This is a genomic window from Fictibacillus nanhaiensis (genome assembly GCF_042686385.1).
GTDB classification, from domain to species: domain Bacteria; phylum Bacillota; class Bacilli; order Bacillales; family Fictibacillaceae; genus Fictibacillus; species Fictibacillus nanhaiensis.
Genome location: NZ_JBHUPF010000006.1, coordinates 922,740 through 978,993, shown reverse-complemented (window position 1 = coordinate 978,993; position 56,254 = coordinate 922,740). Strand labels below are relative to the sequence as shown.

The following is a 56,254-nucleotide window of genomic DNA, read 5'->3' as shown; positions in this document are numbered from 1 at the left end:
TCCTAGTCCATTCAACTTTTGCTTGTCGGGGCTGAACGAGCCAATTCCACATTTCGGGCTGACCGCTCGTCCCATAGGAGTCGGCAACCCTACGCTACAATCAACTTGCATAGAAGAATACAAAAAATCTGCAAGCCCATTTTTTTAGAACCACGTCTAAAAAAGAGGAAATAATTTCTCCTTGTATCTTCGGGGACGTTTGGTGAAACTACTCATAGAATTCTGCGGACGGAGGTAAGACATTCATGGCTCTTGATGAAAAGCATATTTATTCTCCAGGATATCGAATTAATGTTAATAATGTTCAGATTTATTATGAATACTTCGATCATGAAGATCCCGATGCAAAAGTGGTAGTTCTGGTGCATGGATTTTTATCATCTACAGTAAGTTTTAGAAAGTTGCTTCCTTACTTAACAAAATCCTATAAAGTTGTTTCCCTTGATCTCCCAGGGTTTGGACAAAGCGAAAAATCAACGAGTTTCATCTACAAGTTATCAAATTATGGTCAACTGATCATCGACTTCTTAGACAAATTAAACATAAAAAACGCGATACTGATCGGCCATTCTATGGGTGGCCAAATCTCTATGCAAGCTGCAAAGAAATCTCCAAAAAGAATTGAAAAATTAATTCTTCTTGGCTGTTGTTCATACGTAAAAAGAGCTAGCCGCTCTTTAATCGCATGCTCTTACCTACCCTTGTTCACTTGGGGGATGCGCAATTGGATACAAAGAAAAGATGTAAAAGAAAATTTACTTTCTGTTTTACATGACTCAAAGTTAGTTACAGAAGAAATGATTGAAAGTTATAAGAAGCCCATTAGCGAAGTAGCGTTTACGGATTCTTTGATTCGATTATTACGCCATCGAGAAGGTGATATGTGCTCTCAGGATTTGAATCAAATTCAACAACCTGTTTTAATGCTTTGGGGTAAAGAAGATAAAGTGATGCCTGTAAAAACCGGTTTTCGTTTAAAACATGATCTTCCAAATTCAGAACTGATCATCTATGAAAAATGTGGTCATCTTCTTATGGAAGAAAAACCCCAAGAAATATGCAGTGAGATCAAACGTTTTATAGAACAAGGCGTAACTCAAGATACTGCGTTTCAACAAGAAACTTCTTAATATTGAGTAAGTTGTATCTTTTATTTCATAAAAAAAAGGCTAAAACCTATATCCTAATAGGTTTTGGCCTCCTTTTTTACTTCTCACGACTCTTTGTCATCTGTTGCCACACTGTACCCGCCGCTTCTTCTCCGCTTTGGATACGTTCGATCGCAATTTTCACTTGAAGAGATACTTCAAACTCCGGATCCTCTTGAGCAGCTTTTAATGCAGGAAGGGCTGTCTCGTCACCCACCTCAAATAAAAAGCGAGCCGCTCTCCATCTCACAAGTTTGTTTTTGTCTGATAAAGCATCACACATAACGGGTATTGCTTTTGCATTACCTAAATCAGATAATGCATCACCAGCTGTACGTCTTACCGATACATTCTTATCTTGCAAAGCCAAGTATAGAAGAGGTAACACCGCTTCATCTTCAATCATTCCTAAGTAAACAACAGCCAAACGTCTGATTGAAGGCTTTTCATCTTTTAATGCTTGCTTTAGTACCATAACATCATCAAGGGTTGGATTAATTCGTTCTAATGCAGCATAACGTGTCTGCCAATCGGCGTCACGTAGCTGTTTCGCTACTTCAGAGGTGGATAGTGCTTCGACTTCAACCTCTTGTTCAGATTCTGCGCTATACGCTTGTTTTACTAATTGATCTAAACGTTCTTGCGGGTAAACAGCTGATAGTTCTTCAGCAACTTCAATGCCAACTTGTTCAAACGTACCATAACGAATTCCTTGTTCTTCCCATTGTCTTTCCATAACAAGGTTATCGGAAGAATCTTGAGCCTCTAATGCAGCTTTAGCAAATCGTTCAGCTAGGCCCACTCTTTTTTCTTCTTGCTCGGTTTTAAGTTTGATCTGCATGGGAAGACCTCTAAACATTTGAACAAGAACCATGATTTCCTTAATCTCTTCTTCTTGTTGAGCTTGTTCATCAGTATGATTCAATTCTTCTTCTTGACCGAAAACAGATCGAACGCCTGACAATACATCTTCCCATTTGGCACGAGAATTTCGCTCTAACGCTATAAAGTCTGCAACGTGATAGATGCTTTTAACTCCATCCACTTTAAGTATGTCCTGAATGAATGCGGGAGCACCTTCTGCTCCATCTTTCGTATAGTTATAACGCTCAGTTCCTGGCAGTGTTTCAGACAGATTGATCTTCATTGAATTCGGGCTTGGAGTTGGTTCAATTCCAGTAATTTTCATCTTCACTCACTCCTTTTCAAGTTTTGAATTTATTTGTAACAGATAATTCTTAATCTGATCTTTTTCTTTATCTGTAAACTTATATTCACAATCTACACCCTCGTCGTGAGCAATAATTTCTTGGAGCTCACCGTTTCCATCATAGACAGCTAAAGCACTCGGCTCATGGAGCCCTTCAGGAAGTATCTCAATATTTTCTACCTCAAAAGAAATATATACATTTGTCCAAGGTCCAACCTGAACGACATCATGTCCTGTAAAACGTAAGCTTCCTTCAAAATAATTGGTGAATCCATATTTGTACATAGCCGTCCTCCAACTCAATATCTCTTATCTATTATAAGGAACAAAAGATAAAATCTCAAAACATGTAGTTTACACAATAAAGATAGATTTTAGACTCAAAAAGAGCAAACACAAATTGCGTGTTTGCTCTTCTATACTCTTTATTTGGTTAGTTCTCTAAGTATGGCTCTTACAGGACTTCCGTCTGCTTCTTCAAGGGCGAGTGGTAGAGCGACGAGTTCATATTCCCCTTCAGGAACTTCATCTAACAAAAGACCTTCTAATATATGAATGTTGTGCTCATAAAGAGCATGATGCGCCCCTAGTTCTTTGCTATCTAAAGGATCGACCGATGGCATATCAACACCGACCAATCCGACTCCACATTCGCTAAGAAATGGGACAGCTTCTGGTGATAAAGGGACGATTTCATCCGGAAACACGGAACGATCTTTCCAGCATCTTGTCTTAAACAGAACTCGTTTCGTACCGTCTTGGAGTTTTTCTTTCAAGCTCTCAATTGTTATCTCTTTTCTATTTGTCACGTCAATAACCATTGCTCGGCCTACATATAATTCAAGGTCTAAACCTCCGACTCTTTCGCCGCTATCTGTAAAGTGGTAAGGTGCATCAATATGAGTACCAGTATGCGTACTCATCTCTAATTTCCCAACGTTTACAGATCCAGAGTCTTCTTTCGTCCAAGCCAGATCGAAATGATAGGGCGTATCCCCTGGCCAGCCTGGTACACCCTTATAAAGCGGCATCGATATGTCATATAATTTCAAGTCAACCACTCCTTACGCGATCACTTCTCTTTTATTTTCATATTTCTCATATTCACGATTCTTCGTGATCTTACTTAAGATTTTGACTGCCTCAAATACATCGCGATAAGAATTATACAATGCAACAGGAGCTAAACGAATAATGTTAGGCGCTCTAAAATCTGGAACGATGCCGTTTTCTTTTAACGCTTTGCAAATTCTCGCAGCGTCATTGTGCATGAGAGCCACGTGTCCACCTCTTCTTGTATCATCTAGTGGGTTTACAATCGTAAACTCATTTTCGATCTCTTGATTCAACAGATCCATGAGCAACGACGTTAACTTTAAAGACTTTGTTCGAATTCGGTCGATCTTGGCTTCTTCAAAAATGGATAACGATCCGATCAATGGTGCTGTGCTCAACATATGTGGCGTTCCAATTTGGTAACCACCCGCAGAATTTTCCGCATCAAAGTGATGATCCATATCAAACTGCGTTTCTTTTTTGCTGCCAAACCAGCCAGAAAGCCCAGGCGTTTTCGTAAAATGCTTCTCATTCACATATAAACCGCCTACTCCGCCTGGTCCAGCGTTTACATATTTGTAATTGCACCAAAAAGCAAAATCAACTCCCCATTTACTCAGTTCATGAGGAATAGCGCCGATCGAATGACAAAGATCGAATCCAATCGGTATATTTCTTTTATGAGCTTCACGCGTCAAGCGTTCTATATCTAATAATTGTCCACTTCTATAGAGAACAGAAGGAAGTAAAATAAGAGCTACATCCTCTGTCATCTTATCAATAATGTCTTGTTCATCAAGCGTTAGTCCATTCTGGCTTCCTACTTGAATTAAGTCGGTGTCAGGATTTAATCCCTTTAATTTCAACTGACTTTGTAAGCCATAAATATCAGACGGGAAAGTGAGTTCATCTGCTAGAATCTTCGTTCTTCCGTTCTTCGGTTCAAAAAACGTAGCCACCATTTGATGAAGATTTACCGTAGTTGAACCTGTAACAATGACTTCTTTCTCTTTTGCTCCAACGAGTACAGATAACTTTTCTGCTAGTTTTTCACTAAGAGTAAACCATGGATACTTACCACCCATCCATCCGTCTATTCCATGCTCTTTCCAGTCATTTAATACATCAAGCAAAGACTGTTCTGCACGTTTAGATAGAAGTCCTAGTGAATTTCCATCGAGATAGATCGATTCATCCTTTGTATAGAACTCTTTTTTAAAAGAAGCTAGTTCATCATTTTGGTCCATTTGTTCTACTATTTCCACTGTGATTTGTCTCATTTTGTACTTTCCTCCCGAATGCAAGTATTGGAACCGTTTTCAACACAGAGTAATTTGACATATACATATCCCCACTTCTTCCATTATGATAGACACAAAGGGGGTGTTACCACTGAAACGTCTTTGGTGGTTCACAGGAATTGTAGTCGTATTCTTTTCGACAATCGTATTTATATATATGTATAATAACGCAGATTTACAGACGGTAGAAGAAAAAAAGACACCAAAACAAGAAAATACAGCAGTGCCAAAAGAAATAAAAACAGAGCCAATCACTCCTGAACCAGAAGAAAAAATATCGGATCTTACACTTGCGGCGGTTGGTGACATCTTAATTCATGATACGGTTTATAATAAAGCGAAAACCGCAAAAGGATATGATTTTAATCGTAACTTTAACTCAGTAAAATCCTATCTAACAGCCCCAGATATTACGATAGCTAACCAAGAAACAATGATCGGTGGTACCCAACTTGGTCTATCATCTTATCCATCTTTTAATTCACCACATGAAGTCGGAGATGCGTTAAAAGCAAATGGAGTCGATCTCGTAACGCTAGCTAACAACCATACACTTGATCGAGGAGAAAAGGCGATCATAAGCGCTTTAAATTATTGGAATCAAATAGATGTGATGTATACGGGAGCTTATCTAACGGACAAAGATCGGCAAAACATCCGATTAATCAAAAGGAATGACATCACCGTGTCCTTTTTGAGCTATACATATGGAACAAACGGAATCCCAGTACCTACAGGAAAGAATCATCTTGTCAATCTGATCGAAGTGGAACGAATCAAGCGAGACATTAAAGAGGCTAGAAAGTTATCAGATGTAAATGTAGTATCTTTACATTTCGGTAATGAGTATGAAAGAATGCCAAATGATTTTCAAAAGAATATCGTGAAAATAGTCACCGAAGCTGGCGGTGACATCATTATCGGTCACCATCCACACGTTCTGCAACCCGTAAAATGGGAAACGGCAAGTGATGGATCGAAAACCTTCGTCGCTTATTCTCTCGGGAATTTCTTATCTGGTCAAAGGCGTGAATACAAGGACATTGGTGGAATCGTTCAACTGAAGGTCACGAAACGTCAAAAAGGAACGGAAAAAACCATTGAATTATCTGAACCGAAATTTCTTCCAACTTACGTAGATCAACCTTTTGTGATACATCCTATGAAAGACTTACCTGCCATGAAGAAGTCTTATGAAGAAATAAAAACACACATGAGACAATGGGTTCCCGAACTTACTTTCTTTGAATAAAAAATGCTGACTCCGATATTCATAGGAGTCAGCTTCTTTTATTTTCCTTTTGATCTTGGGCTTTGTGTATCTCTTTTTGGTAGTTCATCACTGAATTTTTCATCAGAGAATTCTACGTTCGTCATGCTTTCTGATGGGGTTGAGTTATTTTTCTTTGCAGCATCCCAAGAGTGTTTACGTTTTGTCATGGTTATTCCCTCCTTGTTTTTAGCATGTGTATTTTTCGTAAAAATAATAAAAGAGACAGATCTTAGAATCTGTCTCTACAAAATGGAATCGTTATAATACCATCGCTGCAATAAATCCAAAAGCGATCAATGGAATATTGTAATGCAAAAATGTTGGCACACACGTATCCCAGATATGATTGTGCTGATTATCTACATTAAGACCAGATGTAGGACCTAATGTACTGTCAGACGCTGGGGATCCTGCATCACCTAAAGCAGCAGCTGTACCGATTAAGGCGATCGTCGCCATAACACTTAATCCTAATTCTCCAGCTAGTGGCACAAAAATAGTTGTTATGATCGGAATGGTTGAGAACGAAGAGCCGATTCCCATCGTTACGAGCAATCCGATAATTAACATCAGTAGAACACCGAGAGCAGTTGAGTTTCCGATAAATGCAGCACTATCTTTAACTAATGTTTCAACTTCTCCTGTCTCACGCATAACAGCTGCAAAGCCTGCGGCAGAAATCATAACAAATCCAATGTAAGACATCATTTTCATACCTTCAGTCAATATTGCATCTGAAGCATTTAACTTTAGCTGTCCGCTAAAATACAGAACGATGATACCTGATAATGCTCCAAAGATCATTGAATCCGTTTTTAATTGTACGAATAAGGTTGCAACAATGGCGAGAACTGCTACAAAAATCGAACGAGTTGTATAAGATACATCATCGGTTTTGGTCATCCCAGTCGTTCTATCTTCATATTGACGTGGCTTACGATACGTTATAAAAACAGCGATCAATAGACCTACAATCATTCCGAGAGATGGAATCGTCATCGCAGTAGGGATCTGATCCATCTTTACGGTTAGTCCACTGTCTTTCATGTTTGTTTGAAGAATCTCATGAAAGATTCCTCCGAATCCTACCGGAAACCACATGTAAGGTGTGATCAATCCAAACGTAATGACAGTCGCAACTAACCTGCGATCAAGTTGCAGTTCATTTAAAACGTGCAGCAAAGGTGGAATAAAAATTGGAATGATCGCAATATGAACTGGAATTAAATTTTGTGAGAATGAAGAAATCATAAGAATGATAAATAAGAGAAGTACTTTTGATAACGACTTCTTTTTCGATTCTCCTTCTTTCCCGACCAATACGATGGCTTTTTCAACCATCAGTTTTGGAAGTCCTGTCCGAGATAACGCTACAGCAAAACTTCCTAATAATGCATAACTTAATGCTATGACTGCATTCGAACCTAACCCTTCAGTAAATACTGTTATGGTTTCTGTCAAACCCATTCCTGCTACAAATCCACCAACTAAGGCTCCGATTAACAAGGCTACAACAACATGTATACGTAAAAGGCTAAGTACTAGCATAACAGCTACCGCTAATACTACAGCATTCATTTTGATTTCCTCCTTAAATAACTTTATTGCTTTATTTCGCTAAATCGCTAATATGTTAAACCTTTAACAAATTAACATGGATAATAGTGTTTTGTCAAACACAAAACAAAAACTGGTTCTCAACAGAGAGAACCAGTTATTTATCCTTCCGATTATGCTTTAAAGTTTCTTACAAAGTTAACGAGTGTTCGAACCATAACACCAGTTGCTCCTTTAGGACCTAACTCTGTGGATTTTCCAGAATAGGCGGTACCTGCTATATCTAAATGGACCCATGGCGTATTTTCAGCAAACTCACCTACAAACAATCCACCTGTAATGGCATGACCAAGTCTACCAGTTGAGTTGTTAAGATCAGCAACATCACTTGTTTTCAACATATCTTTAAACGGCTGAAAACTCGGAAGGAGCCACAACAATTCCGCCTCATCAGCTGCAGATTGCTTTATATGTTCATAGAACTCTTCGTTGTTCGTTAGAGCACCAGTTGTACAATCTCCTAGTGCAACGACTACTCCACCCGTCAAAGTCGCAACGTCAACAATATACTTTGCTCCTTGTTCCTTTGCATACGTAATCGCATCGGCAAGTATGAGACGACCTTCTGCATCCGTATTTCGAACCTCAATGGTCTTTCCACTCAGTGAAGTGATCACATCGCCTGGCTTCATAGCTTCTCCGTTGATCAAGTTCTCTGAAGAAGGAATCACAAACATGATATTAATCTCAGGCTTTAGTCGGCCGATCGCCTCCATCGCTCCTAATACCGCTGCACTTCCACCCATATCGCTTTTCATCTCATGCATGTTGAGAGCGGGTTTAATGGAATAGCCGCCCGCATCAAATGTTAAACCTTTACCTACTAGAGCAACATATGAGTCTTCCTTTTTACCGCCTTGATACTTTACCGTAATCAATTTAGGAAGCTGATCTGATCCTTTACTAACCGCCAGTATCGCTCCCATTCCAAGCTTCTCCATATCTTCTTTTTCAAGGATCTCATATTCCATGCCATATTCAAGTGCCACATCTATTGCTTCAGCAGCAAGATCTGTAGGTGTTAGAAGATTGGCAGGTGTGTTTACAAGATCTCGGGCAAAGTTAATGCCTTTCGCATAAGCAAACCCGCTTGTCAACCCAGCTTCTGCTCCACTGTTTTCCGTATAAACCGTTACAGATTCTAAGCGTTTTTGTGGTTCATTCGTTTTCTTTTTATAGTCTTCAAATTTATAAACGGCAGTACCAGCTGCTTCACTAAAAGCATGAGCAAGCTTTTCGATTGAAAGCTGATTCGTATGAAACGTATCCAGCAATATCGAAAATTGTGTTCTCTTTTCTTTAGTTATTTCTTGTACGGCTCTTCCAAACGTACTTCTAGCTTTATCATACGTAAAATCTTCACGTTTTCCTAAACCTGCAAAATAAATTCGTTTCGTACCGAGCTGACCAAGTGTATGAAGCTTTTTGATACTTTTTAGGCGATTGGAAAGATCCCCTTCTTTTATTAGATCAGTCAGTGTTCCGTTTAATCCATGATCCATATCTGCCATTACACCAGTTAGCTTTGGTTCTTGAAATAAACCGACCAGTAGGACTTCTTCTTGTTCGTTAGTGTTCCAAAGTTGTTTAATCGTAAACATGTTAAAGTTCCCCCTTATTGTTTGAGCTCCGCATCTCATTATACTCTTTCTTTTAGAATATTTCGAATTCACGATGCTTTATTCTTCTAAATTTAAATAAAGTTTTGAAAGAACAGGTAGTTGAACTACCTCTTCAAAATTCACTCTATCTATATCATTCGGAATAGTTTCAAGACATTGATCAATAAACACTAATACTCTCTCCACATTCAACTGCCAATAGAATGGTTTATACGGAGTTAGATACTCTTTAGCTACCCTCATCATTTGTCTGGCTCCCTTAAGATTTCCATATTCATAATGATAGAGAGCGACCGTCATCTGTAGCAATCCCTTGATAAACAGGTTACTGCGGTCTGTGAGCCATATTTCTTCTAATAAATCGTGACCTGTGTAATAATCACCATCGTTAAAAACAATAAAAAATTCATAATACTCCTCGGGAAAATACTCCATTCTTGTTTCCTCCCTCAATCAAACCATGTTATGCAAAGATTGAAGTAGCCCTAAATCGGGTAACAACTATCTAAAACAGCCATACTATAAACCACCCTATTGAAAGGATAATCCTCATGCCAGATATTCTAATGAACTTTCCATTATTAGCAGCTTTACTTGGTGTATTTTCTGCACAATTCTTAAAAATCCCTATACATTTTTATCATACTAAAAAAATACGATGGGAGTTATTTATTAGTACCGGAGGAATGCCTAGTTCACATTCAGCTGCTGTTACATCATTAGCAACAGCCGTTGGAGCTCTGCACGGAACGGGATCCACTCTCTTCGCAATAGCTGCCATGTTTGCGATTATTGTCATGTACGATGCAAAAGGTATACGTTGGCATGCAGGAGAACAAGCAGCTGTATTGAATGACTTAGTAGAAGAATTCAGAAACCACGTGAGGGAATCAGAAAAATTTCAAGAAAAAAAGGTGGAAGAACAAAGGAAAGAATTGAAAGAACTTCTCGGACATCGTCCGAGTGAAGTATTCTTCGGCGGACTTCTTGGAATTCTCCAAACATTACTCTTATCTTGGTTGTTCATATCATAGGAGGTTCTTCTCTTTGAGAATCATTTCAATTTGTCCAAGTAACACAGAACTGTTGCATTATTTGGGTTTAACTTCGAAGTTGGTCGGAGTCGATGATTTTTCGGATTGGCCAAAAAGCATCGAAAACCTTCCACGTTTAGGTCCAGATCTATCGATTGACATGGATAAACTTCAGTCTCTTGCTCCCGAATTAGTATTAGCTAGTTTGAGTGTCCCAGGGATGGAGAAGAATATAGCAGAGTTAGAACGACGCAGTATTCCACATGTTATATACAATCCACAAAGCCTTTCTGATATCCAGAATGATCTCTTCGATCTGGGTAAAAGAACAGATACATTAGCAGAAGCTACAAAAGTAATAGAGTGGATGAAGAATGAGATTACCCAATACGAGAAAATAAGTAACTCCATAAAAAAAAGAAAAAAAGTGTATTTTGAATGGTGGCCAAAACCTGTTTTCACACCTGGTAAGGTGAACTGGCTAACAGAGATCGCTAATCTAGCAGGTGGAGAAAACGTCTTTCAAGACGTTGAACTGGCAAGTGTACAAACAACTTGGGAAGATGTTGTAAGCCGTAAACCAGATATCATCGGTATGGTTTGGGTTGGTGTCAAAACAGAAAAGATGAAGATCTCCCATATACAGAAGCGAGAGGGCTGGGACCATTTAGAGACCAATCTTCGAACTGAGCTTTTCAAACTTGAAGAATCTCTCTTTTGTCGTCCTTCACCACGGTTAATCATCGGCATGAAACGCCTAGCTGCACTTGTCCATCCGAATCACTTTCCTGCTTTCTTACCAGAGGAAGAAGAGAGCTACATAGAAAAGCTTCAGGTCACTAGAACCTGAAGCTTTTATCACTTATATAAGTATTGTTGCCTAAACACTTGCATGGACTTTTCTTCATTAAGATTATTCAGTTCACTTTCTGTTATCTTTCCATCTCCACGCTCAACGATATACACAGCAATATTTTTCTTACCCCACTTTTGATACACTTCATCTACCGTATTATAAAATAGATCTAATCTCTTCCCTTTAATAGCTGATCCGGTATCCGCAACTACTCCATATCCGTATCCTGGAATCCATAAAACGGTGCCGATCGGAAAGACTGCAGGATCTGCTGCAATGGTTGAATAGAGGTCTCGTCTCACCTTTAAACCTGACTTAGTGATACCGTACGCAGGATGACTTTTAGTCTTACCCGTACTCTCATGGCCAGCCGTATATCCTGTTGCAGTCACATTTACAGAAGGATATTGAGTAAAGTCCATTTCTTCTTCAATGGATCGCTGTTTCACTTCAGCAGATGAAAGCATCATATTAGGTCTATAGATCGTAGGTAATGTCTTCAGGGATTGTGTTAAAACACTAAGCGTAGCCTCAACGATCTTGTTGTCTGATTGTTTTTCATCTAGCCAAGTTACCAGATCATCCGCCTCTACACCAGAAATGGAACGAAATGTTGTAAATAATGCACAAACAAAAAAGATAGCAATCATGGTTCTCTTTACAAATTTTCTTAAAATCAGCAAAAATTGTCCACTCCTCTCCTATCTATTCCTTCCCTGGCTCATTAATATGTATACCTGTTTGGAATAAAAGGAAAAAAGCGCAAATAAAAAAAGCCCCTAAATTAGGGGCTTTTAAAACATTTGATATCCGCGTACTCGAAGCATCTTGATAGCAATTCCAGAAAGAATCGCACCGATCAATCCACAAGCAAGTATCGTAATATCCGATACTGACAAATTCAAAAGATCACTTCCAAGTAGCTGAAAGCTCGTACCTGGCTTAGTAAAATACTCGAAAAAACGAATGTCATCTACGATCATTATGACGACTATTGGATATAGAATAACCATAAACCAAGTAGCACGTAAAAGCATGTTAAACAAGAAACCGATTCCAAAGAATAGAACCATAAAAAGCAACATTGAAATAATGAATTGCGGCAATAGCAAATCCATGATGTAGACACCCCCATATATCTGACGTTAGTTTACTAAACGGGGGCATTTACGTCAATCGTGTTTGAGAGCGTTACAATATTAAGCTCTTTTTTTGCCGCTTCCGCAGCATTCTACACACGTTTCAGATCCTCCAAGCAAGAGCTGAAAATAACCTTTCCCCTCACAGTATGGACATTGATCATGTTTTTTCTGAATCGCATGTTTTCTCATGTTGTAACACTCCCTCTTTTTTTGTTTAAATTTTCAGATAATAATAACAAGGAAATGTATGATTGAAAAACCTATTTTAGAGTGAAATATCCTGATGTAAGCGTCATCATCATCAATATTCTTTAATTATCAGAATATTTCGTACATTTTTACTGAAACGTCTATAAAAAAATAATCATCAGAGCTTCTCTGAGAGCTCTGATCAATATTTTAATAATACTTCTTTATCTACAATCCATTATTTTATAAGTCGTATAGCCGAATACATCTCCAGGATTAATGTTATCTTCTAGGAACTTCACTTTATTATCTAAAAAAAAGTGAATCATTAATGATGTATCAGGATCAGCTCTCAGTTCTTCAGGCGTCATGAACGCAGCAGTTTCAATTTCACTTGAATGCTGTGAAAGATCTCCACGCTTTTTTCTTAATAAGAAGACAACCATATTATCACTGATTGTTTCTCTAATAACACCCGAGCGGATACCAAGTATGGTACTTACTTCTCCAACGATTCCTGTCTCTTCGTACACTTCTCTTACAGCAGCTTCGTCCACGGTTTCTCCAGCATCTACAAAGCCAGCTGGGATAGACCACTTCCCTTTCAGTCCACCGTAGTTTTTTTTCACGACTAGCCATCTTCCATACTCATCGATCAACAAGCCAGCCGCAGCAAGCCAAACGTTTCCTCTGTCTTTTTTTGTCATCCGCACGCTCGCCCTTTCACATGTATTATGCACTTTATGAAGGATTACTCTATGGTTCTTTACTCTACTCGCTTCGATGCAAGTTGATTGTAGCATTCCAATCAACAGCAACAATAAAAACAGCCAAGAAATAAAAAAAGAACAGAAGCTTGACGCTTCTGCTCTTAGTTTACCACTATCTATTAAAACAGTTTTAATTTACCTTTTTTAATAACCATCGGTACCCCACCAAGTAAGAACAGGTAGCGGTTATCGATTACTTTTTTCATTGCCGATGCCGTAGCACCAAATAATTTCTTGTTCCCAACTTTACCGATTGCTTCACCTTTACCAAGGGACGCAACTGTTCCTTTAATATCAGGCTTAAATTCTTCAAGTTTTCCACCGTTCATCAATGCTTTGATGTTACGGCCGATTGTGTAAGCTTGTTGAATAGCGATTTGAGCAGTTGGAGGATATGGACGGTTTGCTTCCTCATCGATGATGAGTGCACAGTCTCCTGCAACAAAAATATAATCAAATCCAGGCATGCGAAGATCTTTGTCTACTTTAACACGTCCGCGCATCGTTTCGAAACCAGCTTCTTCAACTAGATGGTTACCACGTACTCCACCAGTCCAAACGATTGTAGCAGCCTTGATCTCTTCACCATTTGCAAGGATAACTCCATCTTCATTACACTCTTTGATCGGTGTGCTTACAAGGAATTCAACGCCACGACGTTCTAAGTTATTGATCGCGTACTCAACAAGTTCTTCATCAAATCCTGGAAGTACTGTTGGAGCAGCTTCAATATTAACGATACGAACTTTTTCGCGAGGAATATCATATTCACGGCAAAGTTCAGGAACACGGTCAGCTAGTTCACCAACAAATTCAATTCCTGTAAATCCAGCTCCACCTACTACGATTGTAATAAGTTCATCAGGTTGTCCTTCGTTATTGTAACGAGCAAAAGAATAGTCGATATGCTCGCGAATCTTACGAACAGAGTTGATGCTGCGAATGCTGAACGCATTTTCTTTAAGACCTTGGATACCGAACGTTTCAGGGTCAGAACCAAGGGCAATAATTAAGTAGTCGTATGTTAATTCTTGATTATCTAGGATAACAAGCTTTTCATCTTTTTTAATTTCTTTAACTGTATCTTGAACAAAGTTCACTTTGTTCATATCGATGATGTTATCGATCATGATACGTGTTTTGTCATGATGTAAAGTTCCCGCTGCGTTCTCATGAAGCCACGTTGTTTGGTAATGATAGTTGTGCTTGTTAACTAACGTGATTTCAGCTTCGTCTGAACCTAGCTCTTTTTGTAAACGTACAGCTGACATGATTCCACCGTAGCCGCCGCCTAATATTAAAATTTTTGGCTTACTCATTTCATTCACTTCCAGTTCTCATTTTTTTTAGTTTGACCTTTTCAATCATTAAATATGATGGAAAGGAATAGATTGTGATATATTTCACGTAATAAGATATAAATAAATGCAAAAAACGTTCGAAATATCGACATTTTTTAACCATACACCCTCATCTTATTCCTTTTTTCTTGTTTTTTCAACCCCTTTTTCGTTATGATGATGTTTCAATTTCTAATGGAGTATGCCTATCATAACATTGAATAGATTGTCAAAATCTACAAAACAAAAAGAGGACTTTGGGCATCCTTCAAGAATGTAAAATGAGAGTTAGCACGTTCTGGTCAGAACATATTACATGTTCATCAGTCATAAATCTAGAAGAGGTGAAAGTTATGACAAAAGAAATTTACGATATCACGATTATTGGTGGAGGACCTTCAGGCTTGTTTGCTGCATTCTATGGTGGCATGCGTCAGATGAAGGTGAAGATTATTGAGAGTATGCCTCAACTTGGCGGTCAGTTATCTGCTCTTTATCCTGAAAAGTACATATATGATGTTGCTGGATTTCCTAAAGTTCTTGCTCAAGATCTCGTTAATAGCCTTAAAGAACAGGCAATGCAGTTCAACCCAACCGTCGTGTTAGAAGAGTCGGTTCAAAACGTGGATAAAAATGAAGAAATCTTCGAGTTAACAACAGATAAAGCTGTCCATTACAGCAAAGCAGTATTAATTACTGCTGGCGTAGGTGCATTTCAACCACGTCGTTTAGAACTAGCGACCGCTCAACAATACGAAGGTAAAAACCTACATTATTTCGTAAACGATTTGAACGCATTTGCAGGAAAACGCGTCTTAGTTTGTGGTGGAGGAGATTCTGCTCTAGACTGGTCATTGATGCTTGAACCTATCTGTCCAGAAATCACATTAACTCATAGACGTGATAAGTTTCGTGCTCACGAACATAGTGTTGAACAGTTAATGAATTCAAAAGTTGCTGTGAAAACTCCTTATCAAATAAAAGAGCTGATCGGTGACGGGGATATGATCTCAGCAGTTGTTTTAGAAAATGGAGATGTTAAAGAAACGGTTGAAGTGGACGCTGTTGTCGTAAATTATGGTTTCATCTCATCTCTCGGTCCCATTAAAACGTGGGGCTTAGATATTCAAAAGAATTCAATCGTAGTGAATTCCAAAATGGAAACTAATATTAAAGGAATTTATGCGGCTGGTGATGTATGTACGTATGATGGCAAAGTAAAATTGATCGCTTCAGGTTTCGGAGAAGCGCCTACAGCAATTAACAATGCTAAATCTTATATCGATCCAAACGCGAAGACTCAGCCTTTGCATAGCACAAGCTTATTCTAAACTTAAGTTTGCGCGGGGGAAAGCACCTGCGCATTTTCATTTTTTTAATCAAGTACTTATTGTTTAAAAGGAGAAAGTAGAAGTGAACAGACAGTTTACTGAAGAAGAAATGCATGTCGCTGACTGCCTTCAAGAGATTCAAAAGATCATCAATCAGTTACATATCACAGACGAATCCTTTCTAGAAGATACGAAAAGAGAACTTCCACGTTTAACAGAATTAATGGAAGACCTAGAAAAATACACGGTGGAATAAATTGCTTATGGATAGCAAACGTCCTATCTGTTATGATTGTTTGTGAGGCGGACAAGTGCCGCTGACTGATATGAATTTTTACCCGGTGTTGGCGCGCCGGGTTTTCTTTTATCCTTTTTTAGTTAAGGAGATTTACATAATGGAGACTAACTTAATACTAGGTATTGTTTTCTTTATACTGGGTACCTTTCTAATGCCAATTGGTTTAAGAGAGCAACATAAACAGAAGAAATATTTACTTATTGGTGCTGCTGTCTTATCAGATATCCTTGGCGTATTGTTTATCTTTAATATTCTTTAACACAAAAAAAGCTCCTACCTCTTATTCTGAAGGCAGGAGCTTTTTCTTTAGTTTTAACACTCTTCTGGTGTACCAGCGTTTGTCGCTGTACGGAATGATGATCCACAGCCACATGATGCAATAGCATTCGGATTCGTAATCGTAAATCCTCCACCCATCATGTTCTGTTTAAAGTCGACGACCGTTCCTTTTAGAACTTTCGCACTTTCTTCATCTACTACTACTCGGATTCCTTCAATGATCTCTTCTTGGTCTGAATCACTTTTATCACTATCAAAACCCATACCATAAGAAAGACCTGTACATCCGCCGCCTTTAACCGCTACACGTAGAAATTGATTTTGATCTTCTTCATCAGCAAGCATTTCTTTGATCCTACTCGCTGCACTTTCTGTTATCTCAACGATCATCGTGATCACTCCTCTAATAAGGATCTATATCTATAGTATAACGACTCTTATATAAGCCCTCAAGGAATCGGCTTTACATTAATTATCTTTTTGCTGCATCTCCATAATCTTATTATGAGCCTCATCAATTTTTCTACTATAATTTAAAACCATTGGATGCTGCAGACCTAACGCGTTCGCAGCCTTTATCATTTTATTACGCAATGCCTCTAATTGTTCGATCTTTTCAAGTCTAGTGGCTGGTATTGTGGCTCTCATTTTTGTCACTCCACTCTTCGTTTTCAACATATTCGTTCCTTTTATTTTACATTTTTTCTATTTATTAGACAACGAGTCCATAGTAAAAAATCAAAACTTTTTACATACAAGCTACCTGTAAAAAGCAGCTTCCCTTGTCGTAAAGTTTGAATAGGATTATAATGATTATGCAATTAAGACATGTATTGAAGTCTTATGATACATAAGTATTCGTATAAATTTGGTAAAGAGAGAGTGTCGCTTTATGCCTATCTCTTAAAAAAATGTGTACATCATCCGAACATTTCATTTGAAAAATTAGGGGGATTAGAAATGGCAAATATATTAACGCTAGACACGCGTATGGAGGCAATCGCCGAAAAGGTTAAACACGGAGAGCGTCTTTCTATTGAAGACGGGTTATACCTATATGAGACGAATGATCTTTTGAGCGTCGCTTCTTTAGCAAATGAGGTAAACAACCGTAAGAACGGCGACAACGTTTATTTCATTGAAAACTTGTATATCAATCCGACAAACGTTTGTGAAGCTACTTGTAGTTTCTGTGGATTTAAGCGTAAGCCTGGTGAAGAAGGCGCTTATACGATGAACGATGAGCAGTTGTTGAGTTATGTTGAAAAACGATGGAACGATAATATTCGAGAGTTCCATATCGTCGGTGGGCATAATCATGAAGTGCCATTTGATTATTATCTTGATACGATTCGTACGTTAAAGAAACATTATCCTCAAGTTACGATTAAAGCCTATACAGGTGCTGAAATCGAGTTCTTCTCTAGAATTGCTGGACTTTCAATGAAAGAAGTACTTGAAGAACTCATTAAAGCTGGTCTAGATACGATGCCAGGTGGTGGTGCTGAGATTCTTACAGAACGCTACCGTTTAAAGATGAGCCCAGACAAAGCATCTACTGATCAGTGGTTAGAGGCACATGAAATCGCTCATGGTCTTGGTTTAAAAACACATGCAACCATGTTGTATGGATCTATAGAGACAAAAGAAGAACGTCTCATTCATATGGACCGTTTGCGCCAACTTCAAGATTCAACGAACGGCTTTATGGTATTTATCCCACTAGCTATGCAGCCTCGTACACAATCCATGGGGCTAATAAGAAGAACTTCGGCTTTTGATGATATGAGAACCATCGCAATCAGCAGACTGATGCTTGATAACTTTGACCACATCAAAGCCTATTGGATCAATATTGGCGTTCAGTTAACTCAGATGGCATTAACGTTCGGTTCTAGTGACATCCATGGAACGTTGATCGAGGAAAGAATTTCTCACGCTGTTGGAGCCTTAACATCATCAGGTATCACACGTAAAGAACTCGTACACTTGATCAAAACAGCTAACAAAGTTCCTGTAGAACGCGATACATTCTATAACATCATCCAAAAATATTAAAAAGTGGAGGCGATTGTGCCTCCACTTTTTTATTTCTGATTATTTAATCCATTTCACAACATCATTAAGATCCTGGCGAACTTTTGGACGGGGTTCATTAACGCGATAGCCGAATCCTACCATTACAGCTACCTCAAAGTTTCCGCCTTCAAGTACTCCTTCTTTTTCTAAAATAGCCTGAACTTTCTCTTGATCAAACCCTTCAATCGGGCAAGAATCAATTCCAATCTGCGCAGCCGCTGTCATCATATTTCCTAGTGCAATATAGACTTGTTTAGCCGCCCAATCGAACATTGCACGATCGTTTCCAAGAAGCTTAAAGTCCGATTCTAAAAACGTCTTATAGAACCCGCTGATCGCTTCATACGCTTCTTTCGGAAGTTTCTTCACTTCTGTCATCATATGCTCAATGTATTCTGAATCATAAATCATATCTTCTGCAGTACGTGCAAGCATCACGACATAGTGACTAGCTGTCGGTAATTGCTTTTGTGCACCCCAAGAAACGGGTTTCAACTGTTCGCGCAACGCTTGATCTTGAATGACAACAAAACGCCAAGGCTCAAAGCCAAATGAACTCGGTGAAAGACGCCCTGTTTCTAAAATAAATGCAAAGTCTTCATCTGAAATCTTTTTCTCTGGATCAAATTCCTTTGTTGCATGTCTGAACTGAAATGCGCTTAGTATCTCTTGTTTTTTAGCTTCTTTATTCATGATGATTTTATCGCCCCTTCAATATTTTTAAATGTAATTAAGTTGTTTTGTCACCCTACACGCTATATTATAAAAGTAATAACAAAAATGAAAAGTACGCACATTTTTGTGTCATAGTATCATTTTTTATACTAAAGGAGTATTTCTATGAATAATCAGCAATTCGACCTTTCCAATTGGCAGTCTCACGGCTATTCATGTCCAGTCGAAGCGACTCTTGATATTATCGGAGGTAAGTGGAAAAGCGTAATTTTGTATCATCTGATCGACGGAGAGATACGTTTTAATGAACTAAAACGTCTTGTTCCTGGAATCACACAGCGAATGCTTACTCTACAGTTGCGAGAATTAGAGCGTGATGGAATCATTCATCGAGAAGTTTATAAACAAGTCCCTCCGAAAGTGGAATATTCTCTAACTTCGTTTGGTGAAACACTAATCCCTATTATAAAGTCCATGCTTCACTGGGGAATCGAACATACGGAGAAAATCGTTCAACATCGTGAGCAAGCTGAAGTTAAGGATTAAAAAAAGAAAGCATCTCTGCTTTCTTTTTTGTCCCATGCTAAACGTCTGACCGTTTATCTATTAGTATGATATTCACCCGTACAGATTATTTCCGCTGGACCGGTCATCCAAACATCTCCATTATCCTTCCAATTGATGATAAGATCTCCTCCTGCTAAATGCACAGTAATGTCTGTATTTCTTGCCGCTCTGTTATTTAGAACGGCCGCTACAGCTGCTGCACAAGCTCCTGTACCACAAGCTTGAGTAATTCCTGATCCTCTCTCCCAAACCCTAAAGTGCATTTCACTTTTTGACACAAGTTCAACAAACTCAGCATTTACCCAATCAGGAAACATTGGATCTTTTTCGATGATTGGCCCTAACGAATGCAGAGGTGCATCCTCAATGTTATCCACAAAGAATACTGCATGCGGATTACCCATTGATACAGCAGTTAGTTTTAATGGTGTATCGTTGAATGAGACATCCTCATTCACCACTTGTTGGAGGTGGTTAAATCCAATGACAGGAATTTGTTGAGGTTGAAGGATGGGTTTCCCCATATTAACCGTGACTAGTGATACTTTATTGTTGTTTTCAGTTTTTACTTTTGCAGTTACTAATCCACCGAGTGTTTCAATCTGAAATTCAGTTTCTTTTACAATGTCGTTTTCGTATGCATATTTGGCTACACAACGAAGTCCATTTCCACAATTTTTTGCTTCAGAACCATCATTATTAAAGATTCGCATCTTTACCGGAGCTGATTCGCTTGGGCAGATCAGAATCATTCCATCTGATCCGATGCCTGTGTAAGGATTTGAGATATCCACTGCTAACTTCGCCAGCTCAGCTTCATCAATCGTCTCTTCAAACATGTTTATATAGATGTAATTATTACCTAATCCATGCATTTTTGTGAATTTCAACGTATCCATCGCTTTAACATGACTCCTTATGATTGACCTCTCAATTTTTCATCCGTATAAAAATAATCATCGTCGGCATTTAGTATGGTTAACTTGCCGTGACAACAAGGCATGATGAGTATCTGTTTAATTCCCTCTTGAGCAAGATTTAATTGTTCTTCTTTAAAGGAAGTTAAAACATTGTCTTGTTGGCAGAACGGACACTCCGAAATATAAATATCTTTCATCATTCTTTCATAAGGCCATGTATATTCAAATGTTAACTTCATATCAGTTCATCCTCTATTTGGAAGGTATGGTTGTTGCATATTCGTTCACAACTTACATTTTTTAAAGTATAATGGGTGAAGTAACAAAATACAATAGCGATCCATCTTCGGGGCAGGGTGAAATTCCCGACCGGCGGTATTTGAAGATTCCCTCTTCATCAGCCCGTGAGCTTAGAAAAGCCGAAACAACCGTTTAGACACGACCAGCACTTAACTCTTGACCAAAGACACGCTTTTTGTGTCTTAGGGCTAGAGGTAAGTGACCTCGAGTGTCTGGTTGATTGAGGCTAGACATCGCATCGATGTAACTCTTTGCTGATCTGGTGTAATTCCAGAGCCGACAGTATAGTCTGGATGGGAGAAGATGTAGGTACAGCGGTTCAATTTTTAAATAGAACCCTTTGTTTAAGCATGCCGTTTATCTGTGCATCTTTTACATGCTGTTTATCATACTTACAAACTCCCTTAGTCTCATTAACTGACTAAGGATTTTTTGTGTGAAGCAGGCTGTGCTGCATTCGAAATCATGAGATGGCGCAACACAAAAGAGGAGAGATTTCAATGCAAAAGGGAAAGATTAAACAAATGGTAGCGGTATCGATGCTCAGTACGATTGCTTATGTGCTGATGATGCTCGACTTTCCGTTCCCTGGGTTACCTCCATTTCTAAAGATTGATTTTAGTGAGGTACCTGCACTACTAGCTGCAATCATTTTTGGACCAGCAGCAGGAGTTATGGTAGAAGCCATAAAAAATGTTCTACACTACGGTATAGTAGGAAGCTTTACAGGCGTACCAGTAGGTCAATTAGCAAACTTCGTGGCCGGTATTCTTTTCATTCTTCCAGTATCCTACTTATTCCGCAAAAAGAATTCTGTTAAACGTCTTTCAGTGGGCTTGATTTTGGGAACGGTTTTAATGACATTTATGATGGGGCTGCTTAACTATCTCATCATTTTACCAGCTTATACGTGGTTCCTTGGCGCAGATCCGATGTCTAGCCAGATGATGCTTGATCTTATCTTAAAAGGTATAACACCATTTAACTTAATAAAAGGTACGATTATTACACTGTTGTTCGTAGCATTATACAACCGAATGCAGCCTTGGGTGATGAAACAGATCGCTCAGCAGGCTTAAATAGATAAAACCGCAGGGGGATGATTCCCACTGCGGTTTTTTATTGTCCCGCTGCTGTAGGGGTATCTAGCTTGTTTAAAGAGCAGATTTGTTGTCGATATTTGGCGAATGGCCTTTATTTTAAAATTTAGACTTAATCGGGCGCCGTTACGACTTAATTAGCTCTTATTTCGACTTAATTTTGTGTGTTTAGACTTAATTATAGATGGAGATACCCTAGCTGGTATTATTCAGGGACCATGTTCCAGATATATGTTAGTGAATTTCATAGCTCACTATCCGCTAAGGAATCACGCTAACAAAAAAAGATGCTCAAGCATACGCTTGAGCATCCCCTTTTAAACCATTCTTATAGAATGAACATTCCTGCAATTGCACCACTTAGTAGGTTTGCAATTGTTGCTGCGATTACAGCGCGCATTCCAAGTCTTGCGATGTCTGGACGACGGCTAGGTGCCATTGCTCCAAGACCACCTAAAAGGATTGCGATTGAAGAAAGGTTTGCGAAACCACAAAGTGCGAAACTTACAACCGCTACCGTTTTCGGCATTAAGTCTGGAATTTGAGGTGCGAATGAAGAGTAAGCAACGAACTCGTTCAATACGATCTTTTGACCGATAAACGTACCCGCTTTAACTGCTTCTTCCCAAGGAACACCGATGATGAACGCGATAGGAGCAAAAAGATAACCTAGAATTTGTTGAAGTGTGATCTCATAACCGAACCAGCCACCGATTCCGCCAAGGATACCGTTTACTAGAGCGATAAGTGCGATGAAAGCAAGTAACATTGCCCCAACGTTTAGCGCGATTTGAAGTCCATCTCCAGCACCTTTTGCTGCAGCGTCGATTACGTTTACTGTATCTTTGTCACGCTCTAATTTGATCTCACCCATTGTTTCCGGTTCTTCTGTTTCAGGAACAATGATCTTAGCGATCGCAAGTCCTGCCGGAGCACACATAAAGCTTGCTGCGATTAGGTATTCAAGTGGTACACCTAATAGATAATAACCAATCAATACAGAACCTGCTACAGATGCTAGTCCACCTACCATGACAGCAAATAGTTCAGATTGAGTAAGACGGTTCATATAAGGACGAATAACGAGAGGTGCTTCTGTTTGACCTAAGAAAATGTTGGCAGTAGCACTCATTGATTCTGCTTTACTTGTTTTTAAAAGTTTAGATAAAGCTCCCCCTAAAATTCTTACCACCCATTGCATGATTCCTAGATAGTAAAGAACTGAGATTAGAGAAGAGAAGAAAATGATAACGGTTAATACTTGAAACGCAAAGATAAATCCTTTACCTTCTGCAGGAATCATACTTCCAAACAAGAAAGTAATCCCTTCGTTTGCGTAAGCAACAACGTTTGAAACTTTTTGTGAAACGCCTTGCAATGCTTGCTTTCCGGCATCCCATTTAAGAACGATTAATGCAAAAGCAACTTGAATTGCTAGAGCACCAATTACTGTTCTCCAGTTAATCGCTTTCTTATTTTGAGAAAGTAAGAATGCGATTACAAGAAGAACGAGCATTCCACCTAATCCCCATAAAATTTGCATATTCGTACACCCCTTTTGTAATTTGGAAGAAAACGCTTACCATTAGCACGTTAGTTGTCAGACATCCAATGACTGACCCTTTTCTAATGTAACAAATTTCGACAAAAAAGCAATCGTTTTTCTAAAAATTATATGCTAGATATTTTTCCCAATCCGTTTGTGTGTATCCATGAAAAAAAGCAGCTATCCATTTTTCGAATAGCTGCTTTTAAAACATTCCGTTTTCTTCTATATGAGTGTAAATATTTTTAACAAGTTCATCTGATGTTTCTCCATGAACAATATCGCCGTTTACGAGAGCAAACATCGATTTGGCACAGTGTCCACAATAGCCCAGACAACCATACTCAATGACATCAAGATCGTAGTCTTTTTCAAGTTCTTCGAGCGCCTTTTGTGCACCACTTGCTAAATTACTTACACAAAACTCTATAATCGGTCTCATTAAATTCTTCACCTCTTAATGAATCCATCCTAACGGTTTCTACTGTTGTAGTCAATGTAAACACTCATTCTTCCTTGTGTTTTTTCCATAAAAGAGTTGTGAAATTGTTGCAAAGTGCTATACTTAAACATGTCAAAAACGTGTAATCGTTTACTTATTTCAAGTTAAGGTTATTTACTTATATAAAAGCATTTTAAAAACAGATAAGAATTGTCTTGAAAGAAAAGGGGAAATGACAAATGAAACACCTCGTTTTACTTGGCGGAGGATATGGAAATATGCGTGTGCTAAAGAGACTTCTTAATTCCTCAGACCTCCCTGAAAACATTCAGCTTACGCTTATTGATCGTGTACCTTACCATTGTTTAAAGACCGAATATTATGCACTTGCTGCAGGAACTATATCTGATCATCATGTTCGTGTAACTTTTCCAGACCACCCTCGCCTGAATATTAAATACGGCGAAGTTACAGCAATTGATGTAAAAGAAAAGAAAGTTCTATTAAAAGACCAAGATGCGGTCGCATATGATGACTTAGTTATTGGCCTAGGTTGCGAAGATAAATATCATAATATTCCCGGCGCTGACCAATTTACGCTCAGCATCCAGACCATTGATAAATCTCGTCAAACGTATCAAATTCTAAACAACTTGCATGCTAATGCAGTTGTTGCAGTAGTAGGTGCTGGTCTATCTGGTGTAGAGTTAGCCTCTGAACTTCGTGAGAGTCGTCCGGACCTTGCCATTAAACTCTTTGACCGTGGGGATATGATTCTGTCCGCTTATAAGAAGAGACTAAGCAATTATGTACAAAACTGGTTTGTTGAACACGGCGTTGAAGTGATCAATAACTCTAATGTTACAAAAGTTGAAGAAGGCGCTCTTTATAATCACGATGAAAAAGTAGAATGTGATGCCATCGTTTGGACAGCAGGTATACAGCCAAGCCGAATCGTTCGTGATTTGGATGTAGAAAAAGATAGTCAAGGACGTGTTGTTCTTGCTGAACATCATCACCTTCCAACGGAAGAAAATGTCTATGTTGTTGGAGATTGCGCGAGTCTCCCATATGCACCAAGTGCTCAATTAGCAGAGGAACAGGCAGAACAGATCGCACAAGTCCTCCTCGCTCGTTGGAACGAGCAGCCTCTTCCTGAGATGAACGAAATCAAACTAAAAGGCGTTATGGGTTCTCTCGGTAAGAAGAGCGGATTTGGTACGATGGGAAGTACAGCACTTATTGGCAGAGTTCCGCGTTTATTAAAATCAGGTATTCTTTGGTTATATAAATATCAAGTATAAGAAAAGACCCATGCAAAATGCATGGGTCTTTTTCCGTATTTTACCAATAATAAGGACGGAATCGACGAATGCGGTAAAATGGGAAACCAAACACACCGAAGCCTGGGAAGAATGGCCCTACAAAAATGATACGGCTATTTCGATCAGCTTTCTCGCCTGGCATGATCATATACATATTATCTTGATCATAGCTATGCAATTGACCGTGATATACATTTCCATCATTCATTTCGATCGTAACCTTCTGCCCCATGTACGCGAGACAAAGATCATGGAAATGATGGTGATGATGTCCAGCAAATGAGGACGACTCATCTTTATGACTTTTACCTTTTAAAGGGTTCAACAATACAATTTGCCTCCTTTTCTCCATACATCTTATTCTTAAGAGAAGTACAAGGCGTGTGTACAAACCCAAAATAAAAAAAATAGGCGCTTAACTTACAGCGCCGAAACCATTCTGTTCTATAATTGCATAAATCGTTTTTAAGTTCGGATTACCTTCTGCTACTACTTCCCCATCAATCACAACGACAGGATAAAAAAGGTCCTCTTCTACAATTCTTTTTGAAAATGCGTGATCGATCTCATTTTCCGTTCTTTCCATGTCTATATAAAGAACATTAAACAATAAGTTCGGAAACTTTCTTGAGATTGCTGCTTCTAGCCATTCAGCTGTTTCTTTTGCTGAAGGAAGATGAACACAGCTGGCACATTTTTGTTCCGCTCCATATACTTTAATACTAAATGAGTTACTCATGAAGAATCACCTCAATGTATGCGCTTATTTGCTTTCATCATACCTTATTTCTCATAAAAGAAAAAGGAGCAAATATCATGATGCTTGCTCATGGATTTTTTATTCCATATCCCGTATACTAAGAGTAAGTTCTTTTTAAGAAAGGAGCCTTGATTATTATGGCTGAAACTCAAAACTTAGAGATGCGTGAACAAGTTGAAGAAGTTCTTGATAAATTACGCCCGTTCCTTCTTCGTGATGGAGGAGACGTGGAATTAGTGGATATTGAAGAAGGTGTAGTAAAAGTACGCCTTATGGGAGCATGTGGTAGCTGCCCAAGTTCAACAATCACACTAAAAGCAGGTATCGAACGTGCACTTCTTGAAGAAGTTCCTGGTGTTGTTGAATTAGAACAAGTATTTTAATAAAACGCAAGAAGCCGCTCAATCTAGAGCGGCTTCTTTTTTTGATGTTTATTGTAAGCTCAAAGCTGTTGGTTTCCTTTTCAGGTGCTCGCTTTCCGCGGGGCAGGCGGTGAGCCACATTCGTTCGTTTCACTCTTAAGTGTCTCACCTTCCCACCTGTCCCGCAGGAGTCTCCCACCTTACACTGCAACCAACAATTCAAAGAAGAAAAAAATAAAAACAAGGAGCTATGCATGTATTTCATGTTAGCCTTCTAACACATCAAACGAACAAGCAATGCTTTTTGTGCGTGAAGACGGTTCTCGGCCTCGTGAAAAACAACTGAATGAGGACCATCAATTATCTCCGCCTTCACTTCTTCCTCTCGATGCGCAGGCAAACAGTGCATAAAGATATAATCACTCTTCGCATGTGAAACAAGCTCTTGATTCACTTGATAACCTTTGAAATGTTCGAGACGCACCTCTGCCTCAGCTTCTTGCCCCATGCTCGCCCAAACATCTGTGTAAATCACATCGCTATTTTTAACACCTTCAATCGGATCATGAGTTACCTCGACAACAGATCCGTGTTGTTTTGCAACTTCTTTTGCATAAGAAACAATCTTTTCCTTTGGTTCGTAGTTCTTAGGACAAATAATGGTGCAATCCATTCCTACTTTTGCAGCGCCGATCATCAAAGAATGCGCTACATTATTTCCGTCACCGATATACGCCAGCTTCTTCCCTTTGAATGATCCTTTGAATTCTAGGATCGTAAGAAGATCTGCTAGTACCTGGCACGGATGAAAATCGTCCGTAAGTCCGTTGATTACAGGAATCGATCCGCTCTCTGCAAGCTCTTCAACCGTGGATTGATGAAACGTGCGGATCATCAGCGCATCTAGATAACCGGACAAAACTTTCGCTGTATCTGATATTGATTCTCCTCTGCCCATCTGAATATCACGAGTCGACAGATGGATAGCATGACCGCCGAGCTGCAGCATAGCAGCCTCGAACGAAACGCGAGTACGCGTCGAGGATTTCTCGAAGATCATCCCTAATATCTTTCCTTTTAACAAAGGTGGCGTAGATGGTCCTTGTTTTTTTAAGTCTTTTGCAAGATTCAATAAATCGATAATTTCAGATGTAGAATAATCCATCAGCGTTAGGAAATCTTTCTGAGTTTCCGTTTGGCGAAGAGGGTGTACGATAGACATCAGATCAGCACTTCCTTTCTCATTTTATTCGATGTGCGTATAGCATCTAAATATGCGTTAGCTGTTTCTTTTCTAGTAAGCACATGAACTCTTTCTAGAACGGCACGTTTAGCATTCTGGCAATCGCTATCATTTGAAAAGTTTATATATACCGCTTTGTTATCTGTTTTTATCCACTCATCAAATGTCAAATCATTTGCTGTAAGGACAGAATACCCAAGCTCCTCCCAGCCTTTTGAAGCAGCTTCAGCGAGAGTTCCTTCAGCAAAAATGGTTCCGTGCACATTCCATAAATCTGCCAATTGAAGACTAGATCCTTTCAGAGCTTTAACGAGAGCTTCATTAAAATCTACATCATTTCCTATTACTTCTCCGGTTGAAAGCATCATCGGACTTAACACCGGGGTGACTCCTGGCAGTTTAATGGTGGAGAAAACAGGTGCTTTCACGGTAACTTTAGGTTGGCCGTTATGCTCATTTTCTAGGTTCAACGATTTTAATGAGTGTCCAAGAAGCAATTGTGTTGCCTTCTGGACAAGGTTTACGTTCGTAATCTTACTCATGATCGGTGCTGTTCGAGAGGCTCTTGGATTCACTTCGATCACATATACCTTTTCATTCTTTATGGCGAACTGAACGTTAAACAATCCTTTATACTTTATGTTGCGTGCGATTTTTTCAGAGTAAGCGTTTATTTGATCAATAACATGATTGGATAAAGATTGCGGCGGTGTAACAGTCAGACTGTCTCCTGAATGAACACCAGTCCCCTCTAAATGTTCAAAAATACCAGGAACGAATACATCCGTACCATCACTTAGAATATCTACTTCCGCTTCTGTTCCTTCTAAGAATGTATCGATTAAAACGGGATAATTTATTTGTTCATGATTCAAATAATTGGTCAGTTCGCTATCAGAATAAATCACCTTCATCCCACTTCCACCAATGACGTATGAAGGACGTAGAAGGATAGGAAACCCTAGTTCGTCTGCATACTGTTTCACTTCTTTTTCATTAAGTGCCGAGAATCCAGGAACTTTAGGGATACTTAATGATTCTAAAAATTGATAAAAACGCTCTCTGTCTTCCATTTGGTCTACAGTATCTGCCGGACTTCCGAGAACAGAATACCCTGCACCTTCTAACTCTTTAGCCAAATTGATAGATGTTTGACCACCAAATTGAAGAATGACTTCTGAAATACCTTCGAACTCCAAAACATGATGTATATCTTCAAAAGTGAGAGGTTCAAAATATAGAGAGTCAGATACTTCATAATCCGTGCTTACCGTCTCAGGATTGTTATTGATCAAGATCGCTTCATATCCACATGCACGAAGAGCGATTGCACTGTGCACACAGCAATAATCAAATTCAACACCTTGCCCGATTCGAATGGGACCGGACCCGATAACGGCAACCTTCTTCTTCGTATCAGGAATTCTATCGCTTTTCCCACTCCAACTGGAATAAAAATAAGTTGTTTTTGCTTCAAACTCTGCTGCGCACGTATCCACCATCTTATACGTCGGGGTAATGTCCCATTCTACTCTTTTATGACGTACCTCTATTTCTGAAACAGACCAGATCTCTGATAAATATCGATCTGTAAAACCATGCTTTTTCGCCAACTGAAGTATCTCTTTTTCTACTTGATGCAGGCTCGTTTTTTGTAGTGTTTGATCAATAGAAACCATACCTTGAAAAATGGATAAAAAGTAAGGTGTGATTTTAGTCCATTCATGAATTCTTTCTGAAGATACACCTCTTCGCAAAAGTTCCATTACAACGAAAAAGCGTCGGTCATCTGCTGAAACTAAAAGTTCTATAAGTGTATCCTCATCTAGAGCAGAAAGTTCTTTTAAATATATGCCGTTTGTTTTTAGCTCAAGTGAACGGATTGCCTTTTGAAAAGCAGAAGCCATGTTTCTCTCTAACGCCATCACTTCGCCAGTTGCCTTCATCTGAGTTCCTAGTTTTCGGTCAGCATGAGGAAACTTATCGAACGGCCATCTTGGCATTTTTACAGCTACATAATCTAAAGCTGGTTCGAAACTCGCAAAGGTCGTTCCGGTTACTGGATTTTTCAATTCATGCAGGTTATAGCCTAAGGCAAGTTTGGCAGCAATCTTTGCGATCGGGTATCCAGTTGCTTTTGATGCTAAAGCAGATGACCTACTCACACGCGGATTCACTTCGATCAAATAATATTGTGAGTTGTCTGGATGAAGCGCAAACTGTATATTACATCCTCCCACGATTTCAAGTGCAGAAATGATGGTTAATGACGCTTTTCTTAATGATTGATACGCTTCATCTGTTAACGTCTGGCTAGGAGCTACTACTACAGAATCACCTGTATGAATACCAACAGGGTCAACGTTTTCCATGTTACAAACCGTGATACAAGTTCCGTTCTTATCACGCATCACTTCATACTCAACCTCTTTGTAGCCTGCAATACTTTTTTCGATTAAACATTGATTGATCGGACTTGCGGATAGACCTTGTTTGACCAAAGTCATCAGTTTTTCCTTCGTTGAAGCAATTCCTCCCCCAAATCCTCCAAGCGTATATGCAGGTCTAACAATCACGGGGTAACCTGTTTCTTCGGCAAAATGGAGAGCTTCATCTATTGAAGTAACAATCTCACTTTCTGGTACAGGCTCTCCGAGATGCTTCATCAATGATCGAAACAGGTCTCGGTCTTCTGCTTTTTGTATCGACTTAATATCTGTACCTAGAAGCCTAACATCGTGCTTCTTAAAGATTCCTTTCTCATGAAGGTCCATCGCCAAGTTAAGACCTGTTTGACCGCCAACGGTTGCTAGTAGTCCGTCAGGTTTTTCTTTTTGAATAATACGCTCAGCATATTCTGCCGTTAAAGGTTCAAAGTAGATAACGTCTGCAAACGTGTTATCTGTCATGATCGTAGCCGGATTGTTGTTGATCAAGACTACCTCTATTCCTTCTTCCTTTAACGCTTTACATGCTTGTGTTCCCGAATAATCAAATTCTGCTGCCTGCCCGATCACGATCGGACCTGAGCCAATCACGAGCACCTTCTTGATGTCTTCTTGTTTAGGCATAACTTCTCACCTTCTCTGTATGTTGTACACCCTTAATGAAATTTCTAAAGATTTCTTGATGTTCCTTTGGACCGGGCGCTGCTTCAGGGTGGAATTGTACACTTGTAACATTGAATGAACGATGCCACAGCCCTTCAACACTTCCATCGTTCACATTTTCAAACCATATATGGAATCCTGTTTGTGCTAAACTCTCTTTTTGAACAACATAGCTGTGATTTTGTGAACTCATCGATACTTTTCCTGTCTTCAAGTTCATAACTGGCTGATTTGCACCTCGGTGACCAAATTTTAACTTTCGCGTCTCACCGCCGAACGCTAATGCAAGAATCTGATGACCAAGACAGATTCCTAATGTGGGATAGCGCATCGCTAGATTTTTGTAACGATGAAAATAGTTAGAGAATCTCATAGGATCTCCAGAACCGTTTGAAAAAACAAGACCATCCGGATTTAGTTTTTCGATATCGGCCATCTCTGTATCAAACGGAACAATCGTTACGCTGCAGCCCTCGTTAACAAGAGCATCAGCGATGGACTTTTTATATCCAAAATCGATCAATACAATATGCGTGTCTCCTGAACCGGTCTTTTTGAATGATGTCGCTGGCCAATATTGATCTAAATAAAAAGAATCTGCCTTGAAGTCTGGTACATGCATCACGGCAGGTAGAGATCCTTGTATTCGAATTTGTTGAATAAGAGATCTCGTATCTACATTGGTTAAAGCAGGGATTTGATAGACGTTTAGCCAGTCAACGATTGATTGGCGTTCATTTGTTGCAGCAAATCCAAAGCACTCTGCCATCACTACACCCGCTACTTGAAACTTTGTGGATTCCATATTCTCTGAATTAAATCCATAGTTTCCGATAAAAGGATAAGAAAACACGACGATCTGTCCTTGGTAGGAAGGATCAGTCAAAACTTGCTCGTACCCCGTCATTCCTGTATAAAATACAATTTCACCTGAACCAAAATGGTTATCACTAATCCAATCACCTTCAAATATGTGACCGTTAGATAGCGTTATACAGCCTTTCATGAAGAATGCCACCCCTTGTATAAAACATATATTTTGATGTATTTTTATTCATTTATAAGCAAAAAAAATATCGATTATTTCTTCTAGGTCACTGTTACATAGGTGTTGTGAAAAACAGCCAGGATCTTGTTTAATGCTGATCTTAACTCTTCATCCGTAACATTTAACGGAGGTAATAACCGAATAACACCCTCGCCTGCTGGGACGGTTAATAAGCCTTCGTTCTCTAAGCTCACTATGATTTCTCCTGCATGATCACACACAATTCCTATCAGTAATCCCGCTCCTCTTATCTCACTTACTGAAGGATAGTTTAATAAGTGGCACTCTAATTGTTCTTTAAAGTTCTTTCCTTTTCTCTCAACCTCTTTTAAAAATTCATCTTGAAAGATAATATTTAGAACGCTTTGGCTGACTGCACATGCGAGAGGATTACCCCCAAACGTCGTGCCATGACTCCCTGGTCCGAAAGCTTCAGCTAGTTTTCTTTTCCCTAGCATCGCTCCAATCGGAAAACCATTTCCTAATCCTTTTGCAAGAGTAACGATATCTGGGTCTAATCCGAAGTGTTCATATGCATATCTTTTACCCGTTCTGCCGATACCCGTTTGAACTTCATCTATGATCAGTAGAATATCGTACTTCTTACAGATTTCTTGTACTTTCTTATAAAAATTTATGTCAGCAATCTTGATTCCGCCTTCTCCTTGGATGACTTCCATCATGATCGCTGCTGTTTCGCTGTCTGTGTGTTTCTCTAATTGCGAGATATCGTTCCAAGGCAGATGTAGGAATGTTGATACGAGCGGGCCAAACCCATCTTTAATCTTCTGTTGCCCCGTTGCCGACATAGAGCCGAATGTTCGCCCGTGAAACGAGTCATTAAACGTGATGATCTTATTTTTTCTTGTGAATTTTTTAGCAAGCTTGATCGCAGCTTCATTCGCTTCAGCCCCACTATTGCAAAAGAACGCTAGATCCATATCCGTATTCTTTACAAGTGTTTCAGCAAGCAGTTCTTGCTGTTGGATTTCAAAAAGATTGGAAGTATGCCAGATGCACTCGCTCTGTTTTTGAAGCGCTGCAACCACTTCAGGATGACAATGTCCTAGACTTGTTACAGCTATTCCGCTCGTGAAATCTAAGTATTTCTTATTGTTTTGGTCATACACATAAGTTCCGTTGCCTTTTTGAAGTCGTATTTGTTTTCTTTTGTAAGTTGGAAAAAGTGCACTCACGTGATCAGTACCTCCTTAAGCAATTCCGTACCTGACAGAGTTTGGTCGGTAATTCGTACTTGCTTGATGTTTAGATCCAGACATTTTATAGCCGCTTCAACTTTTGGAACCATTCCACCGCTTATGTGTCCTTCAAGGATACTTTTAAGAATGTCTGAGATCGTCAAGCATTTCATCCACTCTCCAAGCACTGAAACACCAGGTGTATCTGTAACAAAACAGATCGATTCGGCAGATAGTGCAGCTGCTGTTTCTCCTGCCGCTGTGTCTGCGTTAATATTCACCGTTTCACCGTTCTCTGTTACACCTAATGATGCTATGACTGGAATCTTGCCAGCTTCTAACACGTTTTGAATGGTCTTTGTATTTACTTTCTGTACATTTCCAACCCATCCATAATTCTCTTTATCTAAAAAATCACAAGAGAGCATGAAATCCTCTGCCCCAGAAAGTCCTTGAGCTGCTATCCCTTCTCTATTCAATCTCTCTACAAGTTTAGTGTTGGTAATGTCCATCAAGACTGTTTTTACACAGGATAGTGATTCTTGGCTTGTTACGCGTACACCATTCTTCATTTCCAACGGCAACCCAGATTCTATTAGTTTCTTATTAATCTCTGGCCCGCCTCCATGAACGATTACGATCTTTTCGCCTTGTTGAATCCTGTTTTTAAGAACATCAAAAAAAGCAGACTGTAAGTTAGCTAACGTACTCCCACCGATTTTTACAACATGAAACACAAAATCCGCCTCCTCTTAGGTACGATAACTTGCATTAATCTGAACATAATCATACGTAAGGTCGCATCCCCACGCTCTTCCACTTCCTAGACCTTCTGATAGATCTACCGAGATATGAATCTCATGACTTTTTAAGTAGTTACGAATTTTTTCCTCTGAAAATAGAACCGGCTCTCCATCTGCTACAACTTCATGTTCACCGATTTTTATTTTTACAGCCTCTGGATTAAATGAAACGCCACTGTATCCAGCTGCAGCAAGAATTCTGCCCCAGTTCGCATCGCAACCAAATACAGCAGTCTTCACTAAAGGAGAACCCACTATGGTTTTGGCTATGATTCTCGCCTCTTTATCCGAGGCAGCACCATTTACACCGACCTCGATCAGCTTGCTCGCACCTTCGCCATCCTTTGCGATAAGTTTGCCTAAATCTTCACAAACGAGTATGAGAGCTTCTAAGAATAGTTGCCAATCAGGATGGTCTTTGTTTAGCTCTTCATTCTCACCCATGCCGTTTGCGAGCATGAGTACCATGTCGTTTGTAGATGTATCTCCATCAACGGTAATACAATTGAACGTTCGTTCTACGGCAAAAGACAAAGCATCGCGAAGATCATCTTGCTGCACAGCTGCATCTGTCGTGATAAAGCCTAGCATCGTAGCCATATTAGGGTGAATCATCCCTGATCCTTTTGCTGTACCTGCAATCGTAATGTTCTTATTATTAATTTTTAGCGAGTAAGCTGTGTTCTTGGAAACGGTATCTGTCGTCAAGATGGATTGAGAAAAGTCGATCGAGCCCTTCAACTCAGAATCTAGGACTAAGCTTTCAATACCAGCTGAAATTTTATCCATCGGGAGATGTTCACCGATTACCCCTGTGGAGGCAACTCCGACATAGTGCGGGGGAATATCCAGCTTTTCGGCGGTCTGGATCTGCATGTGCTCAGCATCTTTCAAGCCTTTTTTTCCTGTACAAGCATTTGCATTACCAGAGTTCACGATAATCGCTTGAAGCTTCCCCTCTTGAGAGATGCTATTTTGCGTAACTTTTAGCGGAGCTGCCTGTACTTGGTTCGTTGTATAAACACCTGCCGCGTTCGCCGGTGTAATACTATACAACAATCCTAAGTCGAGCTTTTTATGCTTTACACCACAATGAAGCCCACTTGCGTAAAACCCTTTTGGTGTCGCGATATTAATCCCTGTTATCTTTTGAATAACCGCTTTTGTTGCCTGCATCTATCCTGCCTCCTTTAGTTATGGGAACATTGGCGAAGACTTTAATCCCTTCGTTTCTTCCATTCCGAACATCACATTCATATTTTGAACCGCTTGACCTGCCGCTCCTTTTAATAGATTGTCTATACAAGAGATCACCGTGATTCGGTTCGTTCGCTCATCAACAGCAAACGTAACATCACAAAAATTGGATCCGTAAACTTGCTTTGTAAATAGGTTGGCTTTTTCCCTATGAACTCTGACGAAGTATTCACTGTCGTAATAAGATTCAAAGATTTCTTTTACAGAGCGAGGGGTAACTGAATCTGTGAGCTCTGCATACATCGTAGTCATGATGCCCCTAGTCATCGGGACAAGATGAGTATTAAATGTAATTTTCGTATCAACATCTGCACAGAACTGAATACTTTGCTCGATCTCTGGGATGTGCTGATGTTGATTGATCTTGTATATACCGAGGCTGTCATTCACTTGTGAAAAATGCGTTCCTTTGCTTGGCGTAGCACCCGCTCCAGAAATCCCGCTCTTTGCATCAATGACGAGTGAAGATGGATGGATCGCTTTTTCTTTTAATAATGGGAGAATACCAATAAGAGCTGCAGTGGGATAACATCCTGGGTTCGCGATCAGTTTTCCTTTCTGCACCTCTTCTCTCTTCCATTCTGTTAATCCGTATACCGCCTGATTCACGAGTGATTGTGGAGGAGGCTCTTTTTTATACCACGCTCGATAGGTATCAGCATCTTTTATTCGAAAGTCTCCTGCTAGATCAATAATCTTTAAGTTCTCATCGACGAGCGAAGGAAGAAACTCTGATGAAACGCCACTTGGTGCGGAGGAAAACACGATATCTAATCCATCACTGGATAGTTGTTTCAGTGATCTTAGCTTCTGATCATGAACGTGATACAGATGCTGAATTTCTTCTGAAAGCTCAATACCCGCTTTAGAGGATGAATAGAGAACAACTTCGGTTATCTCTGTATGTGCAGATAGCAGCCGGAAGAGTTCCATACCGCCATATCCGGTCACACCAATAATTCCTGCTCTCATTACGTCACTCCTTAAATAAGTTATGGTTCATTATAGGACTGTATAAAAATTAATTCAATAGTATATTTATAAATAATTTAATTTTAATAAAAAAACTGACTCTTCGGGTATACGAAAAGTCAGTCTTAACCATTTTTTATTGTCTTAAAAATCCACCTTCTGAATGGATGATCTGTCCAGTTATCCACTCTGCTTCTGGTGTTGTTAAAAATGCGACTAACCTTGCCGCATCTTCTGGCTTTCCAATCCTTCCACCAGGGAACTTCGGCAGAAGAATTTTTTCTAATTCTGGATTGATCCAGCCTGTATCAGTAGGGCCAGGGTTCACTGCATTAACAGTAATTCCTTTATATCCGATTTCAGCAGCTAACGATAGGGTTAACGCATCAACAGCTCCTTTAGTAGCAGCGTAAGCTAATTCACCTAGCATCGGACCTTTCGACTGGCCAGAAGTTAGATGAACGATGCTTCCTCTGTCCCCTATAAAACGTTTGGAAAATTCTATACTCAAAAGAGTCGTTGCCCGAATGTTGATTGCATAATGAGCATCTAAAATCTCACTTGTTGTATCTTCCCAGCTGTGATTCTGTGACATACAGGCATTGTTTACAAGTATAGTCGGTATACCGAATTCCCTTTCAACTTTTTCTAAAAGTTTTGGAATATGTTTTGAAACACTAAGATCAATTTCTTCATACTTGGATTGAACTCCGAGATTTTTCAATTTCTCTACAAGCTGCTCTGGATCATTTGTATGATCACCTGTATGCATCGTCGTGTCATAATTACCCCATGATGTAAAAAAGACGTTAGCTCCCCTGTTTGCAAGTTCAACACAAACAGCTGCGCCAATTCCGTTTAAACGGCTAGCTCCCGTAACGATGGCTGTTCTTCCTTCTAGAGAACGATACATCTTGTTCCTCCTTATGTAACAGGCGTTTCTGCGCCTTTTCCGTCTAATATACTTTGTATGTTTCTACATGCAAGTTCAGCCATTTTCATCCTTGTTTCAACACTTGCACTACCGATGTGAGGAAGGGCTACCACTTGTTTCATCGAGAGAAGAGGGTGATCGACATCAATCGGCTCTTGTTGGAATACATCAAGACCAGCTCCAGCGATTTCTTTTTTCTGTAATGCCTCAATCAGCGCAGCTTCATCAACCGTTGCACCCCTGCCTGCATTAATGAAGATCGCGCTATCTTTCATGCTCTGAAAAGCTTCTCGGTTAAACATTCCTTTTGTTTCAGGTGTTAATGGTGCAAGAGAAACCACAAAATCTGATTGCTTTAAAAGCTCATGAAATTCTTTATATTCTGCGTCGAGTGAGATCTCCCTATCAGGCTTACGGTTTCGATTGTGGTACAAAATTTTCATGTCAAAGCCCTTTGCTCGTCTCGCTACGGCTTCACCGATCCTGCCCATTCCAACGATCCCGATCGTTTTATGATGAACATCAGTTCCCGCAAGTAATAAAGGTCCCCAGCTGTTCCACTTTCCTTCTTTTACATAATTAGCTGATTCAACAATCCTCCGCGCTGTTGCAAGGATTAGAGAAAAGGCTAAATCCGCTGTAGAATCGGTTAATACATCTGGTGTGTTACAGACCGTGATACCTTTTTGTTTGGCAGCTGCGACATCGATGTTGTCATAGCCAACTGCTAAATTTGCTATTACTTTTAGTGAAGATGCTTCATTCAGTACTTCGCTATCGATTTTGTCTGAAAGCATTGTGAGCAGACCATCTACTTTTTTGATCTCGGAAAGAAGCACTTCCCGTGGTACAGCCTTTTCTTCATGCGGCCACATGTTGATTTGTGCGATCTGCTCCAATTGTGCAACCGTTTCATTAGGTAATTTTCGTGTAATAAAAACATAAGGTTTTTGCATACGCTTTCACTCCTTGCTTGTTATTTTCTCATGTGAAAGTGAGAAAATAAAGCAATGGTACTTATGCATTTAATTTTGTTAGTGCAAAGTGTAATCTAAATAATGGTTGCTTTTAGAGATTTTCTATTTTTACTTCCTGTGAAGTTGATTGTAGCGGAAGGTTGCCGACTCCTATGGGACGAGCGGTCAGTCCGAAAAGTGGAAGTGACTCGTTTAGCCCCGACAAGCAAAAGTTGAATGGGCTAGGAAGGCGCACTTTGCCTTCTTGACCATTCAACTTGTGACCTCGAGGGGCTAGTCACTGCAACTAGACTGGTGGAGACACTTAATGGCGCAAAGCGGCAAGTGGCTCACCGTTCGCCCCATGGAAAGCGAGCAACTTGGAGCGGAAATCAACTACTTTCGAAGACAACAATTTAGATCAAAACAATCAAAAAAAAGAGGTATAACTCAAAAATCTTACTTTTGAGCCACCTCTTTCTTTAGATCATGGGTACAAGCCAATCGACCATTGGGATATTTAACTCTTGAACCGGAAGACCGATTGATCTGTAAAAGCTTTTTAAAAAGTATTCATTTTGCTTTTCATACGAGATTAAGTCAGTAAAGCGGCGGACATACAATTCTTTTCCGATATCTCTTTCATTGTTATAATGTTCATCCACTGTATCAAAATATTGTGATGGAAAAAGGAGCCTGCCGTATAGAAGTCTCCAAGCTCCCTTGGATAATGGCTTAACTTTTTCGTAATCGTCGATCAACTGCAAAACTTCATGACTTCTAAATTCTGGCTGATAGATCTTTTCTCTGATGCATTCTGCAAGGTCTCTCATCGGACTATCGATTACCCAGCCAACCGGCAGTTTAACAAAACTGTTAGAGGTCCGAATCCAGGACCGTTCGCTGAAACGATCATAGCAGATAGCAGCAGAACCTATTCCTTTAGGCCCTCTCTCTAGTTGGTAATCCGTGATATATTGAATCGCGTTCTCAGCCATTCCTTCATAATAAGGAAATGTCGTCAAAAACAATTGATCAAAATCATTCTTTTGTTTTCTCGCAGATATTTCCGCATAACGGTTATGCATTTCATCCACACGATTGATCCATAACTGCGGCCATTGCCCGTATGCGATTTGTTCTACCGGATAATATTGTTCCAGACCTTTTCCTCGCTTATGAAACTCTGCAAGTTCTGAGCCTATCTCAAAGCTACGATGTTCTCCTTTTTTTGGTTCCACTTTAAAAATGATAACAGACTCTCCATCTACATAAGCACTAGGCATATTGGTGATCGTAGGCTGCAGAACAGGAATGTTTTCCTCTCCTCGTTGTTGTAGATAATCACTGATATACATCATCTCTTGCAGTTTTTCATAAGACATCTGCTGCTGTGGTATCACGATGTATTGGTTTCCTTTGCAATAGAAGGTCCGATAACCTGATTCAGATCTTCTATCTTCACATACTAGTTGATAATGATGAAACACATCTCTTTCAAACAAAGCCGATCCCCCCACCCCTTCAGCTTTCCAGCGGTAGATCTTTTAAGAAGTTACTGAACACACCACCGCATGATTGGATACAACATTGTATGCCCATTTAGGCAAAGTGGTTAGCACTTTTTATAAATTCATAACTTTACTATGAAAACATATACTATACAAAGCTAAGGAGACTAACAGAGAAAAGGAGTACAAGGATGCCAAACAAAAAAGTGGAAAAAGTCGAAGAAACTGCACGCAAACAGCTGAACGAACGGGGCGTTACGGTAAACGATATTGCTGAACTTGTTTATTTTCTCCAAGTCCCCTACCATCCTGATCTTAAAATGGATGTATGTAGAGAGAACGTTGAAAGAGTCATCGCAAAACGTGAAGTTCAGAATGCTATTCTTACAGGCATTGCCCTAGATGTATTAGCAGAACAGAAAAAACTTGAACAGCCGCTTCAGGAAATATTGGCTCGCGATGAAAGTCTTTATGGGATCGATGAAGTAATCGCACTATCAATAGTGAATATATATGGCTCGATCGGTTTTACGAACTATGGTTTCATCGATAAACAAAAACCAGGTATCTTAGAAAAACTTAACGATAAATCAACAGGGATGGTCCACACCTTCTTAGATGACATTGTCGGCGCGATTGCAGCGGCAGCCTCGAGCAGACTGGCACATCGTGCAGCAAATGAAGAATAAAAATAAGGCTTAAGAACAAGAGGATTCTCTTTGACTTAAGCCTTTTTTATGTTGTCTGTTCTAAGCTTTGCAGTTCTTGTAAGGAGTTGATTTCCGTTCCAGGATGCTCGCTTTCCGCGGGGCAGGCGGTGAGCCCCTTGCCGCTATGCACCCTTAAGGGTCTCACCTGTCTAGTTACAATGGCTAGCCCCTCGAGGTCAAAAGTTAAATGGGTTAGAAGGCAAAGTGCGCCTTCCAACCCATTCACCTTTTGCTTGGCGGGGCTGAACGAGCCACTTTCACTCTTCGGACTGACCGCTTGTCCTAGCCGAGAGTCTCACACCTTGCACTTCAATCAACTTGTCAATGAAGAAGTGAACAAAATAACCCAAAAATAATTTTCAATTAAGGTACCTGCTTACTTGATCTCCCACTCATCCAATCCGTTAACGGTATATGTTGGGTGCACATCAATGTCTTCAAGGTGTTTCTTTGTTGTGACTCCTGTGTGAACAAGCAGCGTATCGATCTCGGCACGAATACCAGCTAAGATATCTGTTTGATAGTTGTCACCGATCATGAGAGTTTCTTCTTTTTTCGTTCCGAGTGTTTCTAATGCCATCTCCATGATGATGGACTCAGGCTTACCAATAAATGTTGGTTCTGTTTGTGTAGAAACCGTAATAACTGAAGTTAGTGACCCGTTACCTGGAAGAAGTCCTCTTTCTGTGGGTAGTGCGATATCTCCGTTTGTTGAGATAAACGTTGCGCCATTGCGGACGGCAAGGCAAGCTTTAGCTAACTTTTCATAGTTGATCGAGCGATCGATTCCGATCACAACAAAATCAGGATTCTCTTCTACCAGTTCCAGCCCTTGTTCTTGAAGTGCTTCTTTAATGCCATCTTCACCGATACAATAGACGGTCGCATTTTTCTTTTGTTCAGCAATATAGTTTGCTGTTGCCATACTCGTCGTATACACATGCTCTGCTGATGCTGGTATATCAAATCCTGCAAGCACATCTGCCACTTGCTTTTTAGTTTTGGAAGAATTATTGGTTACAAATAAATAAGGAAGGTTATTTTCGTTTAATTTTTTCACAAAATCAACCGCCTCAACAATTCGTTCTGTCCCCCGATACATCGTTCCGTCTAAGTCGATCAAGAATCCTTTATATGCCTTCATCATGCTCTCTCCTTTTATGTACCTTCTCATTTTACCCACTTCAAAAAAAAAACACACCTGAAGCTTTTTAGACTTCAGATGTTTGCTTTTCTTCTTTTATCACATAACAGCAATAATCTCCGCCTTTTGCCATACACGTCTTTCGCTCAACAGCTTCTGTTTGTAGCATGCGCTTAAAGAGTGATAGCTCGCAGGAGCAGGCTTGCTGATATTCATTCGCTACTTTAGCGATCGGACAGTTGTACTCGGTGAATACAAAGGTATTAGGATCTTCTCCTCTTTCCCAGTCCACCATGTATCCTGCTTCATTCTGAATATTAGCGAGTTCATTTACTTTTTGTTCAAACTCTGTGAATGTATTCATTCGATCTTTGTATCTATCCTGCAGACGATTTTCACGTCGCTTAAACAATTCATCAATTGTTCCTGTGCCACTCACTTCTTCTATATCTTTTAAAAAATCGACGGTAAGTCCTGAATAGTTTCGTGGAAATTGTTCGTCACCACTTGCTGTAAGATGATAAAAATGGATCGGTCTTCCCATAGCCTGTCGAACAAGAGTCGTCTCAATCACATGATCACGTTCTAACGTGTTGAGATGACGCCGAACAGCCATTTCGGTTATTCCGAGGGACTTTGCCATTTCCGTAACAGTCATCCTCTTATTCCTTTTTAAAAGATAGATGATTTCATCACGGGTTGAGGTGTGATTCTTCATGGTCATCACCATCCTTTATCACCATTTTATCGTAAATAAGGGTAAACGTACATTTTTAAATATAAATGTATAAAAACTTTTTTATCCTTATTCAGGTAAAAATGCGGAAACTGGCCCCAACTCTTCTTCTAGGTACCTTTTTATGTGTAATGGAAATGCAGAAAGTTCCTTCTCTTTTGATGCGATGGTATCATAAATGACCTGACTATCAGCAGATGTGTAGTCTTGAACGAGTGATTTTCGAAGGTTCACCACTTCTTTAAGTGATACTGCTTCATGATTCGGAATTACTTTTTCATCGATAAGGATATCAAGAATATCTTCAAAGCTTCCTGGATCGCGCATGATAAATCCATCGATGATCATATTACCAACGTCCATCATCGATTCGATCAACATGTGTCCAATTCTTTCAACCACAAGTGTTTCGAGCTTATTTGCGGGAGTGGATAACTCCTTAAACGTATGGATTAATTCGTTCATGTACACTAAATGTTCATTGATTTTTTTTCGATCAACAAAATACATAGTCATCACCTTTTGTAAGTTTCTCTTGTAAAGTGTAACATAAAGTAAGAGCAATCATATGAACTCAAACTTTAAATTTTGAAGGGTACGAAGGAGGAACAAAAATGAACGAAGAAACTTTTTTCTTATATGATGATAAAGAAACAACTGAAACGCGCTTTGTAAGCTTTATGGGACGAAACACTCGCTTTGATCTTGCCATCACGAAAACAACAAGACATTACGGAAAATCTTTAGTTCTGAACATGATAGGCAGTACATATGCCATCATCGGTCAAGATGATCTAGAAGAAGAAGGTTATTTGGAACACGCGTTTAATCTAACCGAAGAGGACGCGATGGAGCTTCGTGAGTTTTTAGCTGATGTAGTTTAAGATGTAATCAAAATGTACCAAAAAAGAATCATGCTTTCTTGGAGACACTTTAGATAAGGATACTTTCTTATCCTAAAATGACCGAAGAGAGGATGGTTTTTTTGTTCGAAAAAGAAAAAGAAAAATATACCGATTTTTCGAATGTAGAGACTGGTCGTAATTACGTACTTCCTGAGGATTTACCTGAAGGCCCATATGGCTCACCCATCAAAAGAGCTTTAGGAAAATCGACTCCTTGGAGAGAAGAACAGCGTTATTATAGTGCCTTTAACTATGAAAACAAAACCCTTCATGAAGGTCTGGAAAGACAAGATCCTGGTGCTCATCCTACACATGATGATCCAGAATATCATACTGAAAAACCTTATGAAGATTCTCGAGGTTCATAAGGGAAACTTGGCTTAACTTTATTACTTTATAAACCAAGCTGATTATCGATAAAACAAAGAAAAACCCCTGAATGACTCAGGGGTTTACTTTTTTCACTACAAAATACGGACATCCGAAATTACAATATTCGTAAATGTATTCCGGCAAGGTGCTGATCTTTGTGTCGAACGTAGCCTTTTCATGATTGTCCTCAAAAAAACCACGAAGTCGAAGCTGTTCGTAACCAAGATCACCTACAATATAATCGTATTTATGTAAGATTTCGCTATAGCGTGCTTTAAATTGTTCCTCGTTAAAGGCTTCTTTTACATCTTCAATCACTTCATAGGAATAATTACCAACTGTAATCAAAAATGCTTCACCTCGTTTCCTGATACTTATTTTACCATGCTTGCACTATTTTCAGCCAACAATTTCTTCGTAAAGATCTTTTACTTTAAGGCACTCTATAGAATAAGGAGGTGAAACACCTGTGAAAAAACTAGGAATGTTCTTATTGATCGGTTTCATGCTAGCTGGATGCGGCGGCGGTGATCAAAAGAAGATGGGACAAGAATATAAATTTTCTAAAACCAATGTAAAAGATGAGAATCGAATTGGCAACAACATGAACTATGGGGACTTTGGATATATGCGTCATATGTCGGGGGACAAAGTAAAAACAGGAAATGCAGTTCCGTACTTAAATCGCCAAAAGCTTGCCGACATGATCTCAGACATGGTCCTGCAGTTACCGTACATTAAAGATGTAGGTACATTAGTTACCGATGAAGAAGTTTTGATCGGCTACAAAACAACGAACAAAGACCGAAACGCAGCGGCTGACCAAGTCAAGATGACTGGTTTCTCTGTTGTACCAAGGTATTATCATGTGTACGTATCAGATGAAAAAGGAATGATCGACAAGATCGAACAGTATCAATCCTTAAACAATGATACAGAACAGATCGAAGGAATCATGGACCAGTTGATCCTACAAATGAAAAAAGCGCCTCAAGGCAAGAAATGGAACTATGGGGAAAATGAAAATGGTGAGATGAACGGTGAAACAAATAGTATGCGTGGACAAATGGAAGGCAAATAAAAAACCAGAAGCAGATTGTTGCTTCTGGTTTTCTTATATTTAGCTGTTTTGGGCAGCAGCGTTCACTTGCTCATCTGCATGGTAAGAAGAACGGACAAGTGGTCCAGACTCACAATGCTTAAATCCTTTAGAGAAAGCGATATCACGCAGTTCTTTAAACTCATCTGGTGTATAGTATTTTTGTACTTTTAAATGCTTCTTTGTAGGTTGTAGATATTGTCCGATCGTCATGATATCAACGTTATTTGCACGCAGATCATCCATCGTTTCAATAATTTCTTCCCATGTCTCACCCAGTCCGATCATCAGACTAGATTTCGTCGGAATGTTAGCGTTCATTTCTTTTGCACGACGCAAAAATTCCATCGTTCTGTCATACGTTGCACGGGCACGAACTCTTGGAGAAAGGCGTCGTACCGTTTCAATATTATGGTTCATGATATCTGGCTTTGCGTCCATTAATGTTTTTAGTGCATCAAAATCACCTAACATGTCAGATGGCAAAACTTCAATAGAGCAGAATGGATTACGAGCACGAACAGAACGAACGGTTTCCGCAAATACATGAGCACCGCCATCTTTAAGATCATCACGCGCAACAGCCGTGATTACTACGTGTTTTAAACCCATTTGTTCAACAGATTCAGCAACACGTTCTGGCTCTTGTAGATCCAGTTCTGTTGGTAATCCTGTTTTTACTGCACAAAAACGACAAGCGCGTGTACAGATGTCTCCAAGAATCATGAAAGTAGCTGTTTTTCTGACAGCCCAACATTCATGGATGTTTGGACATTTTGCTTCTTCACATACCGTATGTAGCTTTTTCTCACGCATCATCTTTTTAAGTTCTTTATAATTTTCATTCGTGTTTAACTTTATTTTTAACCACTCGGGTTTACGTACGTATTCTTCTTTCTTTGCCATCATCATCACCCCAAATTTTCTTGGTCTTTCGTATAATGAACGTTCGTATTTTAATTTCTACTTAAACATTATTGTCCCATCAATACTCTACCATACGACAGGGGAAAATTCCAAACATGAGTTTTTTCCAACATTTTTCCTTCATGTTTTTTCTGAACTTCAACAAACTATAGATAAATGAAAGAAAGGAGTGGATTGGGACGTATGAGGAAATTTTCAGTCCTGTTCCTCACTCTGACAGCCCTTCTTATAACCTTTCTTCCGGAAAGAAATAGTGAGGCCGCAGAGCGATTTACGAAAGAAGACGTGGAACGGCTTAGCCTTTATAAAAAAATGGAGTCTGTTACGCTCATTCCATGGCATTACTTTGCAGGTGTAGACCAATATGAAAGAAGCGTAAGAAAAGCGAGAAGAGATCTTCCTGCCAGAAAAGGATTAGTCGGCATTTATTTTTCTCCTTTGCAATGGTCTGGACCAATAAATCCAACCATGGACGATACCAACCCTGAACGTATTTCAATGCTTGGAGGTATTGGAAAAGACGGTAACAATGATGGTATTGCTGATCGAAACAACGATGAAGACATTCTGTTTACATTTAGTGAGATCATTAAAAAGCATGGGCATGATATAGAAAATTTCAGAATTGGTCTTTGGAGCTATTACCAACGAGATAAAGCCGTAGATATTATTATGGAAAACGCAAAGATCTATGAGACCTATGGAACGGTTTCTCTAGACAAACACAGCTTTATCGTTCCATTAAGATCCAACTATAGTTACCGAAGCACATGGGGTGACAGACGTGGATTTGGTGGATTACGCATTCATGAAGGTACAGATATATTTGCGAATTACGGTGTACCTGTTAAAGCGGTTTCCTATGGAATCGTTGAGATCAAAGGATGGAATCGATTTGGCGGATGGAGAATCGGTGTCCGAGATATCAATAATGTATATCATTATTACGCCCATTTAGGCAGTTTCAATAAAGCGATTGAAAAAGGGACGATCGTAGAGCCCGGAATGGTACTCGGCTACGTAGGCAGTACAGGTTACGGACCTCCCGGAACTTCTGGGAAATTCCCCCCTCATCTCCACTTTGGCATGTACCGTGACAACGGATATACAGAATGGGCATTTGACCCATATCCTTATTTAAAAGCATGGGAACGTCAGGAGCGTATTAACAACAGACGAAGATAATGTTAGGTTATAAAAAAAGGAGCTTAAGGGCTTCTTTTTTTATATGGCGCTCGTATTTTTCATATGGCGCTCGTATTTTTCATATGGCGCTCGTATTTTTCATATGGCGCTCGTATTTTTCATATGGCGCTCGTATTTTTCATATGGCGCTCGTATTTTTCATATGGCGCTCGTATTTTTCATATGGCGCTCGTATTTTTCATATGGCGCTCGTATTTTTCATATGGCGCTCGTATTTTTCATATGGCGCTCGTATTTTTCATATGGCGCTCGTAAATCTCGAGCCTTGCTCTGATTTACGAGCGCCAAATCATAAAAAAAGCTGATTCTTCAACAGAAGAAACAGCTTTACTCTTTATTTTCTTTTTGAAACGCGAACCACATTTGCAATACTTGCGAGGAGGCCGCCCCATAGGATCACCATGCCAATCACCATCATTGTAATCGCACTGCCTGTCATATTAGCTGACCTCCTTTTTCTCTACAACTTCTTCAGATTTCCACTTCACAAGACCTAGTACGACTCCGAGTACGATGACACCAACTGCCACTGCTACACCATACGTAAGGATAAGTTCTGTAGGATATCCTTCATAGTTTTCTTTAAGGTTCTGTCTAATGTTATCGAACATCATGTAACCAAGAAGAATTGGTGTGATTACCCCTAGACAAACCTTCCACCATAATCCTGTTCGTAAGTCAGAGATTGCGTTCGCGTGGTTCTGAAGTCCAGTCAATTGTCTTACAAACCAAGCAATGATGACTACTTCTACAAGACCTGCTAACGTAATACCAAAGTTGTTGATAAAGTAATCCACGATATCAAGCATGTACAGTCCGCCTTTTGTAGCGAAAAGTAATGAGATAACAGATGCTACTCCTCCGCCCATCAACACGGCTTTTGTTCTTGAGATTCCAAATTTGTCTTGTAAAGCTGCCACATACGTTTCAACGATCGAAATCAACGATGTCATACCAGCAAATACAAGGGTTAAGAAGAACATGGTTCCAAAGAAGGCATTTCCACCAGGAAACTCATTGATAATTGCTGGGAATACTTCAAACGCTAGTCCGATTCCGCCTTTTACTACTTCATCCACTGGCAAACCTTGTTGCATGGCCATGAAACCTAAAGCAGCGAATACACCAATACCTGCTAGTAATTCAAAACCTGAGTTTGCGAAACCTGTAATAAACGCATTGTTATTAATATCTGATTTCTTAGGCAGATAGCTTGAATACGTAACCATAATCGCAAATGCGATTGATAATGAGAAGAAAATTTGACCGTAAGCTGCTACCCATACCTTACCGTTACTGATCATGCTCCAATCAGGAGTGAAGAACGTGTTCAAACCTTGAGCTGCACCATCGAGCGTTACGGCACGAATAACGATTAACGTAAACATAATGACTAAAGCTGGAATAAAGATTTTGTTAAAACGCTCGATTCCTTTTGAAACACCCTTATAAAGAACAAGAAGCGTTACAACCCAAACGATTAGAAGTGCGATCAAAATACCTGGTACGATGCCGCCAATGTCACCAGGCGTCTTACTTAATTGAAGGACATTTCCATAAAAGAAATCTGAAGGCTTGTCTCCCCAAGTTAAGTTTAATGAATAAATGGAGTACTTAATCGCCCAAGCGATGATTACCGCGTAATAAGTGGAAATAACAAACGCTACAAACACTTGCCACCATCCAAGCCATTCCGCTTTTTTGTGAAGACGGAAATAAGATAGTGGAGCAGATCCACGGTACTTATGACCTAACGTAAATTCTAGAATCAGTAAGGGAATCCCTGCCGTTAAAAGTGCTATTAGATATGGGATGAAGAATGCTCCCCCACCGTTCTCATAAGCAACTGCTGGAAATCTCCAGATATTGCCTAGGCCGATAGCCGAGCCGACCGCTGCTAATATAAATCCATAGCGGCTTCCCCATTGCTGCCTATTTTCCATTGTTGTATCCCCCTTGTTATGAAGTCGAAAAGTTTACAATTATTACTTTTTTCTGATAATTCTGTGTTCAGTATATTACAAAACATGAAAACCGTCAAAATGTTTTTAGTTATTTTGTCGGAATAAGGGGGAAAACGTCGTATAAATATAAGAAAAAGTGCCTGGTTAACAACCAGACACTTTCAAGCTTAAGCGTGATATGCTTGATCGCTCATGCTATTTTTACTAGAAATTTTTTTAATGATGATGAGTGCCAAGATAAAGATCACTGCAGATGCAAGAAGGCCAACCCAAACACTCTCTGTTAAGCCGAGTGCAAGATACCCTACTGCAGATACTCCTGCAGCCACTAGGCTATAAGGAAGCTGGGTCATAACGTGATCGATATGATGACTTCCTGCTCCTGTTGAAGAAAGGATGGTAGTATCTGATATTGGTGAACAGTGGTCGCCAAAAACAGAGCCTGCTAAAACGGCCGCTAGAACAGGCAACATGAAATCTATATTTGTAGATGCAGAAATTTCTGCTGCGATCGGAAGCATGACACCAAACGTCCCCCATGAAGTTCCTGTTGCAAAAGCCATAAGCCCTGACAGGACAAAAAGAACAAATGGCAGATAAGCTAAATTCATATGCTGATCGACTAATCCTGCAAGATACGTTCCTGTTCCTAAGCTATCAATGATTGAGATGATCGTCCAAGCAAAAAGTAAGATCGTAACAGCACCGAGCATAGATTGAATACCACGTCCCAGTCCTTTTCCTAATGATGCAGCACCCATCTTCTTAGGTAGGAAGAACAATATAGCTGAAGCTAAACCAAGCAGCCCCCCATATACCAGTGATTTTGGTACATCTGTGTTTTCGAAAATAGATAAAAGTGTGATGGCCGTTGGTTCATCAAGCCCCTTCACATTTTGAATGCCCGTATAGATCATAAATCCAACCGTTGATACAATCAAAATCACGATTGGCCACACAAGGTCTCCTACTTTTCCTTTATCACTTTCTTCGAGCTTGATTCCTTCTCCGATTGCTGCTTTTTTATCGGGAGCAATCACTTCTCCTGTTGCAAGAGCTGTTTCTTCATGCTTTTTCATCGGTCCAAAATCAAGTTGAAAATACGCAACGATAAACACGAGAACTAGGGCAAACACTGCATAAAAATTCATAGGAATCATCTGAATAAATGCACTGAATGCAGACATATTCGTAATCTCATGTGTAGCAAAAATCGTTCCAATAATACCAATGATGTACGCTCCCCAACTTGAAACAGGTGAAATGACACATACTGGGGCAGCTGTTGAATCAAGATAATAAGCGAGTTTTGCACGTGAGATGCGGTGTCGATCTGTAATGGGTCTGCTTACATTTCCGACAGCTAAAGAGTTAAAATAGTCATCAATAAAAATGACGAGGCCGAACACAACGGTCAGAAGTTGTGCACCTCTTCTGGTTTTCACTCTCGCGATCGCCCACTCTCCAAAAGCACGGCTTCCTCCTGCTAACGAGATAATGCTCGTCATCATTCCTAAAATCAATAAGAATAGAAGAATATACACATTCCACTCATTTAACGCACCATCTGAAATAAAGTGCCCTTTAACTATCGTACCAATTTCTTTCAGTGTCGCTCCCATACTAAAATCATGAAGTAATAATGCTCCCGCAATGATTCCAGCTCCTAGCGAGACTAACACTCTGCGTGTTAGAACCACCATTAAGATTGCCAATACAGGTGGTATTAATGAATAAATCGAATTCTCAAATTCCATGATGTTCCTCCTTCTTTTCATTCAGCCATCGATATTGAGGAGTTCTTACAGGACGTTGAGGAAAAAAGGACAAAATAAAAAGCGATCAATAGACAAGGAAATAACCTGTTATCAATCACTTAAGTAATTTATGGTTTTCCTCATCGATCAGTAGTCCTCCACTGCTTTAAGTTTCAAAGCAGTGACAGTTTTACACTTATTTAGTGCAAACCCAGCAAAAGTGAACAGACGGTTACCTTTTGCTTCGGCGGAAGTTCCTTTCCTTTTTCTTCACAGACGTCACTCTCTGAAAAAGTACTTATAAAATCCGCTCCTCTACCCCATCGGTGATAGGCTTAAAGACATATATAATTTTTAATTCAATTACAATTATAACAAACTAGAACGAATGGTCAACCTGAACAGGATTTGTTAAATAAAGGAAATATTTTTATTCTGTTGCTTCTTTCCCACTCACGTCTTCTGATGAGCTATCTTCTGGAATATCAGTACCTTCTTGAAATTCATCTTCGCTTTTTACTTTTTCTTTTATCTGAGGATCAATTGGTAAAGCGGGCTGAATCGGGTCACCCGATTGATTATAATAAATCGGTACTTCTCCTGGTATAAATTGACCCATTATTTGTATAGGTCTTGTTACTATTGCAGTTTCAGTTGCAAAAGGTATAACTACTTTAGCTTTTACAGTAACAATAATATTTATTGAAATCCAAGTATTATTAATGCCCACTGTTTCAATTTTTTCTTCAATATCAGTATTTACATCTCCAACAATAGTGAATTTTATGGGAATGCGTGGTCCTAAATTCGCTAATAAGGAGTTTTCAGTAGCTTGCCCAAGAGGTATATCCATGATCACGCCGGGTTCATCCGGATGTTTTTTTGATAAACCTAATTTTTCTGATTTAATACTTTCTGGAATTTTACCTTTTTCGATTTCTTTTAAAAATTCTTGAACAACAATCGCTGACTTATATTGAACATTGTTTACTACTTTTTGATTAACTCCAGCAAAAACAATGTTTCCATCTTTATCTTCTTTAGAAATTAGTATGTCTTGCATATCGATTGAATCAAATAATTTATTAAAAATTGCTTCATTTATTGCTAAAGATGCTATTTCCTCTGTTTTTCTCTGAGCTACATACATCAAAGTTGGCTCAATTCCTTTATCTACTAACCACAACCCTTGAATAGTAATAATAATAAAAAGTGAAAAAGATATTAGCACAACAAATCGGAATGGAAGTGGCCCTTTTCGAAGTTTCATTTTTTTGCGTTTAAGCAAAAGGTAACCCCCCTTTATCTACATATACATATGTATGCAGACAAGAGGGGGGCTCATTCAAACTTTATGGTTTTAATTTTTTTCGTACACGACAAAATCGTGTGGATATTTGTTCTTTTCATCAACAATGCCTGGTTTACGTGAGACTTCCATCCACTCATCACGATTGATCTCAGGAAAATACGTATCAGCGTCAAATGTATGGTGGATCTCTGTAACATACAGACGATCTGCAACTGACATGAACAACTTAAAGATCTCAGTTCCACCAATCACACATAATTCTTCTGCTTCTTTTTGCATGACTTCGTCAACAGAATGAACCACGGTCGTTCCTTCTGCTTGATACTTTTCATCTCTTGTTACCACGATATTCTCTCGTCCGGGTAGAGGCTTTCCGATAGATTCATACGTTTTTCGCCCCATCACGATCGGTTTTCCCATCGTTACGTTTTTAAAGTGCTTGAGATCGTTCGGTAAGTACCACGGAAGGTCATTGTCTTTGCCGATCGCACGATTTTCATCCATCGCTACAACAAACGAGATCATACGCTCACCACACCTTTAATATGGGGATGCGCTTCATAGTCTACAAGTTCAAAATCACCGTAAGTAAAATCAAAGATATTCGTTACATTCGGATTTATCTTCATCTTAGGAAGCGGCTTTGGCTCACGAGTGAGCTGCAGCTCAACTTGTTCAAGATGATTGGTGTAGATGTGTGCGTCACCTACTGTGTGAACGAACTCACCTGGTTTAAGGCCTGTTACTTGAGCTACCATCATCGTTAACAAAGCATACGACGCAATATTAAAAGGCACGCCTAAGAAACTATCTGCTGAGCGCTGATAAAGCTGACAGGAGAGTTTTCCATCCGCAACATAAAATTGGAATAACAAATGACAGGGTGGAAGTGCCATATTCGGAATATCAGACGGATTCCATGCAGAGACGATTAATCGTCTTGAATCCGGGTTGTTTTTGATGTCTTCGATTACGTTTGAGATCTGGTCGATCGTCTCACCGTTCGGAGTCGACCAAGATCGCCACTGATGACCGTATACAGGACCAAGGTTTCCCTCTTCATCTGCCCACTCATCCCAAATGCGTACACCGTTTTCCTTTAAATAAGCAATATTCGTATTACCTTTTAAAAACCAGAGCAATTCATGAATAATCGACTTTACATGTAATTTTTTTGTCGTAACAAGCGGAAAGCCTTCTTGGAGGTCAAACCTCATCTGACGACCAAAAACAGAAACGGTTCCCGTGCCTGTCCGATCCTCTTTTTTTGTACCGTTATGTAGAATATCTTGAAGAAAATCCAGATATTGTTTCATCCCTCATCGCCTCCTATTTTTCTTTTAATCGTATCATACGAAAAGTCATAAAAATAGCTTCAACACCTAACACTTTTTCCCTTCTGTACACATAAAAATAATAGTGAAGAAAGGAGTGGAAGCATGTTAGAGATGAACCCGATCTTAATCGAAGGACATCCGTTTACCGCTGTCACCCTTCGTTTGCCAAAAACGAATTTTATGGCTGTATTCAATGACAATGGATATATCATGTGTGGAGCACTAGATGTGGCACTATTAAACGAAAAGTTAGCAGACCGTAAAATTATCGCAGGACGCGCTGTTGGAGTAAGAACAATCGAGCAGCTGTTGGATGCACCTTTAGAATCTATTACTCTTGAAGCAAAAGAAAAAGGTATTGAAGTTGGTATGCAAGGGCGAAAAGCACTTTTAAAAATGATCTAAAGCATTTATCGGCGAGATTTGAAATATATCGGCGAAAAAAAGAATATATCGGCAACTTTTCAAATATATCGACATTTCACATAAAACGACTACACCCTCTACCAATAAGGCAGAGGGTGTTCAATTTATGCTTTAAAACGATCTCTTGTTATTTTTAATGAAATAAGATTAATGCATAAGACCAAGGATAAGAACTGAATACGCTTCGAATCATTGAGAAATATGTAGATACATAGCAGGTAAACGCCACTGAAAATAAAGGCAATCTGTAAGCAGTACATCATCTGAATCAATTTTTTGAAATTCAAAGTGATCCCCACTTTCTTCATTCAGCAAAACTGATTTCATTCACCCTATTAGTATATCAGTCTACAGTGAAAAATGAATCGTTTCCTTCTTATTGAAATGGATTTGTAATATAAGGAAAAACTAAAACAAATCCAACTGCCTCGGTGCCAAAAAGTCATAGTGAATATCCAGTAGATCAATCATCTGCTTCGCATTATCAGCAGCATCTCCACCCGAATTATTGTTAAAAAGAATGGTTAGATCCTTCGTTTCTGAAGCAAGCTTTTGTATACGCTCTCTCCATTCTTGAAGCTCTGCCTCATTATAACGATAAAGATATCGAACTTCTCTCCAGTTCGGCTGCCCTTGGTTGTTCCAGCCATAAACGTTTCGACCATGCATACGAACGAGTGTCTTATCCGGTGTTGTGTGCATAACGATCGGAATCGAGCCTTGTCCTGCTTGAGGTTCATCACAGACCGTATGAATCCAATTCTCTTCTTGAATAAAATGAAGTGTCTTCTCTTTCATCGCAGCACTGAACCATGTTTGATTACGAAACTCAAGAGCAACAGGAATGTTACCCATCATTTCTTTTGCATAGCGAAGTATTTGGACATTTTCTTTCTTACAATCAAACCACGGTGGATATTGAAACAAGACCATCTCAAGCTTGCCTGATGCGATGACAGGTTGAATGGACTCTATAAACGCCTCATACATTTCCTTCACCGAATCAAAAGGCAGCTTGCCTCTTGAATGTCCTGTCATTCCTTGATAAGCCTTTACAACAAATGAAAAATCCTTTGGTGTAGAGGCTACCCACTTTTCATAATTTTTAACAGGCTGAACCGCGTAAAAGGAAGAATCAACTTCTACAACAGGAAAGTGACCGCTATATACAGCGAGCTTGTCTCTTGCTGGAGTACCGTCTGGATAAAGAGAATCGTGATCTCCCCAGCCTGTTACACCGATTTTTATCATTCTTAGAAGTCACCTGCCTGTGAGTTACAATTTATTTAATCCTTTTGATTGAACAAAGTCTTTCATAAACGTACGTTTTGGGGTCGCCATCGACGCTGTAATCTGTGTAACCCAGCCTTCTGTACGTTTTCCGCCTGTTCTTTCTGTGTAATATTCCGCCGTTTCTTTTTCATATTGATGTAGGAGGTCTTGAGTTTCCTCTTTACTTTGGTATTGATTCTTATGAAAAACGGCTTCCATCGGCAAACGAGGTTTTTTCCCAGGTTCTGCGTCCGGATACCCTACAGCTACACCAAACAACGGAAGAACATGGTCTGGGCACCCCAACAGCTCTGACACTTCTTGCAGAGAATTTCGAAGCCCACCGATATACACGATTCCAAGTCCTAGCGACTCAGCTGCTATAGAAAGATTTTGCGCAGCTAGAGCGGCATCCACCGTTCCTACGATAAACGCTTCCGTCGATTGAATCGTTTCTTGAATGTCGATCGCTTTCATTTCTGCTGCTATTTGATGACGGTTGTAATCCATACAAAAAACAAAGAAATAGCCGTTGTCTGCGACGTACGATTGATTACCCGCAAGCTCAGCTAGTTTTTCTTTCTTTTCCCGGTCTTCTACTCCAATAATCGTACAAACTTGTTGATAGCTTGAAGTAGATGCGGCTTGAGCACATTGTACAAGTGTTTCAACCGTTTCTACATCTAGTCGCTGGTTCTTAAATTTTCGAATCGATCGATGAGATAATATCGTTTCAATAGTTTCGTTCATTTCATATGCTCCTTCTCTAAAGTTTTGGTTGATTGCATTATATCTTTTTCGTATATAAAAAAGCGAACCATTTGAAGTCTCTATAAGATCTGCTTCTCTTTAGAGCAAAGTGATGGTATACTATTCTAGCGATGAGCTAATTGCATAAGACGAGATTGACGCGCCTTTTGGCAATGCACTATGTGGAGTGCTGTCTCTCGCCGCAATATACGCAAAAAAGACGTCCGTTCGGGCGTCTTTTTTCTATATAACGAAAACAAAGAATAAGTAAGGAGAGAAAAGATGAAGAGAAATTTTGTAATCTTACTTCTAATATGCTTGTTTGTAACACTTTTATCTGCTTGTTCAAAAAATGAATCATCAAAATTAGCAGACAGCGCATCCAATAAAGAGAATGTAGAATTAACGATTTCAGCAGCAGCCAGTTTGCAAGATGCATTAAATAAAATTGCGACTCAATATGAAAAAGAACATCCAAATGTCAGCATTACATATAATTATGGAGGCTCTGGTGCTCTTCAACAGCAAATCTCCAACGGTGCACCTGTGGATCTGTTCTTTTCAGCAGCAGAAGATAAATTTGACCAGCTTGTTGCAGAAGGACTGATCGAAAAGCATAAAGGAACTGATCTTGTTGGAAACGAACTTGTCTTAGTCGTTGGGGAAGATCAAACACAAGCTATAAAGGAATTTGCAGATTTGCCTAAGGTAAAGAAGGTGGCTATCGGTACCCCTGAGACTGTACCAGCGGGGAAATACGCA

General features: G+C 39.5%; 64 protein-coding genes and 1 riboswitch (1 of these 65 running past the window's edge). Of the genes, 19 read left to right on the top strand and 45 right to left on the bottom strand.

Annotation, left to right across the window (positions count from 1 at the left end; genetic code table 11):
• Nucleotides 1-245: 245 nt before the first annotated feature.
• A complete protein-coding gene (locus ACFS5O_RS08505; RefSeq protein WP_205727170.1) occupies nt 246-1,130 on the top strand; it encodes an alpha/beta fold hydrolase in 885 nt (294 codons plus the stop codon).
• 76 nt (nt 1,131-1,206) lie between these two features.
• Here ACFS5O_RS08505 and ACFS5O_RS08500 read toward each other — a convergent pair whose 3' ends face one another.
• From ACFS5O_RS08500 to kynU, 4 genes are all read right to left on the bottom strand, one after another.
• Nucleotides 1,207-2,337: a conserved virulence factor C family protein gene (locus ACFS5O_RS08500; RefSeq protein WP_205727171.1), complete on the bottom strand. Its 1,131-nt coding sequence runs from the start codon at nt 2,335-2,337 to the stop codon at nt 1,207-1,209.
• A gap of 6 nt (nt 2,338-2,343) precedes the next feature.
• Nucleotides 2,344-2,643, bottom strand: a complete 300-nt coding sequence (locus ACFS5O_RS08495; RefSeq protein WP_205727172.1) for a hypothetical protein — start codon at nt 2,641-2,643, stop codon at nt 2,344-2,346.
• 140 nt (nt 2,644-2,783) lie between these two features.
• Nucleotides 2,784-3,410 carry an arylformamidase gene (gene kynB, locus ACFS5O_RS08490; RefSeq protein WP_205727173.1) on the bottom strand — a complete coding sequence of 209 codons (627 nt, stop codon included), beginning with the start codon at nt 3,408-3,410 and terminating at the stop codon, nt 2,784-2,786.
• Nucleotides 3,411-3,422: 12 nt separating this feature from the next.
• On the bottom strand, nt 3,423-4,694 hold the full coding sequence (kynU, locus tag ACFS5O_RS08485) for a kynureninase (RefSeq protein ID WP_205727174.1): 1,272 nt from the start codon (nt 4,692-4,694) through the stop codon (nt 3,423-3,425).
• A 103-nt stretch (nt 4,695-4,797) separates the two neighbouring features.
• Between kynU and ACFS5O_RS08480 the strand changes: the two genes are divergently transcribed.
• The gene (locus ACFS5O_RS08480; protein WP_318300266.1) at nt 4,798-5,967 is read left to right on the top strand and encodes a CapA family protein; all 1,170 of its coding nucleotides are present in this window, start codon (nt 4,798-4,800) and stop codon (nt 5,965-5,967) included.
• Between the two features lie 38 nt (nt 5,968-6,005).
• On the opposite strand, the gene ACFS5O_RS08475 is transcribed toward ACFS5O_RS08480, so the two are convergent.
• The 4 genes from ACFS5O_RS08475 to ACFS5O_RS08460 form a co-directional block, all read right to left on the bottom strand.
• The gene (locus ACFS5O_RS08475) at nt 6,006-6,155 is read right to left on the bottom strand and encodes a hypothetical protein (protein WP_205727175.1); all 150 of its coding nucleotides are present in this window, start codon (nt 6,153-6,155) and stop codon (nt 6,006-6,008) included.
• A gap of 91 nt (nt 6,156-6,246) precedes the next feature.
• Entirely contained in the window at nt 6,247-7,566 is a 1,320-nt protein-coding gene (locus ACFS5O_RS08470) for a Na+/H+ antiporter family protein (RefSeq protein WP_205727176.1), read from the bottom strand.
• Nucleotides 7,567-7,718: 152 nt separating this feature from the next.
• A complete protein-coding gene (locus ACFS5O_RS08465; RefSeq protein ID WP_205727177.1) occupies nt 7,719-9,206 on the bottom strand; it encodes a leucyl aminopeptidase in 1,488 nt (495 codons plus the stop codon).
• A 78-nt stretch (nt 9,207-9,284) separates the two neighbouring features.
• Nucleotides 9,285-9,662, bottom strand: coding sequence for a DUF309 domain-containing protein (locus tag ACFS5O_RS08460; RefSeq protein ID WP_205727178.1), 378 nt, complete (start codon nt 9,660-9,662; stop codon nt 9,285-9,287).
• Between the two features lie 116 nt (nt 9,663-9,778).
• Here ACFS5O_RS08460 and ACFS5O_RS08455 point away from each other — a divergent pair, with 116 nt between their 5' ends.
• Both ACFS5O_RS08455 and ACFS5O_RS08450 read left to right on the top strand, forming a co-directional pair.
• A complete protein-coding gene (locus ACFS5O_RS08455) occupies nt 9,779-10,261 on the top strand; it encodes a divergent PAP2 family protein (RefSeq protein WP_153237560.1) in 483 nt (160 codons plus the stop codon).
• A 13-nt stretch (nt 10,262-10,274) separates the two neighbouring features.
• Nucleotides 10,275-11,111 carry a cobalamin-binding protein gene (locus tag ACFS5O_RS08450; protein WP_205727179.1) on the top strand — a complete coding sequence of 279 codons (837 nt, stop codon included), beginning with the start codon at nt 10,275-10,277 and terminating at the stop codon, nt 11,109-11,111.
• 8 nt (nt 11,112-11,119) lie between these two features.
• On the opposite strand, the gene ACFS5O_RS08445 is transcribed toward ACFS5O_RS08450, so the two are convergent.
• The 5 genes from ACFS5O_RS08445 to ACFS5O_RS08425 all read right to left on the bottom strand — a co-directional run bounded on the left by ACFS5O_RS08445 (nt 11,120) and on the right by ACFS5O_RS08425 (nt 14,537).
• The gene (locus tag ACFS5O_RS08445; protein WP_379839624.1) at nt 11,120-11,767 is read right to left on the bottom strand and encodes a 3D domain-containing protein; all 648 of its coding nucleotides are present in this window, start codon (nt 11,765-11,767) and stop codon (nt 11,120-11,122) included.
• Between the two features lie 144 nt (nt 11,768-11,911).
• Nucleotides 11,912-12,235 (bottom strand): YuiB family protein, encoded by a 324-nt coding sequence (locus ACFS5O_RS08440; protein WP_066397224.1) that lies wholly within the window; start codon nt 12,233-12,235, stop codon nt 11,912-11,914.
• 81 nt (nt 12,236-12,316) lie between these two features.
• A complete protein-coding gene (locus ACFS5O_RS08435) occupies nt 12,317-12,448 on the bottom strand; it encodes a YuiA family protein (protein ID WP_171005383.1) in 132 nt (43 codons plus the stop codon).
• A 224-nt stretch (nt 12,449-12,672) separates the two neighbouring features.
• Nucleotides 12,673-13,155, bottom strand: a complete 483-nt coding sequence (locus ACFS5O_RS08430) for an NUDIX hydrolase (protein ID WP_205727180.1) — start codon at nt 13,153-13,155, stop codon at nt 12,673-12,675.
• Nucleotides 13,156-13,337: 182 nt separating this feature from the next.
• Nucleotides 13,338-14,537, bottom strand: a complete 1,200-nt coding sequence (locus ACFS5O_RS08425) for an NAD(P)/FAD-dependent oxidoreductase (RefSeq protein WP_066397232.1) — start codon at nt 14,535-14,537, stop codon at nt 13,338-13,340.
• A gap of 374 nt (nt 14,538-14,911) precedes the next feature.
• On the opposite strand from ACFS5O_RS08425, the gene ACFS5O_RS08420 reads away from it, so the two are divergent.
• From ACFS5O_RS08420 to ACFS5O_RS08410, 3 genes are all read left to right on the top strand, one after another.
• Complete coding sequence (locus ACFS5O_RS08420) at nt 14,912-15,889, top strand: NAD(P)/FAD-dependent oxidoreductase (protein ID WP_205727181.1); 978 nt, start codon at nt 14,912-14,914, stop codon at nt 15,887-15,889.
• 82 nt (nt 15,890-15,971) lie between these two features.
• Nucleotides 15,972-16,145, top strand: coding sequence for a hypothetical protein (locus tag ACFS5O_RS08415; protein ID WP_205727182.1), 174 nt, complete (start codon nt 15,972-15,974; stop codon nt 16,143-16,145).
• A 139-nt stretch (nt 16,146-16,284) separates the two neighbouring features.
• The gene (locus tag ACFS5O_RS08410; protein WP_205727183.1) at nt 16,285-16,446 is read left to right on the top strand and encodes a hypothetical protein; all 162 of its coding nucleotides are present in this window, start codon (nt 16,285-16,287) and stop codon (nt 16,444-16,446) included.
• Nucleotides 16,447-16,499: 53 nt separating this feature from the next.
• Here ACFS5O_RS08410 and ACFS5O_RS08405 read toward each other — a convergent pair whose 3' ends face one another.
• Nucleotides 16,500-16,856, bottom strand: coding sequence for a HesB/IscA family protein (locus ACFS5O_RS08405; RefSeq protein ID WP_144703288.1), 357 nt, complete (start codon nt 16,854-16,856; stop codon nt 16,500-16,502).
• 78 nt (nt 16,857-16,934) lie between these two features.
• Nucleotides 16,935-17,114 (bottom strand): aspartyl-phosphate phosphatase Spo0E family protein, encoded by a 180-nt coding sequence (locus ACFS5O_RS08400; RefSeq protein WP_205727184.1) that lies wholly within the window; start codon nt 17,112-17,114, stop codon nt 16,935-16,937.
• 312 nt (nt 17,115-17,426) lie between these two features.
• Here ACFS5O_RS08400 and mqnE point away from each other — a divergent pair, with 312 nt between their 5' ends.
• A complete protein-coding gene (gene mqnE, locus ACFS5O_RS08395; protein WP_205727185.1) occupies nt 17,427-18,524 on the top strand; it encodes an aminofutalosine synthase MqnE in 1,098 nt (365 codons plus the stop codon).
• A 39-nt stretch (nt 18,525-18,563) separates the two neighbouring features.
• Here the strand turns inward: mqnE and ACFS5O_RS08390 are convergent, their stop codons facing one another.
• Nucleotides 18,564-19,238: an NAD(P)H-dependent oxidoreductase gene (locus ACFS5O_RS08390; RefSeq protein WP_205727186.1), complete on the bottom strand. Its 675-nt coding sequence runs from the start codon at nt 19,236-19,238 to the stop codon at nt 18,564-18,566.
• Nucleotides 19,239-19,385: 147 nt separating this feature from the next.
• Here ACFS5O_RS08390 and ACFS5O_RS08385 point away from each other — a divergent pair, with 147 nt between their 5' ends.
• Nucleotides 19,386-19,766, top strand: a complete 381-nt coding sequence (locus tag ACFS5O_RS08385) for a winged helix-turn-helix transcriptional regulator (RefSeq protein ID WP_205727187.1) — start codon at nt 19,386-19,388, stop codon at nt 19,764-19,766.
• Nucleotides 19,767-19,819: 53 nt separating this feature from the next.
• Here the strand turns inward: ACFS5O_RS08385 and dapF are convergent, their stop codons facing one another.
• Both dapF and ACFS5O_RS08375 read right to left on the bottom strand, forming a co-directional pair.
• Nucleotides 19,820-20,686 (bottom strand): diaminopimelate epimerase, encoded by an 867-nt coding sequence (dapF, locus tag ACFS5O_RS08380; protein WP_205727188.1) that lies wholly within the window; start codon nt 20,684-20,686, stop codon nt 19,820-19,822.
• A 17-nt stretch (nt 20,687-20,703) separates the two neighbouring features.
• Entirely contained in the window at nt 20,704-20,946 is a 243-nt protein-coding gene (locus ACFS5O_RS08375) for a hypothetical protein (RefSeq protein WP_066397245.1), read from the bottom strand.
• A 561-nt stretch (nt 20,947-21,507) separates the two neighbouring features.
• Here ACFS5O_RS08375 and ACFS5O_RS08370 point away from each other — a divergent pair.
• On the top strand, nt 21,508-22,086 hold the full coding sequence (locus ACFS5O_RS08370; RefSeq protein WP_318300267.1) for an ECF transporter S component: 579 nt from the start codon (nt 21,508-21,510) through the stop codon (nt 22,084-22,086).
• A gap of 349 nt (nt 22,087-22,435) precedes the next feature.
• On the opposite strand, the gene ACFS5O_RS08365 is transcribed toward ACFS5O_RS08370, so the two are convergent.
• Together ACFS5O_RS08365 and ACFS5O_RS08360 are read right to left on the bottom strand one after the other, a co-directional pair.
• Complete coding sequence (locus ACFS5O_RS08365; RefSeq protein WP_205727189.1) at nt 22,436-23,650, bottom strand: NupC/NupG family nucleoside CNT transporter; 1,215 nt, start codon at nt 23,648-23,650, stop codon at nt 22,436-22,438.
• 208 nt (nt 23,651-23,858) lie between these two features.
• Nucleotides 23,859-24,095 (bottom strand): YuzB family protein, encoded by a 237-nt coding sequence (locus tag ACFS5O_RS08360; protein ID WP_066397251.1) that lies wholly within the window; start codon nt 24,093-24,095, stop codon nt 23,859-23,861.
• A 239-nt stretch (nt 24,096-24,334) separates the two neighbouring features.
• Between ACFS5O_RS08360 and ACFS5O_RS08355 the strand changes: the two genes are divergently transcribed.
• A complete protein-coding gene (locus tag ACFS5O_RS08355; protein WP_205727190.1) occupies nt 24,335-25,399 on the top strand; it encodes an NAD(P)/FAD-dependent oxidoreductase in 1,065 nt (354 codons plus the stop codon).
• A 40-nt stretch (nt 25,400-25,439) separates the two neighbouring features.
• Here ACFS5O_RS08355 and ACFS5O_RS08350 read toward each other — a convergent pair whose 3' ends face one another.
• Both ACFS5O_RS08350 and ACFS5O_RS08345 read right to left on the bottom strand, forming a co-directional pair.
• Nucleotides 25,440-25,748, bottom strand: a complete 309-nt coding sequence (locus ACFS5O_RS08350; RefSeq protein ID WP_205727191.1) for an LSM domain-containing protein — start codon at nt 25,746-25,748, stop codon at nt 25,440-25,442.
• A gap of 87 nt (nt 25,749-25,835) precedes the next feature.
• Complete coding sequence (locus ACFS5O_RS08345; protein ID WP_205727192.1) at nt 25,836-26,159, bottom strand: YuzD family protein; 324 nt, start codon at nt 26,157-26,159, stop codon at nt 25,836-25,838.
• Nucleotides 26,160-26,317: 158 nt separating this feature from the next.
• Here ACFS5O_RS08345 and ACFS5O_RS08340 point away from each other — a divergent pair, with 158 nt between their 5' ends.
• Nucleotides 26,318-26,563, top strand: coding sequence for a NifU family protein (locus ACFS5O_RS08340; protein ID WP_066238880.1), 246 nt, complete (start codon nt 26,318-26,320; stop codon nt 26,561-26,563).
• Nucleotides 26,564-26,816: 253 nt separating this feature from the next.
• Here the strand turns inward: ACFS5O_RS08340 and argF are convergent, their stop codons facing one another.
• The 10 genes from argF to yutH all read right to left on the bottom strand — a co-directional run bounded on the left by argF (nt 26,817) and on the right by yutH (nt 39,569).
• On the bottom strand, nt 26,817-27,764 hold the full coding sequence (gene argF, locus ACFS5O_RS08335) for an ornithine carbamoyltransferase (RefSeq protein WP_205727193.1): 948 nt from the start codon (nt 27,762-27,764) through the stop codon (nt 26,817-26,819).
• The gene (carB, locus tag ACFS5O_RS08330) at nt 27,764-30,856 is read right to left on the bottom strand and encodes a carbamoyl-phosphate synthase (glutamine-hydrolyzing) large subunit (protein WP_205727194.1); all 3,093 of its coding nucleotides are present in this window, start codon (nt 30,854-30,856) and stop codon (nt 27,764-27,766) included. Before carB ends, argF begins: the two co-directional genes overlap by 1 nt.
• A complete protein-coding gene (locus tag ACFS5O_RS08325) occupies nt 30,849-31,901 on the bottom strand; it encodes a carbamoyl phosphate synthase small subunit (RefSeq protein ID WP_205727195.1) in 1,053 nt (350 codons plus the stop codon). The genes carB and ACFS5O_RS08325 overlap by 8 nt, the downstream gene beginning before the upstream one ends.
• Before the next feature lie 83 nt (nt 31,902-31,984).
• The gene (gene argD / locus ACFS5O_RS08320) at nt 31,985-33,139 is read right to left on the bottom strand and encodes an acetylornithine transaminase (protein WP_205727196.1); all 1,155 of its coding nucleotides are present in this window, start codon (nt 33,137-33,139) and stop codon (nt 31,985-31,987) included.
• On the bottom strand, nt 33,136-33,879 hold the full coding sequence (argB, locus tag ACFS5O_RS08315; RefSeq protein WP_205727197.1) for an acetylglutamate kinase: 744 nt from the start codon (nt 33,877-33,879) through the stop codon (nt 33,136-33,138). Before argB ends, argD begins: the two co-directional genes overlap by 4 nt.
• Before the next feature lie 15 nt (nt 33,880-33,894).
• On the bottom strand, nt 33,895-35,121 hold the full coding sequence (gene argJ, locus ACFS5O_RS08310) for a bifunctional ornithine acetyltransferase/N-acetylglutamate synthase (RefSeq protein ID WP_205727198.1): 1,227 nt from the start codon (nt 35,119-35,121) through the stop codon (nt 33,895-33,897).
• A gap of 18 nt (nt 35,122-35,139) precedes the next feature.
• Nucleotides 35,140-36,174, bottom strand: a complete 1,035-nt coding sequence (argC, locus tag ACFS5O_RS08305) for an N-acetyl-gamma-glutamyl-phosphate reductase (RefSeq protein WP_205727199.1) — start codon at nt 36,172-36,174, stop codon at nt 35,140-35,142.
• 136 nt (nt 36,175-36,310) lie between these two features.
• Nucleotides 36,311-37,087 carry an SDR family oxidoreductase gene (locus ACFS5O_RS08300; RefSeq protein WP_205727200.1) on the bottom strand — a complete coding sequence of 259 codons (777 nt, stop codon included), beginning with the start codon at nt 37,085-37,087 and terminating at the stop codon, nt 36,311-36,313.
• Nucleotides 37,088-37,098: 11 nt separating this feature from the next.
• Complete coding sequence (locus tag ACFS5O_RS08295; RefSeq protein WP_205727201.1) at nt 37,099-38,064, bottom strand: 2-hydroxyacid dehydrogenase; 966 nt, start codon at nt 38,062-38,064, stop codon at nt 37,099-37,101.
• Nucleotides 38,065-38,546: 482 nt separating this feature from the next.
• On the bottom strand, nt 38,547-39,569 hold the full coding sequence (gene yutH, locus ACFS5O_RS08290) for a spore coat putative kinase YutH (RefSeq protein WP_205727202.1): 1,023 nt from the start codon (nt 39,567-39,569) through the stop codon (nt 38,547-38,549).
• Between the two features lie 197 nt (nt 39,570-39,766).
• Between yutH and ACFS5O_RS08285 the strand changes: the two genes are divergently transcribed.
• Nucleotides 39,767-40,264, top strand: coding sequence for a phosphatidylglycerophosphatase A family protein (locus tag ACFS5O_RS08285; RefSeq protein WP_066397286.1), 498 nt, complete (start codon nt 39,767-39,769; stop codon nt 40,262-40,264).
• A 397-nt stretch (nt 40,265-40,661) separates the two neighbouring features.
• Here the strand turns inward: ACFS5O_RS08285 and ACFS5O_RS08280 are convergent, their stop codons facing one another.
• From ACFS5O_RS08280 to ACFS5O_RS08270, 3 genes are all read right to left on the bottom strand, one after another.
• Complete coding sequence (locus tag ACFS5O_RS08280) at nt 40,662-41,429, bottom strand: TIGR01457 family HAD-type hydrolase (RefSeq protein ID WP_205727203.1); 768 nt, start codon at nt 41,427-41,429, stop codon at nt 40,662-40,664.
• Between the two features lie 67 nt (nt 41,430-41,496).
• On the bottom strand, nt 41,497-42,147 hold the full coding sequence (locus ACFS5O_RS08275) for a helix-turn-helix transcriptional regulator (RefSeq protein ID WP_379838956.1): 651 nt from the start codon (nt 42,145-42,147) through the stop codon (nt 41,497-41,499).
• An 87-nt stretch (nt 42,148-42,234) separates the two neighbouring features.
• A complete protein-coding gene (locus ACFS5O_RS08270; RefSeq protein ID WP_205727205.1) occupies nt 42,235-42,675 on the bottom strand; it encodes a DUF86 domain-containing protein in 441 nt (146 codons plus the stop codon).
• A 104-nt stretch (nt 42,676-42,779) separates the two neighbouring features.
• Between ACFS5O_RS08270 and ACFS5O_RS08265 the strand changes: the two genes are divergently transcribed.
• Both ACFS5O_RS08265 and ACFS5O_RS08260 read left to right on the top strand, forming a co-directional pair.
• Nucleotides 42,780-43,049 (top strand): DUF3055 domain-containing protein, encoded by a 270-nt coding sequence (locus ACFS5O_RS08265; protein WP_205727206.1) that lies wholly within the window; start codon nt 42,780-42,782, stop codon nt 43,047-43,049.
• Nucleotides 43,050-43,141: 92 nt separating this feature from the next.
• Nucleotides 43,142-43,438 carry a hypothetical protein gene (locus tag ACFS5O_RS08260; RefSeq protein ID WP_318300268.1) on the top strand — a complete coding sequence of 99 codons (297 nt, stop codon included), beginning with the start codon at nt 43,142-43,144 and terminating at the stop codon, nt 43,436-43,438.
• A 76-nt stretch (nt 43,439-43,514) separates the two neighbouring features.
• Here ACFS5O_RS08260 and ACFS5O_RS08255 read toward each other — a convergent pair whose 3' ends face one another.
• Nucleotides 43,515-43,790 (bottom strand): YutD family protein, encoded by a 276-nt coding sequence (locus ACFS5O_RS08255; protein WP_066397303.1) that lies wholly within the window; start codon nt 43,788-43,790, stop codon nt 43,515-43,517.
• 121 nt (nt 43,791-43,911) lie between these two features.
• Here ACFS5O_RS08255 and ACFS5O_RS08250 point away from each other — a divergent pair, with 121 nt between their 5' ends.
• Nucleotides 43,912-44,523: a YhcN/YlaJ family sporulation lipoprotein gene (locus tag ACFS5O_RS08250; protein WP_205727208.1), complete on the top strand. Its 612-nt coding sequence runs from the start codon at nt 43,912-43,914 to the stop codon at nt 44,521-44,523.
• A gap of 39 nt (nt 44,524-44,562) precedes the next feature.
• Here the strand turns inward: ACFS5O_RS08250 and lipA are convergent, their stop codons facing one another.
• Nucleotides 44,563-45,447: a lipoyl synthase gene (gene lipA, locus ACFS5O_RS08245; RefSeq protein ID WP_144698293.1), complete on the bottom strand. Its 885-nt coding sequence runs from the start codon at nt 45,445-45,447 to the stop codon at nt 44,563-44,565.
• 204 nt (nt 45,448-45,651) lie between these two features.
• On the opposite strand from lipA, the gene ACFS5O_RS08240 reads away from it, so the two are divergent.
• Nucleotides 45,652-46,653, top strand: coding sequence for a M23 family metallopeptidase (locus tag ACFS5O_RS08240; RefSeq protein ID WP_205727209.1), 1,002 nt, complete (start codon nt 45,652-45,654; stop codon nt 46,651-46,653).
• Nucleotides 46,654-47,008: 355 nt separating this feature from the next.
• On the opposite strand, the gene ACFS5O_RS08235 is transcribed toward ACFS5O_RS08240, so the two are convergent.
• The 6 genes from ACFS5O_RS08235 to ACFS5O_RS08210 form a co-directional block, all read right to left on the bottom strand.
• Entirely contained in the window at nt 47,009-47,113 is a 105-nt protein-coding gene (locus ACFS5O_RS08235) for a methionine/alanine import family NSS transporter small subunit (protein WP_205725456.1), read from the bottom strand.
• Between the two features lies 1 nt (nt 47,114).
• The gene (locus ACFS5O_RS08230; RefSeq protein ID WP_205725455.1) at nt 47,115-48,617 is read right to left on the bottom strand and encodes a sodium-dependent transporter; all 1,503 of its coding nucleotides are present in this window, start codon (nt 48,615-48,617) and stop codon (nt 47,115-47,117) included.
• Nucleotides 48,618-48,805: 188 nt separating this feature from the next.
• A complete protein-coding gene (locus tag ACFS5O_RS08225) occupies nt 48,806-50,395 on the bottom strand; it encodes a Na+/H+ antiporter NhaC family protein (protein WP_205725454.1) in 1,590 nt (529 codons plus the stop codon).
• A 143-nt stretch (nt 50,396-50,538) separates the two neighbouring features.
• A riboswitch (Lysine riboswitch) is annotated at nt 50,539-50,721 on the bottom strand.
• Nucleotides 50,722-50,825: 104 nt separating this feature from the next.
• Nucleotides 50,826-51,683, bottom strand: a complete 858-nt coding sequence (gene yunB / locus ACFS5O_RS08220) for a sporulation protein YunB (RefSeq protein ID WP_205725453.1) — start codon at nt 51,681-51,683, stop codon at nt 50,826-50,828.
• Between the two features lie 72 nt (nt 51,684-51,755).
• On the bottom strand, nt 51,756-52,232 hold the full coding sequence (locus ACFS5O_RS08215; RefSeq protein ID WP_205725452.1) for a dihydrofolate reductase: 477 nt from the start codon (nt 52,230-52,232) through the stop codon (nt 51,756-51,758).
• The gene (locus tag ACFS5O_RS08210) at nt 52,229-53,023 is read right to left on the bottom strand and encodes a thymidylate synthase (RefSeq protein WP_205725451.1); all 795 of its coding nucleotides are present in this window, start codon (nt 53,021-53,023) and stop codon (nt 52,229-52,231) included. The genes ACFS5O_RS08215 and ACFS5O_RS08210 overlap by 4 nt, the downstream gene beginning before the upstream one ends.
• A gap of 123 nt (nt 53,024-53,146) precedes the next feature.
• Here ACFS5O_RS08210 and ACFS5O_RS08205 point away from each other — a divergent pair, with 123 nt between their 5' ends.
• On the top strand, nt 53,147-53,449 hold the full coding sequence (locus tag ACFS5O_RS08205) for a YunC family protein (protein ID WP_066397323.1): 303 nt from the start codon (nt 53,147-53,149) through the stop codon (nt 53,447-53,449).
• A 429-nt stretch (nt 53,450-53,878) separates the two neighbouring features.
• On the opposite strand, the gene ACFS5O_RS08200 is transcribed toward ACFS5O_RS08205, so the two are convergent.
• Together ACFS5O_RS08200 and nfsA are read right to left on the bottom strand one after the other, a co-directional pair.
• A complete protein-coding gene (locus ACFS5O_RS08200) occupies nt 53,879-54,721 on the bottom strand; it encodes a DUF72 domain-containing protein (protein ID WP_205725450.1) in 843 nt (280 codons plus the stop codon).
• 24 nt (nt 54,722-54,745) lie between these two features.
• A complete protein-coding gene (nfsA, locus tag ACFS5O_RS08195; protein WP_205725449.1) occupies nt 54,746-55,492 on the bottom strand; it encodes an oxygen-insensitive NADPH nitroreductase in 747 nt (248 codons plus the stop codon).
• Nucleotides 55,493-55,774: 282 nt separating this feature from the next.
• On the opposite strand from nfsA, the gene modA reads away from it, so the two are divergent.
• Nucleotides 55,775-56,254: the 5' portion of a molybdate ABC transporter substrate-binding protein gene (modA, locus tag ACFS5O_RS08190; RefSeq protein WP_205725448.1), read on the top strand. It continues 324 nt past the right edge of the window; only the first 480 of its 804 coding nucleotides appear in the window; its start codon is at nt 55,775-55,777; its stop codon lies off the right edge, out of view.

Bases quoted from the DNA above. Each gene is read 5' to 3' on its own strand.
- ACFS5O_RS08505 (WP_205727170.1), top strand. From the start codon at position 246: ATGGCTCTTGATGAAAAGCATATTTATTCTCCAGGATATCGAATTAAT.
- ACFS5O_RS08500 (WP_205727171.1), bottom strand. From the start codon at position 2,337: ATGAAAATTACTGGAATTGAACCAACTCCAAGCCCGAATTCAATGAAG.
- ACFS5O_RS08495 (WP_205727172.1), bottom strand. From the start codon at position 2,643: ATGTACAAATATGGATTCACCAATTATTTTGAAGGAAGCTTACGTTTT.
- kynU (WP_205727174.1), bottom strand. From the start codon at position 4,694: ATGAGACAAATCACAGTGGAAATAGTAGAACAAATGGACCAAAATGAT.
- ACFS5O_RS08475 (WP_205727175.1), bottom strand. From the start codon at position 6,155: ATGACAAAACGTAAACACTCTTGGGATGCTGCAAAGAAAAATAACTCA.
- ACFS5O_RS08470 (WP_205727176.1), bottom strand. From the start codon at position 7,566: ATGAATGCTGTAGTATTAGCGGTAGCTGTTATGCTAGTACTTAGCCTT.
- ACFS5O_RS08465 (WP_205727177.1), bottom strand. From the start codon at position 9,206: ATGTTTACGATTAAACAACTTTGGAACACTAACGAACAAGAAGAAGTC.
- ACFS5O_RS08460 (WP_205727178.1), bottom strand. From the start codon at position 9,662: ATGGAGTATTTTCCCGAGGAGTATTATGAATTTTTTATTGTTTTTAAC.
- ACFS5O_RS08455 (WP_153237560.1), top strand. From the start codon at position 9,779: ATGCCAGATATTCTAATGAACTTTCCATTATTAGCAGCTTTACTTGGT.
- ACFS5O_RS08445 (WP_379839624.1), bottom strand. From the start codon at position 11,767: ATGATTGCTATCTTTTTTGTTTGTGCATTATTTACAACATTTCGTTCC.
- ACFS5O_RS08440 (WP_066397224.1), bottom strand. From the start codon at position 12,235: ATGGATTTGCTATTGCCGCAATTCATTATTTCAATGTTGCTTTTTATG.
- ACFS5O_RS08435 (WP_171005383.1), bottom strand. From the start codon at position 12,448: ATGAGAAAACATGCGATTCAGAAAAAACATGATCAATGTCCATACTGT.
- ACFS5O_RS08430 (WP_205727180.1), bottom strand. From the start codon at position 13,155: ATGACAAAAAAAGACAGAGGAAACGTTTGGCTTGCTGCGGCTGGCTTG.
- ACFS5O_RS08425 (WP_066397232.1), bottom strand. From the start codon at position 14,537: ATGAGTAAGCCAAAAATTTTAATATTAGGCGGCGGCTACGGTGGAATC.
- ACFS5O_RS08420 (WP_205727181.1), top strand. From the start codon at position 14,912: ATGACAAAAGAAATTTACGATATCACGATTATTGGTGGAGGACCTTCA.
- ACFS5O_RS08410 (WP_205727183.1), top strand. From the start codon at position 16,285: ATGGAGACTAACTTAATACTAGGTATTGTTTTCTTTATACTGGGTACC.
- ACFS5O_RS08405 (WP_144703288.1), bottom strand. From the start codon at position 16,856: ATGATCGTTGAGATAACAGAAAGTGCAGCGAGTAGGATCAAAGAAATG.
- ACFS5O_RS08400 (WP_205727184.1), bottom strand. From the start codon at position 17,114: ATGAGAGCCACAATACCAGCCACTAGACTTGAAAAGATCGAACAATTA.
- mqnE (WP_205727185.1), top strand. From the start codon at position 17,427: ATGGCAAATATATTAACGCTAGACACGCGTATGGAGGCAATCGCCGAA.
- ACFS5O_RS08390 (WP_205727186.1), bottom strand. From the start codon at position 19,238: ATGAATAAAGAAGCTAAAAAACAAGAGATACTAAGCGCATTTCAGTTC.
- ACFS5O_RS08385 (WP_205727187.1), top strand. From the start codon at position 19,386: ATGAATAATCAGCAATTCGACCTTTCCAATTGGCAGTCTCACGGCTAT.
- dapF (WP_205727188.1), bottom strand. From the start codon at position 20,686: ATGGATACGTTGAAATTCACAAAAATGCATGGATTAGGTAATAATTAC.
- ACFS5O_RS08375 (WP_066397245.1), bottom strand. From the start codon at position 20,946: ATGAAGTTAACATTTGAATATACATGGCCTTATGAAAGAATGATGAAA.
- ACFS5O_RS08370 (WP_318300267.1), top strand. From the start codon at position 21,508: ATGCAAAAGGGAAAGATTAAACAAATGGTAGCGGTATCGATGCTCAGT.
- ACFS5O_RS08365 (WP_205727189.1), bottom strand. From the start codon at position 23,650: ATGCAAATTTTATGGGGATTAGGTGGAATGCTCGTTCTTCTTGTAATC.
- ACFS5O_RS08360 (WP_066397251.1), bottom strand. From the start codon at position 24,095: ATGAGACCGATTATAGAGTTTTGTGTAAGTAATTTAGCAAGTGGTGCA.
- ACFS5O_RS08355 (WP_205727190.1), top strand. From the start codon at position 24,335: ATGAAACACCTCGTTTTACTTGGCGGAGGATATGGAAATATGCGTGTG.
- ACFS5O_RS08345 (WP_205727192.1), bottom strand. From the start codon at position 26,159: ATGAGTAACTCATTTAGTATTAAAGTATATGGAGCGGAACAAAAATGT.
- ACFS5O_RS08340 (WP_066238880.1), top strand. From the start codon at position 26,318: ATGGCTGAAACTCAAAACTTAGAGATGCGTGAACAAGTTGAAGAAGTT.
- argF (WP_205727193.1), bottom strand. From the start codon at position 27,764: ATGTCTATCGTACACCCTCTTCGCCAAACGGAAACTCAGAAAGATTTC.
- carB (WP_205727194.1), bottom strand. From the start codon at position 30,856: ATGCCTAAACAAGAAGACATCAAGAAGGTGCTCGTGATTGGCTCAGGT.
- ACFS5O_RS08325 (WP_205727195.1), bottom strand. From the start codon at position 31,901: ATGAAAGGCTGTATAACGCTATCTAACGGTCACATATTTGAAGGTGAT.
- argJ (WP_205727198.1), bottom strand. From the start codon at position 35,121: ATGCAGGCAACAAAAGCGGTTATTCAAAAGATAACAGGGATTAATATC.
- argC (WP_205727199.1), bottom strand. From the start codon at position 36,174: ATGAGAGCAGGAATTATTGGTGTGACCGGATATGGCGGTATGGAACTC.
- ACFS5O_RS08300 (WP_205727200.1), bottom strand. From the start codon at position 37,087: ATGTATCGTTCTCTAGAAGGAAGAACAGCCATCGTTACGGGAGCTAGC.
- ACFS5O_RS08295 (WP_205727201.1), bottom strand. From the start codon at position 38,064: ATGCAAAAACCTTATGTTTTTATTACACGAAAATTACCTAATGAAACG.
- ACFS5O_RS08285 (WP_066397286.1), top strand. From the start codon at position 39,767: ATGCCAAACAAAAAAGTGGAAAAAGTCGAAGAAACTGCACGCAAACAG.
- ACFS5O_RS08280 (WP_205727203.1), bottom strand. From the start codon at position 41,429: ATGAAGGCATATAAAGGATTCTTGATCGACTTAGACGGAACGATGTAT.
- ACFS5O_RS08275 (WP_379838956.1), bottom strand. From the start codon at position 42,147: ATGAAGAATCACACCTCAACCCGTGATGAAATCATCTATCTTTTAAAA.
- ACFS5O_RS08270 (WP_205727205.1), bottom strand. From the start codon at position 42,675: ATGTATTTTGTTGATCGAAAAAAAATCAATGAACATTTAGTGTACATG.
- ACFS5O_RS08265 (WP_205727206.1), top strand. From the start codon at position 42,780: ATGAACGAAGAAACTTTTTTCTTATATGATGATAAAGAAACAACTGAA.
- ACFS5O_RS08260 (WP_318300268.1), top strand. From the start codon at position 43,142: ATGGTTTTTTTGTTCGAAAAAGAAAAAGAAAAATATACCGATTTTTCG.
- lipA (WP_144698293.1), bottom strand. From the start codon at position 45,447: ATGGCAAAGAAAGAAGAATACGTACGTAAACCCGAGTGGTTAAAAATA.
- ACFS5O_RS08240 (WP_205727209.1), top strand. From the start codon at position 45,652: ATGAGGAAATTTTCAGTCCTGTTCCTCACTCTGACAGCCCTTCTTATA.
- ACFS5O_RS08235 (WP_205725456.1), bottom strand. From the start codon at position 47,113: ATGACAGGCAGTGCGATTACAATGATGGTGATTGGCATGGTGATCCTA.
- ACFS5O_RS08230 (WP_205725455.1), bottom strand. From the start codon at position 48,617: ATGGAAAATAGGCAGCAATGGGGAAGCCGCTATGGATTTATATTAGCA.
- ACFS5O_RS08225 (WP_205725454.1), bottom strand. From the start codon at position 50,395: ATGGAATTTGAGAATTCGATTTATTCATTAATACCACCTGTATTGGCA.
- ACFS5O_RS08215 (WP_205725452.1), bottom strand. From the start codon at position 52,232: ATGATCTCGTTTGTTGTAGCGATGGATGAAAATCGTGCGATCGGCAAA.
- ACFS5O_RS08210 (WP_205725451.1), bottom strand. From the start codon at position 53,023: ATGAAACAATATCTGGATTTTCTTCAAGATATTCTACATAACGGTACA.
- ACFS5O_RS08205 (WP_066397323.1), top strand. From the start codon at position 53,147: ATGTTAGAGATGAACCCGATCTTAATCGAAGGACATCCGTTTACCGCT.
- ACFS5O_RS08200 (WP_205725450.1), bottom strand. From the start codon at position 54,721: ATGATAAAAATCGGTGTAACAGGCTGGGGAGATCACGATTCTCTTTAT.
- nfsA (WP_205725449.1), bottom strand. From the start codon at position 55,492: ATGAACGAAACTATTGAAACGATATTATCTCATCGATCGATTCGAAAA.